Here is a 53,263-nt window from a genome sequence, read left to right as displayed (position 1 = left end):
AGTCGTCGGAGCCACCGCCGCCGTCTCGATACCCGTCCTCGATGCGGATCGTCGCGTGGCGGGCGCGGGTGCGGCGGGCATAGGCCTCGCCCTCGGCCTCGATTTCGGCCCGCTCCAGCGCCGCCGGGACAGGAGCGGCATCGGGGCCATGCACGGCCTCGATCAGGGCGCGCAGATTGTCCGGTGCGCAAATGGCGCCGGCCTGATCCAGCACCATCGCGGTGCGCCATTGCTCGGCCAGCGGATAGACCCAGGCCCCCGCCCCCAGCGTGTCGTGCAGCCATCGGTCATCGGCGACCTGCGCCGGGTCGGGCGCCAACACATGCAGCAGCGGCGCGGCGACCGGACGGTGGGCCGCCGGGCGCAGGTCCATGTGCCGCCACAGCCGTCCCGCCCGCTGGATCAGCGAGGCGACCGGTGCCAGGTCCGACACCATCACATCGAAATCGCAATCCAGCGATGATTCCAGCACCTGCGTGCCGACAAGCACCCGCCCCGCCCTGTCCACGCCGTCGCGGCCGAACCGCGCCATCATCCGCGCCTCGATCCGCTTGCGGTCGTAAAGTGTCAGCCGCGCGTGCAGCAGATCGGCCGGGATGCCGCGCGCGCGCAGCGCCTCGGCGGCGGCAATAGCCTCGTCCACGGCATTGCGCACCCAGACGCAAGCCGCACCGGCCGCCGCCTGCCGGGCCAACACCGCCAGCGCGTCCTCGGTCGAGGCCAGGCGCCGCACCGCGACCGGACCCTTGCCGGACGCCGGTCGGTCGAAACCGCGCAATGCCGTCCCGCCGGGGATCGACAGGCTGGGATAGGACGGATCGTCGTCTGCGGCAAAGGGCTGTCCCGCGCCTTGGGCAAAGGCCTGCGACAGCCGTGCCCGCAAACCAAGCGGCAGGGTTGCCGTCAGCAGGATGGCCGATCCGCCCTGCATCGCATGCAGGCGCAACAGCACCGCCAGTTCGTGCGCCAAGTAGGGTTCGCCCAGCTCATGCGCCTCGTCCACGATCAGCACCTTGCGCGACAGCCCCCAGTTGCGCAGCGTGGCAAAGCGCGTCGGCAACACCGCCATCAGCGCCTGATCGATGGTGCCGACGCCGATATCGGCCAGCAGCGCACGGCGCCGGCTTTCAACCAGCCATTCACCGCAGACCGGCGCGTCCGAGCCGGGCGCGGTGTTCTGCACCTCTCGGAAATCGACCGACAGACCCGCCCGGCCATGCGCCAGCGTCAATGACGGAGCGTCCTGGAACAGTCCGCCGACGATATTGCGGGCGCGGCGGAACATCGCATCCGCCGTCGCCATGGTCGGTAAGGCGAAGTATGCCCCCTGCCCCTTGCCCGCGCACAGCATGCGCTGCAACAGCAGGAAGGCGGCCTCGGTCTTGCCGGCGCCGGTTTCGTCCTCGATGATCGCCAGCATGGGACCCAACGGCAGCGCGATGTCACGCGCCGCCCGCTGCATCGGCCGCAGGGCAAAGTCGAACAGCGGATCAGCCCTTGGACCGGGCGGCAACAGACCCGCCGCATGCAGGGCCATAGGCGCGATCCGACGAGCGACATCAAGGTATTCGGCCAGCGTCTGCGTTGCCGGAGTGGCAGGAAACCATGCGGCATTCGAGCCGACCCAATCCGCGACGGTGGTGACACCCGCCAGATGCCAGCTCAGTGCCTTGGCCTCGCGCTGGCGCAAGCCGTCCAGCCGCGCCTCGGGCCACAGCGTCAGGCAGGCTCGCACGAAATCCAGCGCATCGTCATGGGCCTGCGTTCCGGCGCGCGATCGCATGGCATCAAGATGGCGTGGTATCTCGGCCGTTGGAGGCCTGCCGTGATGGCCCGCGATCGCCGCAATCAAGGGCAGCAGCGCCTGATGCTGCCCCCCCAGATGCTGCAACAGCAGCGCAAGGATCTGCGGGTCATGCAGCCATGCCTCGGTGACCTCCCAATGCCGCCGGTCCTGCACCACGCCCTCGCTCAGCGCACGGCGAAAGACCTCGCCAATCTTGCCCAGATCGTGCAACGCGATCAGTAGGCAATATAGGGCGCGCCGGGGATGATCGGCTAGCAACTCATCGGCCACGGCGGCCACGTCCAGCATGTGATAAGCCGCAGGATGGACCGGCGCCCCGGGCGTCACAGGGCTTTTCCCCGGCCAACGTGCGATCTGCGTCAAATCCATAAAGAAGCCGCCAATTAACCGATTGATGTTGGTGCTATCATGCCTTCTGGCGCAAGCAAGATCTGTTCTGCCTCGCGCTCGATAGTCCTCTCTGAGCAACGTATTTAGACGGTAATGGCCGTCCGGGTTGGCGTGACCCGGCTTCGTGCCATTGGTGATTGGCGTTCCTTCCGATCCTCCTGCGGAGATGGGGTGGTTGCCGCCCTCCCCAGACGGCATCGCAATGTGCCAGGTGTTCAGTCCCGGCATCTGGTGGATCGGGTTTAGGATGAATCTGTCTGGCTCTGATGTCCAGATCTTGCAGATGTATTCGTAGGGCGTGAGGCCGCCGAAGGTCTTGAGCCTACGCGCGAAGTTGTAGGCTGCCATGAAGTCGGCGAGATGCGTGCGGAGCGCTTTCGACAGCTTCAACGCTAGAATGCTGCGCGTGGCGGCATCGAAAGCGACGCAGACCCAATAACGTCCAATCGCGAGATCACGCAGCCAGGCGTCGCTGATATCGAAGCCTCCTGCGGCGAGGACCGCCATCAGGTCGATTTCCCATTCATTCATCTCGATGAGTTGAAGCGGTACATCGACTTGAAGACCCGCACCGTAACCACCCAGGCGGTTTTTGGCCTCGGCAACGCCATGGCGCGCGGCGCAAAGTTCGAACCTATCGATTTCCACCAGTCTGCGCCGGACGGTGCTTTCGGATACCTCCAGCATGGGGGGCAATCCGGCAGATCCAGCATCCGCATTACACTCGCGGATTTCAGCATTGATTGCCCGGTGCAGTTCGGGAACAAAAATCCGGTTGGGGTGCAGGTAATCCGCAAGCTTGCGTTGCAGGATCGCCTCTTGGTCGCGACCAATCTTGCGGGCATTGACTCCGTTGAACCGTGACTTCTTCACCAAGGCCATCGGATCGCGGGTCTTCTCCCAGATGCGAACCCACCCCATCAGGCTGGTGCGGCAGGGCGCGGGCCTGAAGACCGCGTCAGGCAAGACGTTGCCATTTGCGGCTTGCCGCATCTTCTCCCTAACGCGCCTTTCGAGTTTGGGGATAAAAGCCGAGCAGGACCGATCCGATCGCGAGACCTCGCCGCTGGCTTCGGCGGCGAGAAACGCCTCGCACCAGTCGACCTTCCAGAACACCAGTTGCTGTTCCACACTCGACAGGAGAGCCAGCAAACCGCGTCCCGCCATGGCGCGGCGCGCAGCCTGACGGCTGCCGAAATAGCCATATTCTACCTCGAAGTTGCCCGAGTTGATCTGCCCCATCAGTTCGAGGTGGCTCAGGCTCATCGGCGCGTCCTCGCCGCCGAGCGGGCGCAATTCGACGACATGCGGATCGATCCGCGCGACGGCGCAGAGGGTGCCCTGCGCGATGACAGCATCGGCGCGGGACAAGCGCAGCATCGTCATGGCCGGTCCTGCGGCGGCAGCAGGACAGTCGCAGATGTGATGCGGCTATCGAGATCGGCACGCGCCAACCCCGCATAAATGGCCCGGACCAATGCGCGGAAAGCCCGACCGCCCAAGCCGCTCCCGGTGACGATATGCGCGACGCTGAACGGTTGCCGCTGCGCCGCCAGCATATCTCTGACGATGCTATCCGCTTCCGGATCGGGGCAGGTGCGGAACATGTGCAGCAACTCGGCATTATGCACCGCAGCGGCGGGAAGGGCATTTTCGGTGACCAGCACGACCTCATCAGCGAAGCGGGGCGGCAGGGCCGTGCGGATACGGGCAAGCGTGTCGCGAAAGCCGATCCGGTCTGCACGGGCCTGTGGCTTGACGGCAATTGCAACACGACGGCCACCGTTGAACTCGGCCAGATAGTCGAAGACGTGATGGGCCGTACGACCCCGTCTGTCCGTGAAGGCGATTTTCGGCGGCTGGTCCCACAGGTTCCACAGATCATTGCGCGCCAGCAATAGCAGCGCCGTCTGACGTTCCAGATTGCTCTCATAGATGATCTGGCGGGGCCGGGCCTCCACCGGCAGATGCGCCAGCAGAAAGCCACGCGAACTGGATTTGGACCGTGCCGGAAAGCTGCGTGTACCGGTGCTGCGCTGTGGCGGCTGCCAAGGCTTTTTGTCATCGTCGTCGGACATGGGTTATTGGCCAGGCGGCCAGCACGCGCCGGCCGCCATCGGCCCTCCTTCATGGGTTTGGGTGTGCGGGACCGGCGCGCCAGATCACCTGCACGCTTGACCGGTCCCGGATTATGGGTCATGAAAGAGGTGTATCGGATTGCTATCTTGATACACCGAAGAAGGCCTTGAGGGTTGCCGCCCTCTTGGCCTTTTCCTTTTCTAGGTCATGGTTCGCCTCCCTGATAACGATCCGGGAACAGCGCCTCCGGCGTGGTGCAGACCGCGCGCGCAAGTGCCTTTTCGATCCTGCGAGAGCGATTGCAGCCTTTTCCGACCAGGGTGAGTGCCGCATCCGATACACCGAGTTCTCGCGGTCGGAGCCACGCGGCTCCGCGCGATTCGCGCAGAGGCGGGGCAAAGTCAGGCTGAATTCGCCGAGCGTCTCAGCTTGGGCGTAAAAACCTATGGTGTCCTCTTAACCTTCTTGGCTAACGAATGACATGACGGTTTCGATTGGTCTGCGCCCCATGTTGCGGTAGCCGAGATGCGGCCGCTCGGTGTTGTAGTGGACAAGCCAGGCATCGAGATCTGCCTGCATCGCCTCGACGCTGTCGTAGAAGGTCTCGCGCATCTTGATGCGGAAGAATTCGTCGAGGACCGTGCCGTTGAAGCGCTCGGCGAAGCCGTTGGTCTTGGGCGTCCTGACCTTGGTGCGGCGGTGCTCAATGCCGTTGAGATCCAGGTAGAGCTCGTAGGGATGCTTCTCGGTGCCGCAGAACTCTCGGCCGTTGTCGGTCAGCACGGCTTTCACCGGCAGGTCCAGATTCGCGGAGAAGGGCAGCACGGCGTTGTGCAGCACCGCCACCGCGGCCTCCGGCTGCTTGGAGACGTGCAGAAAGCCGAAAGCGCAGGAGCCGTAGGTGTCGACCACTGCATGCAGGTAGACTTTTCCCACGCCCTTCAGGCTGCCGACGAAGAAGGTGTCAGCCGACAGAAGCGCGCCAGGAGCGCTGCTCTCGACATGGCGCTCCCGGAAGCAGGGATTGAGCTTCTCAAGGAACGTAGCCTGTTCGGGAGTGATGTCGATCACCTTGCCGGCGTTCGCCTCCTCCAGCGCCAGCCAGCGCTCGATCCTGGTGCCCAAGCCATGGTCGTTGAGCAGCTTTCTGGATCGTGATCGCCGAGACCCGCGTCCCCTCCAGCGACAGGATGGCCTCAAGACGGTTGCAGCCGTAGGCGGGATGCTCCGGCGCCAGGGCCCGGATGCGGTCGACGACCTCCGGCGCGGTCGCCCGAGGATGGGACTTGTGGATCGGCGGCAGGTCCTTCAGGCCGTCAAAGCCCTGCGTCTGAAAGCGGCGCTTCCAGTCATAGAAGCTGGTGCGATCCATGCCCCGCTGGCGGCAGGCTTCGGCGACATTCCCAAGTTCTCGCGCCAGGTCCAGCACGCTCATCCGCTGCTGCGCAACCTTGCTGATCGCGTCACGTGGTGCCGATTTCCTGATCTTCGATGATCTATCCATGGTCCCTTCCTCCTTGCTGAGAATAGCACCGCAAGAAGGTTAAGAGGACACCTATGGCAATTACGAGCGCCAGCAGCGGGAACTGCCGCAATCAACGCGGTTGGCGATTATCGACAAAACTGACGCGGATCCGCTTCCGACCGAGGCACTGTATGCAGCTCTATGTGGCGACCCCATGCCCACGCCCGGTACGAGGCGAGTGGAAAACCAGGAAGACACACCCTTCTGGGCGATTCTTCGCTCCGAATGTCGTGAGTTTCGTAAGCGAACGTACTCCCGGCCTGCGCGTGCCATGCTGGCTGTGCGCGACCACCTCTATGTCGCGGCAACGGCCTATTTTTCGTTCAAGAACCTTGCGGTCATGGCCGATATCCCCTTCGGCGTCGAGGTGAACGGGGTTGATTGGGCGCTGCTTGCCTCGTTCGTCGTCATCATGATTCTATTCATCCCGGTGATCAGCGACTTACCGGCAACGAAGGTCGCACGGCATCTTCTGCGGCGTTCGTAACACTGACAGGCCCCGGATTGGGCAGTGGCAACCCGAATGCGCCTATGTCGCAGCGCCAATAGATCCGGCTGAGGCCGGGCGGCAAGGCAACCATTGCGATGTCCGCGTTCCTTAGCCAGATCGCCAATGCGCCCTGTGGCGTGCGCGCCAGTGCCGAAAGCTGACCTATGGAAACGAAGACGCCTTCGAAAGCTGCCACGGAGAGGATATGCACTGCGGCAGTGCCTGCGCGGCCTGCGCCAGATATTGGAACTGCGCCCAGGAAACCGTTCTCGATCAGATAGAAAATGGTCTTCGGCGTGATCTTCAGGCGTTTTGCAACCTCTGCCACGGTCAGAGCGATGCTGTCCCTATCGCCAAAACGCTGGGGAAGCCCGGTTTCATTGATCGTCGTCAAACGGCCCCATGACCGTATCATCTCGCAATCGAACAGATAATCGGCCGACGGCATGGTCAGCCTAGGGGCGAGAGCGCCGGCCTCGATCTGCGCGAGCACGGCTACTTGCGACAGGCCGAGCTGCCTGGCCGCATTGTCCAAATCGACAAGCTCACGCGACTCACGCTGCAACGCATCGACCATTGCCGACGTAACAAAGCCCTTGATGCGCCATTCCCCATCCTTGGCCTGATACGCAAGGCCCCGCTGTCGCATCAGATGCAGCAGATTTGCGGGCAAATTCCCCATGACCATTGCATCGGCGTCCTCGTGTCAGTCCCCGCCCGGCGAAGGCTTGCCCAGTACTAGAATCCCCCTGCGAACGGCGAAGCTGGCAAATATCCGGCGGCGCACGATATCGCGCAGCGGCTCGAACTCGTCGCTAAGACCCCGACCGTTCAGCCATGTGCTGAAAGGGCCATAAACCCGCGAGAAGAACCGGCGATCGACCCCGGGGCCGCACAGCATTCGTGCCAATTCCTCGGCCAAGGCCTCCGCGCCCTGTCGTAACACTTCGAAACCCGACTGGCCGAACCGTGCCCATTCCGTCTCGCCGTGCCCACTCAGCTTGCTGTCAGGGCCTCGTCCGCGCAACAGACCGAAGACCTCGCAGGCTCGGCGTGCGACATTTAGGTCCAGTTGGTCAATCCACGCTTCACCACGTTCGCCAGCGACCCGGCGCCAGAGATATCCTTCAAATTCCGTGTGGTCTTGCGGCACAGGTTCCGCCCGCTCGATCAGTTGCCAGTGTTTCCTAATTTGTGCCGCAAAATCATAGCCCTGCAGGGTGAATGTTTCTGCCGGAAAGTGCATCAGGGCACAGCGATGCACCGGACACGACCGGATCGAAACAAACTGCCATGTCACCTGCCGGGGCGCGCGCCAGGCTTCCCCTGCGGACCCTGCATCCTGCCGGGTGCAGTCCGGGCAGATGCGGATCCGCGAGCGATGCAGCGTGTGCGTCGTTGCCACCTCGTCGCGTAGACGCAGGGCATTGCGCCCGAGATTGCGGATCGAGACCCGCCCCAACGCATCCGCATCGCATCCGGCGAGGCGCGCCAGTTGTTCGATGGCGTCATGATCACCACGCAGAAATGCCTTATAGGGAAGCCCGATGTCGCGGCAGAAATCCGTACTCGATGCGGCACCGTGTCGCGCAGCAAGGCGGGATATCAGCGATGTAGCCGACTCAAGGGGATGATGCACCACCGTCAGCGGCAACGGCTCAGGGGGACAGGCCCTCAACTCAGTGCCCGATGAACTGTGCAGACACACCCGATCACCCTCGCGATCCAGAAAACATGCTCGAGATTAGGAGTGCGTGTCGACCAGCGCAATCAAAGCGCGATTTGGGTCAGAAATCTGACAGAAAGCCAGAAACATCTGACAGACGATATTGTTTGTCAGATTCCAGAGATTTTTGACTCACAGGTCGTGGATTTTCTGTGCCTGATGCCCATGACTGTCAGGCACTTCCACCCCAAACGTCAGCCAAACCTGACCCACTGTGCGGGATACCGAGCGTCTGCTATGCGGGACAAAGCCGCCGTCTGCAGGTGCAGCATAACAGCACCGCTTGACCCGCCGCTGTCACTATCTATACTAATCAATATCTATTGAGGTATTGATTCGATGAACGAGCCTGAAGCTCTTGCTGCCTTTGCGGCCATGTCCCAGGAAACGCGACTGCGTGTCGTTCGGCTGCTGGTGCAGGCCGGGCCGGAGGGCATGGCGGCCGGGGCAATCGGTGTGGCTTTGGGTGGCGCGACGACCTCGCGGTTGTCCTTTCATTTGACCCATCTCGAACATGCCGGGTTGATCCGATCCCGGCGCGAGGGGCGTTTTATCATCTACAGTGCTGTTTTCCCGACGCTTGCCGGGCTGATTGAATTCCTGATGCGCGATTGCTGCGATGGCCATCCGGAAGTCTGCGCGCCGGTCGCGGCTGCTTTGTCCTGTTCCTGCGAACCCCAAAAGGATGTTCTTCATGGCTGAAGATCTGCCCCGCATGTTCAACGTGCTGTTTCTCTGCACTGGAAACTCCGCCCGCTCGATCATTGCCGAAAGCGTGCTGCGCAAGGAAGGCGGCGGCCGGTTTCGGGCCTATTCTGCCGGAAGCCATCCGAAAGGAGAGGTGCATCCCCGGACGCTGGAAATCCTGCAAAACTACCATTATCCCACCGAGGGATTGCGCTCGAAAAGCTGGGACGAGTTCTCCGGCCCTGAAGCGCCGGTCATGGATTTCGTCTTTACCGTCTGTGATGACGCCGCCGGGGAAACCTGTCCTTACTGGCCGGGGCAGCCCATGACGGCTCATTGGGGCCTGACCGATCCAGCGGCTGCGACCGGCAGCGATTTGCAGTGCGACATGGCCTTCATAGACACGCTGCGATACCTGAAAGCGCGGATATCAGCCTTCGCTGCTTTGCCGATCAGCACGCTGGACCGCGCGAGCCTTGTGTCGAAGCTGCACGACATTGGACGGGCCGAGGGCGCGACCGGGGCAGGGAACGATATGGATGTCGTTCTTTATCACAATCCGGAATGCGGCACCTCGCGCAATGTGCTGGCGATGATCCGCAATGCCGGGATCGAGCCGCATGTCGTCGAATATCTCGAATCCCCGCCCTCGCGTGCGTTGCTGAAACGGCTGATCGCCCGTATGGGCATCGCACCGCGCGATTTGCTGCGCGAGAAGGGCACGCCCTATGCCGAATTGGGGCTGGATGACCCGAACCTGACCGATGCGGCGCTGGTGGATGCAATGATGGCGCATCCGATCCTGATCAACCGCCCTATCGTGGTCAGCCCGAAGGGCGTGCGGCTTTGCAGACCCTCGGAACTGGTGCTGGATCTGCTGCCACCCCAGCAAGCCGCCTTCAGCAAGGAGGACGGCGAACAGGTCGTGGATGCCCAAGGCAACCGCACCCGCTATGCCTGATCCGAGGAAACCCAGATGACCGCCCCCAACCCGGCCCGCCGGCTTTCATTTCTCGACCGCTATCTGACGCTCTGGATCTTCGCGGCCATGGTCCTTGGCCTGTTGCTTGGCACCGTCTTTCACGGTCTGCCGGATGCGCTGAACGCCATGTCGGTCGGCTCGACCAATATTCCTATCGCCATCGGCCTGATCCTGATGATGTATCCGCCGCTCGCGAAGGTTCGCTATGAAGAGCTGCCGCAGGTTTTTGCTGACAAGCGGGTGCTGGTGCTGTCGCTGGTGCAGAATTGGCTGATCGGTCCGGTGCTGATGTTTGTGCTGGCGGTCATCTTCCTGCGCGACCAGCCGGAATATATGACCGGGCTGATCCTGATCGGCCTTGCCCGCTGCATTGCAATGGTTCTGGTCTGGAACCAGCTTGCGCGGGGCGACAACCAGTATGTTGCTGGGCTGGTGGCCTTCAACTCGATCTTCCAGATCCTGTTCTTCTCGACCTATGCTTGGCTGTTCCTGACCGTGCTGCCGCCACTGTTCGGGCTTGAGGGCAGCGTCATCGACGTCGGCTTCCGGACCGTGACCGAGGCTGTGTTGCTCTATTTGGGTGTGCCCTTCGCCGCTGGTTTCCTGACCCGCCGCCTGTTGATCGCGCGCAAGGGCGACTCTTGGTATCGCAACGTCTTTCTGCCGAGGATCAGCCCCATCACGCTGGTCGCGCTGTTGTTCACGATCATCGCCATGTTCAGCTTGAAGGGCGGGGATGTGGTGCGTCTGCCACTGGATGTGGTCAGGATCGCCACTCCGCTGGTGCTGTATTTCGCCATCCAGTTCATGGTCAGCTTTGCCATGGGCCGATGGATCGCCAGGGACTATCCGCGCACCACCGCCATCGCCTTCACAGCGGCAGGCAACAATTTCGAGCTGGCGATTGCGGTTGCGATTGCCGCCTATGGGCTGGCTTCGCCCGTGGCCTTCGCGGCCGTCATTGGCCCGCTGGTCGAAGTCCCGGTGCTGATCCTGCTGGTAAATGTCGCCCTGCGCCTCAGACCCCATTGGTTCCCCGCCGACACCGCGCCAACGGAGGCCCGCGCATGATCCCCGACCTGCCGAACCTGTCGTCCCAAGCCCTCATGGCGCTGGACAGTCCCACCGTTGCGCGCACGACCCATCCGCCGCGCATTCTGCTACTCTACGGCTCTCTGCGCGAACGATCCTACAGCCGTTTCGCCACCTTCGAGGCCGAACGTCTGCTGCGTCATTTCGGTTGTGAAACCCGCGTGTTTCATGCCAATGGCCTGCCGCTGCCCGAGGATGCCGACCCATTACACCCCAAGGTGCAGGAGTTGCGCGACCTGTGCCTCTGGTCCGAAGGGCAGGTCTGGACCAGCCCCGAGCGGCACGGCGCCATGACCGGCGTGATGAAGTCACAGATTGACTGGATTCCGCTGTCGATGGGGGCGATCCGGCCGACGCAAGGACGAACGCTGGCTGTCATGCAGGTTTCGGGTGGCTCGCAAAGCTTCAACGCGGTGAACCAGATGCGCGTCCTTGGCCGCTGGAGGCGGATGGTAACGATCCCGAACCAGTCCTCGGTCGCCAAGGCGTATCAGGAATTCGACGAGGCCGGCCGGATGCGCCCGTCCAGCTATTACGACCGCATTGTCGATGTGATGGAGGAGCTGGTGAAGTTCACCCTGCTGACCCGCGACCTGTCGTCCTTCCTGACCGACCGCTACAGCGAGCGCAAGGAAGCGGCGGCTGATCTTGAGGAACGGGTAAATCTGCCCTCTTAACCTTCTTGCGGTGCTATTCTCAGCAAGGAGGAAGGGACCATGGATAGATCATCGAAGATCAGGAAATCGGCACCACGTGACGCGATCAGCAAGGTTGCGCAGCAGCGGATGAGCGTGCTGGACCTGGCGCGAGAACTTGGGAATGTCGCCGAAGCCTGCCGCCAGCGGGGCATGGATCGCACCAGCTTCTATGACTGGAAGCGCCGCTTTCAGACGCAGGGCTTTGACGGCCTGAAGGACCTGCCGCCGATCCACAAGTCCCATCCTCGGGCGACCGCGCCGGAGGTCGTCGACCGCATCCGGGCCCTGGCGCTGGAGCATCCCGCCTACGGCTGCAACCGTCTTGAGGCCATCCTGTCGCTGGAGGGGACGCGGGTCTCGGCGATCACGATCCAGAAGCTGCTCAACGACCATGGCTTGGGCACCAGGATCGAGCGCTGGCTGGCGCTGGAGGAGGCGAACGCCGGCAAGGTGATCGACATCACTCCCGAACAGGCTACGTTCCTTGAGAAGCTCAATCCCTGCTTCCGGGAGCGCCATGTCGAGAGCAGCGCTCCTGGCGCGCTTCTGTCGGCTGACACCTTCTTCGTCGGCAGCCTGAAGGGCGTGGGAAAAGTCTACCTGCATGCAGTGGTCGACACTGGAGTGCCCCCACTGAAGTGGTCCGCCAACTGGGATACAAATATCCTGTTCAGGAGGACCATCAGATGGCAGGCAAGCGAGACAAACCGGAAGACATCGTTCTGAAGCTTCGACAGATCGAAGTGCTTCATGGACAGGGAATGGCGATTTCCGACGCGGTGCGGCAGATCGGCGTGACCGAGCCGACGTATTATCGCTGGCGCAAGCAGTATGGCGGCATGAACCGGGATCAGCTGAAGCGTCTCAAGGAGCTTGAGGCGGAGAACCAGCGGTTGCGGCGCGCGGTGTCAGATCTGACCTTGGACAAGATGATCCTGAGCGAGGCTGCACGGGGAAACTTCTAAGCCCTTCGCGCCGTCGCAAGTGCATCGATCATGTGCGGCAGGCGCTTGGCATATCCGAGCGCCGCGCCTGCCGCACCCTCGGGCAGCACCGCTCAACGCAACGCAAGGTTCCTTGCGGCGCCCCGGACGAAGAACGGCTGACGGAGGACATCATCGCGCTCGCTCGCACCTACGGGCGATATGGCTATCGGATGATCACCGGACTGCTGAACAACGCCGGTTGGCATGTAAATCATAAACGCGTGGAACGGATATGGCGGCGTGAAGGGCTGAAGATCCCACAAAAGCAGGCAAAGAAGGGTCGGCTCTGGTTGAACGACGGGTCCTGCGTCCGTCTCCGACCGGAGCACCCGAACCACGTCTGGTCCTATGATTTCGTTCAGGACCGGACACATGACGGACGGCTGTTTCGGACGCTCAATATCATCGACGAATTCACGAAGGAGGCGCTGGTGATCCGTGCAAACCGCAAGCTCAATTCCACCGACGTAATCGACGCCCTGACGGAGCTGTTCATCTTGCGTGGCCCGCCTGCGTTCATAAGGTCCGACAATGGCGCGGAATTCATTGCCAAGAAGGTGCAGGGCTGGATCGGCGCAGTTGGTGCCAAGACCGCGTTCATCGAGCCGGGTTCACCCTGGGAGAACGGGTATTGCGAGAGCTTCAACGCTCGATTCCGCGACGAACTCCTGGACGCAGAAGTCTTCTATTCGCTTAGGGAGGCCCAGATCCTCATCGAGCGATGGCGCCGCCACTACAACACTGTCAGGCCGCACAGCTCCCTGGGATACCGCCCGCCCGCACCGGAAGCCCTCATCCCAATAGACCAGCGGCCGACGATGCACTAACAATCAACCCGGACCACTCCGTGGGGGCAGTCCAGGTCAGAAATCTGACGGAAAGCCAGAAATATCTGACAGATCACACTTGTTGTCAGATTCCAGAGATTTTTGACTCACAGGTCGTGGATTTGTTGTGCCTGACGGCCAGGACCGTCAGGCATTTCCACCCCAAACTTCAGCCAAACCTGACCCACTGTGCCAGAGACACGGCGTCTGCTATGCGGACAAAGCTGTCATTGGCGTAAGGGCATGATACAGCGTGTCTATCTCTTAGTCCGCGCATGGAGCCACGGCATGAAGTTCGGTATTTCTTTGGCTCTGATCTTGGCAGCAGCACCTTGCCTTGCAGAAACAACGGCAGGAGTTTACCATCTTCGCGATACCGCAGTGGTCGAGCGCGCCCTGTCGCTGTCAATCTGGTATCCCTCGAACGAGCAGGCATCGGGCACCATTGGCGGAAATCCTGTTTTTGAGGGAGCCTCTGCCGCCCCGGATGCCCCCTTTCCAGAAGGTGTGTTCCCTCTGGTGGTGGTTTCACATGGCGGCCTGCGATCCGCGACTGACTCTGGTGCCTGGCTCAGTGCGTCCATAGCTCGTGCGGGCTATGTCGTCGTTGAAGTCAATGCGCCGCGTCCAGATAACGCAGTTTTTGCTCTGAACGAGATATGGCGGAGACCACAGGACATACATCGCGCCATCGATTTGATGCTGGCTGACGAAACATGGGGTCCGCGAATCGATGGAAGCAAAGTTTCCGTTGCAGGATTTGCGCTTGGCGCAACCGCTGCCCTTTCCGTTGCCGGGGTGGAAATGGATGCAGAACGCTATATGCGTTCCTGCACCGTCGATAGCACGATAGAAGGACCAGATTGTGGGTGGTATGCCGCTCAAGGCGTGGAACTGTCGGAAACCAACCCAGAAGGCTTGGCGGGGCTGGCCCGAGATCCTCGCATAACCTCAGTGATCGCCGTGAACCCAGAGTATATGGACGCTCTGGGCACTCCCCCTGCTGACGTGAGCATGCTGCGGATTACTCTGGGTAATCCCGATGGCACATCTGACAGCGATCAGATTGCTCAATCCGTTGCCATACCCGGAGCATCCATTTTCGACGCTTTCGCCGTATGCACGGCTGCCGGACCAGATATCCCGATCGAGGAAGACGGAGATTCATCGCTCTGCGGCGCTTCGCCAGAGGCCCGTCAGAGCATTCATCAGGAAATTTCTGAGGCTATCATCTCCTTCCTCAATGGTGAGGCCGAATAAGCAGGCGCTAATCTTCCGCTAAGGGCTCGTCGCGTCGATGACCTGACCTCGGCTGATAAGCTATTTGGGTCAGAAATCTGACGGAAAGCCAGAAGTATCTGACAGACGACACTTGTTTCATGTGGCGGACCCGGAGCGATTCGAACGCCCGGCCCCCAGATTCGTAGTCTGGTGCTCTATCCAGCTGAGCTACGGGTCCGTCGTAGGGCGGTCATGTAGACGCCCCCTTCTCGGGATGCAAGGGGGCGTGGCGGAAAAAACGCCGACTGCCCGATATTATCGGTCCCCGGCCATCTGCCGCCTAGGCAGGATCGCCATGTCGCGGGGGATGTGGATCATGAATTCGCTGCCCTCGGCATCGCTGCGCACCAGATCCAGCCGGCCGCCATGGCCGCGCACCAGGTCGGCGGCGATCGTCAGGCCCAGGCCGGTGCCGCCCTTGCGGGCGCTGCCCGCGAAGGGCTTGAACAGGTATTCCCGCGCCTTTTCCGGCAGGCCGGGGCCGGTGTCGCCCACGCGGATCCACCAGTCGCCGTCCGTCTCGCCCGCGCCGATCTCGACCGTGCCGGGCTGGCCGGTGCCCTCGATGGCCTGGCGGGCGTTGCGGGCCAGGTTCGCCAGCACGCGATACAGCTGGTCGCGGTCGGCGCGGATGGTCAGGCTGGGCGGGATGTCGCACAGGAACTCGACCCTCGGGCCGTCGCCGCTGGCCAGGGTCTCGGCCTCGACGACCTCGGCCGCCAGCGGCGCCAGGTTGAAGCGCGACAGCGTGGGCGCGGGCTCCTCGGCCTTGCCGAAGGCCAGCGTCGTCTCGCACAGGTTCACCGCGCGGCTGATCGAGTTCACCAGCTTCGGCGCGGCGCGCTTGACCTTGGGATCGCCGCTGTCCTCCAGCCGGTCGGCGAAGATCTGCGCGGTGGTCAGGATGTTGCGCAGGTCGTGGCTGATCTTGGCGACGGCCTGGCCCAGTTGCGCCATCCGTTCCTTTTGCTTCAGCGATGAGGTGACCGTCTTCTGCAAGGCCTGAAGGGCGGTTTCGGCGTCGCGAAGCTCGGTCAGGCGGGCGTCGGGGGTGATGATGTGGCGGGCATCCTCGGGCGCCTCGGCATAGGACACCATGTGGCTGATCACCCGGCGGATCGGCACCAGGACCAGCCGCTGCACCGCCACGTTCAACAGGATCGCCGTCAGGATCGAGAAGGCCGCAGACAGCAGCAGCAGGCGGACGCCGAATTCGATCATGCTGGCGCGCAGCGGCGCGGTCTCCATGGTGATCTCGATCAGCTGGCCCGCCTGGTTGACCGGCGCGCCGATGACGCGGATCACCTCGTTCCGGCGGTTCAGCAGCGTTCCCAGGGCGTCGTCGATGGTCTGGACCAGGCCGTCCTCGCGCAGGTCATAGGTCTGGACGACCGGGCTGGGGATGCGCGACGACAGGACCAGCTGCCGGATGTCGTCGCGGCGCAGCACGACGTTCAGCAGCCCGGCGCTCTGCAACAGTTCCGCCTCCAGCTCGTCGGCCAGCGACTTGTCCGAGGCCAGCACGGCAAGGCTGGCGATCTGCCCCCGCTCCAGCCGCGATTCGAGATAGTCCAGCCGGAAGCTGGCCAAGGCCGGAACCAGAATCAGGATTTCGGCCAGCATGACGAAGATGATCGTCAGCGCGGCGAATCGGCCAGAGATCGTATTCAGTTGCATGTAATCTTGATCGTCAGCGCCTGTTCTTGCGCGTGTTTCAGCCCGGCGGGCGAGGTTTGCACATCAAACGAATGTGATCTGTCGCAGGTTCCGGCTGCGCGATAAAGCAGTTTCCGACCGATTGCCGCCTTACAGGTTGACGGGGCGGGCGGTCTGATGTATCCAGCGGGCTTCGAACAACCGGCGCGTTCGCGCGCAGGGTGGAATGTTGCCATTCCGCGCCTGCCGCCCGCAAGACCCGCCACCCGCAAGACAAGACCACCCGCAAGACAAGACCTCGGAGACGAACCATGAAGCGCACCTATCAACCGTCGAACCTCGTTCGTGCGCGCCGCCACGGCTTTCGCGCCCGCATGGCCACCAGCGGCGGCCGTCGCGTGCTGAACGCCCGCCGCGCCAAGGGCCGCAAGCGCCTGTCGGCCTGATCCCTTGCGGCGGGTCCGTCCCGCCGAACCCGAGGGCTTACGACATGCCGCCCCTGCCCCATCCCGTTGCCGATGCGCGACCCGTGGATGACGGCTCGGCGGCATTTCGCATGTCCGCGCCCCGGCTTTCCATGCCGCAGGTCATCGCCAAGCGCGCCGATTTCCTGGCCGCGTCGCGGGCGCTGCGCCAAGGAACGCCGGGTTTTCTGCTGCAAGCCCGCGACCGGGGCGATGGCGATCCGTTCCGTGTGGGCTTCACCTGTTCGAAGAAGATCGGCAATGCGGTGATGCGCAACCGCGCCAAGCGCCGGCTGCGAGAGATCGCCCGGCTGCATCTGCCGCAAGGCGCGCGGCCGGGCTGGGATTATGTGCTGGTGGGCCGCCCCGACGCCACCGTCAGCCGCGATTTCGCCGCCCTGTGCCGCGACCTGGCGGGCGCGCTGCGAAAGATCCACCCGTGACGCCGCTGGCCCATCTGCTGGCGCTGCCGGTGCGGGCCTACCGGCTGGTCGCCTCGCCCTGGGTGGGGCATGGCTGCCGGTTCCAGCCGACCTGTTCCGCCTATGCCCTGGAAGCGTTGGCGCGCCACGGCGCCCTGCGCGGCGGCTGGCTGGCCCTGCGGCGGATCGGGCGCTGTCATCCCTGGGGCGGGTCGGGCTATGATCCGGTGCCGGGCTCTGATCCCGATCACGAAAGGCCGTGCGATGCTGGACGACACTGACGACCTGGCCGAGATCCATCCGCTGTTCGCGGGCGCCCCGTCCTCGACCGAGTTCCGCAAGCTGCGCAAGCGGCTGGTCCGCGAAACCCGCGCCGCGATCGACGACTATGGCATGATCCGCCCCGGCGACCGCTGGCTGGTCTGCCTGTCGGGCGGCAAGGACAGCTATACCCTGCTGGCGGTTCTGCACGAACTGAAATGGCGCGGGCTGCTGCCTGTCGATCTGCTGGCCTGCAACCTGGATCAGGGCCAGCCGAACTTTCCGGCCACCGTCCTGCCGGAATTCCTGACCGAACGCGGCGTGGCGCATCGGATCGAATACCAGGACACCTATTCCATCGTCACCGACAAGATCGCGCCGGGCGGCACGATGTGTTCGCTGTGTTCGCGGCTGCGCCGGGGCAACCTCTATCGCATCGCGCGCGAGGAGGGCTGTTCCGCCGTCGTGCTGGGCCATCACCGCGACGACATCCTGGAAACCTTTTTCATGAACCTGTTTCACGGCGGCAGGCTGGCGACCATGCCGCCCAAGCTGCTGAACGAGGAGGGCGACCTGACGGTCCTGCGCCCCCTCGCCTATGTGGCCGAGGCGGATTGCGAGCGGTTTGCCCGCGCCATGACCTATCCGATCATCCCCTGCGACCTGTGCGGCAGCCAGGAAGGCTTGCAGCGCGTGCAGGTGAAACGCCTGCTGGACGAATGGGAAAGCCGCGTGCCGGGGCGGCGGCAGGTGATGTTCCGCGCGCTGATGAACGTGCGCCCCTCGCATCTGCTGGACCCGAAGCTGTTCGATTTCGCGGGCCTGTTCCCCGGCGATCCTGCCCCAGCCAGGGGCGAGGTTCCCCGGCTGCGGGACTGACCCACCCCCCCCGCGGACCCAATTCCGCTTGACCTTTAAGCGCCCCTTCTGTTGAAGCGGCGCGACGGACGCGATGAGGCTGTAAGCATGCAAGACAACAACCGCAATCTGATCCTGGCGACAGTGCTGTCGTTCCTGGTGATCCTGGTTTGGTACACGGTCTTCGCGCCCGAGCCTCCGGTCCAGACGGAACAGCCGGTCGCGGTGGAAACCCAGACCCAGGACGTGCCGCTGGCAAACCCCGAAAGCAGCGCCCTGCCCGCCGACCTGGGCACGGCCCCTGCCGACGCCGCCCCCCAGGCGGGCCGGGTCCGGATCCAGACGCCGTCGCTGTCGGGTTCGGTCTCGCTGCTGGGCGGGCGCATCGACGACCTGCTGCTGACCCGCTATCGCGAGACGCTGGACGACGGATCACCCAATGTCCGCCTGCTGTCGCCGTCCTCGCCCACCGAGGCGATCCAGACCGGCACGGCCAAGCCCTATTACGCCGTCTATGGCTGGACCCCCGGACCGGGCGTCGATCCGGCGCTTGTTCCCGGCCCCTCGACCATCTGGTCGGTGGAATCGGGCGATACGCTGGCCCCCGGACAGCCGGTCACGCTGGCCTGGGACAATGGCGCGGGCCAGATCTTCCGGCGCACCTTCTCGGTCGACGACAACTATCTGTTCACCGTCAGCCATGCCTTGCAGAACAACGGCGACGCGGCCTTCACCGCCGCGCCCTATGGCATCATCGCCCGCCATGGCCGTCCCGACACGCAGAACTTCTTCGTGCTGCACGAAGGCGCGGTCGGCATGTCCGACGGCAAGCTGCTGGAACTGAAATACAACAAGATCGCCGAACTCGACCCGGTGGACCGCGAGGGCCGCGCCGAAGTGACCGAGGTCACGGGCAACGGCTGGGTCGGCTTTACCGACAAATACTGGATGACCACGCTGGCCCCGGCGCCGGGCCAGGCCTTCACCTCGGTCGTGAAATACGCCGAGGGCGCGGGCATCTATCAGACCGAAGCCCGCTATCCGATGCAGACCGTCCAGCCCGGCACCCAGGTCGATGCCGACAGCTATCTGTTCGCGGGCGCGAAGGTCTGGGAGGTGATCAACGGCTATCAGGAAAACCCCGGCATCCAGGGCTTCGTGGATTCGATCGACTGGGGCTGGTTCTATTTCCTGACCAAGCCGATCTTCCGCCTGCTGCACTGGCTGCACGGCTTGATCGGCAACATGGGCTGGTCGATCATCGCGCTGACCTTCATCCTGAAGCTGCTGGTCTTCCCGCTGGCGCGCAAATCCTATGTCTCGATGGCGAAGATGAAGGAATTGCAGCCGCAGATGGAGGAGCTGAAGACCCGCATCGGCGACGACCGCATGAAGTTCCAGAAGGAAATGATGGAGCTTTACAAGCGCGAGAAGGTGAACCCCGCCGCGGGCTGCCTGCCGGTGCTGCTGCAAATCCCGATCTTCTTCGCGCTCTACAAGGTGATCTTCGTCACCATCGAACTGCGCCACGCCCCCTGGGTGGGCTGGATCCGCGACCTTGCCGCGCCCGACCCGTCCTCGCTGCTGAACCTGTTCGGGCTGCTGCCCTTTGCGCCCCCGGCCCAGGGCACGCTGCTGCATTCGCTGTCGCTGCCCGCGCTTGCCATCGTGCTGGGCATCAGCATGTGGATCCAGCAGCGGCTGAACCCGGCCCCGGCCGATCCCGCGCAGAAGATGATCTTCGCCTGGATGCCGTGGCTCTTCATGTTCATGCTGGGCGGCTTCGCATCCGGGCTGGTGCTCTACTGGATCACCAACAACCTGATCACCTGCGCGCAGCAATACACGATCATGTCGATGCACGGCCACCGGCCCGACCTGTTCGGCAACATCAAGTCCGCGCTGCCGTCGCGGCCGCGCAAGGACAGCAAGTGACCGCGCGTCTGGCCCATATCCGCCGCCACCCGATCAAGTCGGTCGGCGGCGAGGGGCTGGACCGCGTGACCCTGGCCGCCGCGCGCCGCCTGCCCGGCGACCGCGAATGGGCGGTGCTGACCCAGGCGGGCGAACGCAACGCCCAGGCCAGCCAGACCGGGGGTCAGCCGGACCGCTGGCTGCCGAAATCCTGCTTCGTGCGCGGCGTCCAGTCCGCGCCCGTGCAGGCGATCAGCGGCGGCTGGGCCGAGGGACGGCTGGTGCTGCGCCAGCCGACGCAGGCCGATCTGGTGATCGACCCCGAAACCGACAGCGACCGGCTGGTCGACTGGCTGCGGCCCCTGTGGCCCGAAAACGCCCCCGCCCCCACCCGGCTGGTGCGCGGCGCGGCCATCTGGACCGACCAGAAATGGCCCTGGATCTCGATCCTGTCGCTGTCCAGCCTTGCCGATCTGGAGGCGCGGGCGGGTCAGGTCTTCGGCATCCATCGCTGGCGGGGCAACCTGTGGGTGGACGGCTGGGCGCCCTGGGCCGAACGTGACCTGATCGGCCAGGTGATCCGCGTCGGCGCCGTCGAACTGCGCGTCACCGACCAGATCGGCCGCTGCGATGCCACGGCGGCCAATACGGACAGCGGGGAACGCGACATCGACATGCTGGCAACGCTGGAACGCCTTTATGGCCACACCGATTTCGGCATCTTCGCCGAGGTCGTGACCGGCGGAGAGATCGCCCTGGGCGATGCGGTGGCGGCATGAAGGTCGCCTTCCCCGTCGCCCCCGAACCCGATGCCGACACCGCCGACGCCGCGCGCCTGCTGTTCGCCGGTCCGGTCGAGTTCCTGAAAGGCGTGGTCGCCATGGACGGCCTGCCCCCCGCCGACCGTCCCGAGGTCTGCTTCGCGGGCCGCAGCAATGTGGGCAAGTCCAGCCTCATCAACGCCCTGACCGGCCGCAAGGGGATCGCGCGGGCCTCGAACACGCCGGGGCGGACGCAGGAGATCAACTATTTCACCCTGGGCGACCACAGCTATCTGGTCGACCTGCCGGGATACGGCTTTGCCAAGGCGCCCGTCGCGGTGGTCGCCAAATGGCAGGCGCTGCTGAAGAATTATCTGGCGGGCCGCCCGACCCTGCGCCGGGCCTTCTGCCTGATCGATTCGCGCCACGGCGTGAAGCCCGTCGATCACGAGATCATGACCCTGCTGGACAGATCCGCCGTGCCCTTCCAGGCGGTGCTGACCAAGATCGACAAGCTGGGGCCGAACGCCCTCAAGCCCGTGATCGAACAGGTCGAGGCGGAATTGCAGAAACATCCGGCGGCCTTCCCGCAGATCGTCGTCACATCCTCGGACAAGGGCGCGGGCATCGCGACGCTGCGCGCCATTATCGCCGGTCTGGCCTGAACGTCTGGACTGGCGCGGCGATGCGTCCTAGGGTCCGCCCGTCAGACAGGGGCCCTGAAGGATGAGAACGCAAGACATGAACCGGGACTGGACCGCCACCGCTCGCACCCTTTCCGAGGCCCTGCCCTATCTGCAACGCTATTCCGGGGCGGTCGTCGTGGTGAAATTCGGCGGCAATGCCATGGGCGACGACGACGCGATGGCCGAATTCGCCCGCGACATCGTGCTGATGAAGCAGGTCGGCATGAATCCGGTCGTCTGCCATGGCGGCGGTCCGATGATCAACGAATTGCTGGGCAAGCTGGGCATCGAAAGCAAATTCGTGCGCGGCAAGCGCGTCACCACCAAGGAAACCGTCGAGGTGGTCGAGATGGTCCTGTCGGGCCTGGTCAACAAGCGCATCGTCCAAGCCATCAACGACGCGGGCGGGCGCGCCGTCGGCATCAGCGGCAAGGACGACGACCTGATGGTCTGCGAGGTGGACGACCCCGAACTGGGCTTCGTCGGCCGCCCGATCGAAATGAACGTCCAGATCATCCGCGACCTCTACAAGGCGGGCATGATCCCGGTCATCGCCCCGGTCGCCACCGGCATGGCCGACAATGAGACCTTCAACGTCAACGGCGACACGGCGGCGGGCGCCATCGCGGGTGCGCTGCGGGCCGACCGGCTGCTGCTCTTGACCGATGTGGCGGGCGTCAAGGACAGGAACGGCCAGGTGCTGACCCAGCTTCATCCCGACCAGGTGCGCGCCATGATCGCCGACGGCACCATCGCCGGCGGCATGATCCCCAAGACCGAAACCGCGCTGAAGGCGTTGCAGGACGGCGTGCGCGCCGTGGTGATCCTGGACGGCCGCGTCCCCAACGCGAGCCTGCTGGAACTGTTCACCGAACATGGCGCGGGCAGCCTGATCCGATCCACCCCGCCCAGCACCCGCCCGCGCGGTCTGCGCCAGGGCGAGGCGTCGCTTTAGTCGCACACGCATCAGCTTGCCCAGGATGCAACTGCTGTGGCAGGCTGCGCTGACACTCGGCAATCAACGGGGATGATCGCTCATGACACCGCTTGGACATCGAAGGCTGATCCTGACCCGTCACGCCAAATCGGCCTGGGACGACCCCACGCTGTCCGATCACGACCGCCCGCTGAACGACCGGGGGCGGCGGTCGGCGCTTGCGCTTGGCGACTGGATGGCCTCGCGCGGCTATGAACCCGAGGAGGTGCTGTGTTCCTCCTCGACCCGGACGCGCGAAACCTGGACCACCATCGCCAGCGCCGCGCTCGAGGTGCGCCCGCTGCTGCGCATCGAGGCCGGGCTGTATCAGGCCGGGCCGGAAAAGATGCTGTCGATCCTGAAGACCGCGACCCAGCCCACGGTGATGATGCTGGGCCACAATCCGGGCATTTCCGAATTCGCGGCCCTGCTGCCCGCGCGCCTGCCGATGGACCCGGATTTCCGCCGCTATCCCACGGGGGCCACCCTTGTGGTGGATTTCCAGGTGGACGACTGGACCCAGGTCGAACCCGGCCAGGGCAGCGTCATGGATTTCGTGCGCCTCGACGGGCGGCGCTAAGGCCCTTTCACTTTGGTTCAAATATCCTCGGGGGGTCCGGGGGGCGAAGCGCCCCCGGCTTTCCGTCAATGTCCCAGGATCTGGCTCAGGAACAGCTTGGTCCGTTCCGACTTGGGATTGTTGAAGAACTCGCGCGGTTCGTTCTGTTCGACGATCTGGCCCTGGTCCATGAAGATCACCCGGTTGGCGACCGCCTGGGCAAATCCCATCTCATGCGTCACGCACAGCATGGTCATGCCCTCCTCGGCCAGCTCGATCATGGTGTCCAGAACCTCCTTGATCATCTCGGGGTCCAGCGCGGATGTCGGTTCGTCGAACAGCATGATCTTGGGCTGCATGCACAGCGACCGGGCGATGGCCACGCGCTGTTGCTGGCCGCCCGACAGTTGCCCCGGATATTTATGCGCCTGTTCGGGGATCTTGACCTTTTCAAGGAACGTCATCGCGGTCGCTTCGGCCTGGCGGCGCGGCACCTTGCGCACCCAGATCGGCGCCAGCGTGCAGTTCTCCAGCACCGTCAGATGCGGGAACAGGTTGAAATGCTGGAACACCATGCCGACTTCGGATCGCACCTTGTCGATGTTCTTGATGTCGTTGGTCAGTTCCACCCCGTCCACGACGATATGGCCGGACTGGTGTTCCTCAAGCCGGTTGATGCAGCGGATCAGCGTCGATTTCCCCGATCCCGAGGGCCCGGCGATCACGATCCGCTCGCCGCGATGCACGGTCAGGTCGATGTCGCGCAGAACGTGGAAGCTGCCAAACCACTTGTTCATGTTGCGGATGTCGATGGCGACCTCGTCGCTGACCTGCATGTGGCTGCGGTCGATCTGGCGGGTGGTGTTGTCGCTCATGACGGTATCCTTACCTGTGGTCGCGGGCCAGCCGGCGTTCGAGATACATCGAGTATCGCGACATGCCGAAGCAGATCAGAAAGAAGATGAAGCCGACGAAGATATACGGCTCCCAATAGATGCCCTTCCAGCTTGTGCTGGCGCGCACCGCGTCGGACATGGATTTCAGCGGGTCATACAGGCCCACGAAGGTCACAAGGGTCGTGTCCTTGAACATGCCGATGAAGGTGGACACGATGCCGGGGATGGAAATCTTCAGCGCCTGCGGCAGCACGATCAGCCGCTGCGCTTTCCAGTAATCCAGGCCCAGGGCATCGGCGGCCTCGTATTGGCCCTTGGGCAGGGCGGCCAGCCCGCCTCGGATCACCTCGGCCATGTAGGCCGAGGAAAACAGCGTTACCATGATGATGACGCGCAGGATGATGTCGAAATTCGTGCCCGGCGGCATGAAATAGTTCAGCAGCAAGGACGCCACGAACAGCAGCGCGATCAGCGGCACGCCCCGGATGAATTCGATGAAGATCACCGCCAGCGATTTCACCAGGAACATGTCGGACCGCCGCGCCAGGGCCAGCACGATCCCCAGGGGCAGCGACAGCGCGATCCCGGAAATGCCGATGGTGATCGACAAAAGGAATCCCCCGAAGCGGTCGGATGCAACGGCGGGAATCGCCAGCGAAACGATGCTTTCCGCATCCCGCGCCGCCTCGCCTGCATAGCCTATCCACCACAGAACCGGGATGACCAGGGCCGCGACGACCGCCAGCAGGCTGGATACAGGATGCAGCACCCGCCAGACGATCCAGCCCAGGATCGGCCCGGCCAGAACCATGATCGGTCCCCAGGCCGACCCGCCCCACAGGAACCACACCCCCATCAGCGGATACAGGATCGAAAACACCAGCAGCCAGGACACATGCCGTTCGGAAATCAGCAGCCCGCCGATCAGCACGACGGCGGCAAAGACCAGCCAGGCGGCGGGCGCATTCAAGGACAGCATCAGCCACAGCGTCAGAACGGTCGTCACGCCCAGCACGATCCGGCGGATCCCCGGCGATTCGGAAAACAGCACAGGCGCCAGGGCCACGAACAGCAGGCCAAAGGCCATGGTAGGGCGCCAATACAATTCTACCGGATAGAAGCCATAGACATACTGGTTCCACCGTTCGCGGATCACGGCCCAGCAGGCGCCGCGCGCGCCCTCGCCCCAGGTTTCCGCAATGATCTGGCGGCATTCGGACAGGCTGCCTGCATTCCAGACCCCATGAGCGAACCAGTCCCAGAAATGACTGACCAGGAACCAGACGACCAGGACGCCAAGGATGGTCAGGACCGTATTGACCGGACCCGAGAACAGGTTCTGCCGCAGCCAGCGGACCGCGCCAGCCTCTCGCACCGGGGGCTCGGCGGGGGGCAGCATGGTGTCGCGGACAAAGGGGACGGTCTGGGCGTGGGTGTCGCTCATCTCACCGCTCCTTCAGCTTGACGCGGGCGTTGAACAGGTTCATCCCGGCCGAGATAATCAGGCTGAGAACCAGATAGACGCCCATCATCAGCACGATGGATTCCAGTTCCCGCCCCGTCTGGTTCAGCGTGGTCCCGCCCAGCGTGCCCTTGATGTCCATATAGCCCACGGCGATGGCCAGCGAACTGTTCTTCATCAGGTTCAGGTATTGCGAGATCAGCGGCGGGATGATGACCCGCAGCGCCTGGGGCAGGATCACCAGGCTCATGGTCCGGCGCGGGCGCAGGCCCAGGGCGAAGGCGGCCTCGGATTGGCCCCGGCTGACGGCCAGGATCCCGCCGCGCACGATTTCCGCGATGAAGGCGCCGGTATACAGCGTCAAGGCCAGCCACAGCGCGACCAGCCCGTTGGCCACGTTCAGGCCACCGGCAAAGTTGAAGCCGCGCAGTTCCGGCGGGATCAGGTGCAGGCCGAAATACCAGATCAGCAGCAGCGACGGCACGGTCATGACCGCCAGGCTCATCCACCAGGTCGTCGGACGGCTGCCGGTCTGATCCTGCACCCGCTGCGCCCAGGCACCGATCATCCGCCGGACGATCCAGCCCGCGACCAGCACCACGACAAAGGCGATGGTCGCCCAGTTGAACGTGATCCGCGCGCCCAGATCCAGGCTGCCCGGATCGTTGGTCATCGCCAGCGTCGGGATCGCGGTATAGCGGTTGGTCAGCGCCACATGGTCGAACAGGATCATGGAGGCGGCCGGATCGTCGCCCCGGAAGGCGTTGGGCGGCGGCATCACCTCGGTGAAGACGGCAAAGACGATCAGGATCCACAGCAGCAGGGGGACGTTGCGGAACGCCTCGACATAGACGGTCATCAGCCGCGCGATCAGCCAGTTGTTCGACAGCCGCGCCACACCGGCGACGATGCCGACGACCGTCGCCGCGATGCAGCCCAGGATCGACACGATCAGCGTGTTCAGCAGGCCCACGAAGGCCGCGCGCAGATGCGTGTCGTCCGAGGTATAGGGAATCGGCGTCTGCGGGATGTCGTATCCCGCCCGCTGCCACAGGAAGCCGAAGTCGAAATCCTTGCCCAGGGCCGCCAGGTTGCGGATCGTGTTGTTGACCAGCCACCAGGCCAGGGCCATCACCAGGATGAAGACGATCACCTGGAAGGTCATCGACCGATAGCGCCGATCATAGATCAGCATACTGGGCCGGAACGGCGGATTACCCGGCGCTGACATGTCCGTCATTCGCTTTTACCCCTGTAGCCGGCCATGGCCTTTGCGGCGTTTCGTGCGACCGGTCTTTTCATTATGGGAAGGGGGCGCGATCGCGCCCCCTTCGGTCTTGTCCGGCCCTTAACGGAAGGGCATCGCGTACATCAGGCCGCCCTGGGTCCACTGGGCGTTCAGGCCGCGCGCCAGGCCGATCGGGGTCTGTTCGCCGATATTGGCCGCGAAGATCTCGCCATAGTTGCCGCTGGCCATGATGGCGCGCTTGGCCCATTCCTTGTCCAGCCCGATCATCGCGCCCAGATCGTCGGTCACGCCCAGCAGGCGCTGAACCTCGGGGTTCTGGGACGAGCTGGTCAGTTCCTCGATATTGGCCGAGGTGATGCCGTATTCCTCGGCCGCGATCAGCGCGTACAGCGTCCAGCGGACGATGTCGCCCCAGTTGTTGTCGCCGTGGCGCACCGCCGGTCCCAAGGGTTCCTTGGAGATGATCTCGGGCAGGATGATGTGGTTTTCCGGGTCGGCGAAGGCCGCGCGGGTGGCGGCCAGGCCCGATGCGTCGGTCGTATAGGCGTCGCAGGCGCCTGCCATGTATTGCTGCTCGCCCTCGGCATTGCTGTCGATATTGACGGGCGAATAGGTCATGTTGTTGGCCTTGAAGTAATCGGCCAGGTTCAGTTCCGTGGTGGTGCCGGTCTGGATGCAGACGGTCGCGCCCTCCAGCTCCTTGGCCGAGGTCACGCCCAGATCCTTGCGCACCATGAAGCCCTGGCCGTCATAATAGTTGACGCCGACGAAATCGAGCTTCAGGTCGGTATCGCGCGAAAACGTCCAGGTCGAGTTCCGGGCCAGCAGGTCCACCTCGCCCGAGGACAGCGCGGTAAAGCGCGTCTGGCCGGTGGTGGGAACGTATTTCACCTTGCTTGCATCGCCCAGCACGGCGGCGGCGACGGCCTTGCAGATATCGACATCGAAGCCCGTCCAGTTGCCGTTCGCATCCGGCGCCGCGAAACCGACAAGGCCGGTGTTCACGCCGCAGTTCAGCTCGCCCCGCGCCTTCACGTCGGCCAGCGTGTCGGCCATGCCCGCCCCCGCCATCAGCGTGGCGGCGGCGACGGTGCCCAGAAATACCGAAGTCTTCATCTCTACCCCTTTGTTGGTTGCCGTCCCGGCCCCGCCCGGACGTCACCCGGACCTTTGCGGCCGGGCGTTTCGCGAAAGCCCCCGCAAGGGGCATCCCATAGGCAACATAGTGCCGATCCTTCCCGGTGCGTCAAGCGCGGCGCCCCGGAAGCGGGCACATTCAACCCGTGCGCGACAGATGCCACAACCGTTCGGCGTCCAGCATCGCCACCCTGCGGCTTTCGGCGGCAAGGCGCGCCTCGTCGTCCTGGCCCCATTGCTCGGCCTGGAAATCCTCGTCGATGCGGGACAGGCGGAAGGCCGTCCCGGCGTCGATCCGGCCCCGGATGACGGCCAGGCCCAGGACCAGCGAACCGGGCAGTGTCACAAGATCGTGCAGCGCGGTCAGGCCGAAGGCGTCCAGTGCCGCGACATGGCCGTGCAGCCGGGCCAGGGCCTCGCGGTCCTGGGCGATGGGGATGACGCCGTGGGTGATGCGCAGGGGCGCGCGCAGATCGGTCGCCGCCCAGTCGATCAGGGGATCCCAGCCCTGGGCCTGGCGCCGCGCCAGTTCGACGGGCTGGTCGGCGCGATAGGACAGAAGGTCGGTGCCGCCATAATCGGCAAGCATGGCCGCGACATCGGCGAACTGGGGCGTCACCTTCTCGATGGCGGAATTGGCGGCGCGGGTCAGCGGCATGGCATGGGGGTCGATCACATCGTCCTGCGCATCCCATTCGGCCGCAACCGCCGCGGCCAGGGCGGGCGTCGGCAGCAGCAGCGGCAGCTTGCCGGGGGTGCGCAGGGGGCGGTCGTCCAGGGCGATCTCGAAACCCTCATCGGCGGGCCGGACCGAAACCGCCTTCCAGAACCGCCGCGCCTTCCATTCGCTCATGCCGCCTTACCTCTTTTCAATGCGCGCCTGTGGGTGGGAAGCTGCCTGTGCGCAGGCGATGCGAGTATGGCTGTCATGCTGGCTGTCGATCAGCGTGCCGTCGAGATCGAAGACGACCAGCTTCATTCGGCATCCGCGAAAGGATCGTCCGGCACGTCGTTTTCATGCCAGCCCAGCGTCTTCCAGGTCCGCGCCATGTGGTCGGGCAAGGGCGCGGTCAGGGTGATGCGTTTCTTGGTGATCGGATGGTCGAAGGACAGGCTGCGGGCGTGCAGGTGCAGCTTCCTGCTGATCTCTCCGCCCAGCTGCGCGCCCCAGCCGTCGCCCAGGTTTTCCTGCCCCGAGCCGCCATATTTGCCGTCCCCGACGATGGGATGGCCCAGTTCGGCCATATGCGCGCGCAACTGATGGGTCCGCCCGGTGATCGGCACCAGCGCGCACCAGCTTGCCCGCGTGCCCAGGGCGTCCAGCACGGCGTAATCGGTGGTGGCGCGCTTGGCGCCCTCGGTCGTGTCGATGTCGCGGGGATGGACGGCGATCATCTTTTCGTTGTCGCCACGCCCGGCCCCACCCTTGACCAGGCCGAAACGGATCGTTCCCATGCGCGGATGCGGCACGCCCGCCACCGCCGCCCAATAGATCTTGCGGGTGGTGCGCGACCGGAAAGCCTCGGACAGGGCCCGCGCGATGCGGTCGGTGCGCGCCAGCAGCAGCACCCCCGAGGTATCCTTGTCCAGCCGATGCACCAGCTTGGGCCGGTCCTTGTAGCCGAACATCAGCGCCGTGGTCAGCCCGTCGACATGCCGGTCGCCCTGCCCGCTGCCGCCCTGGCTGGGCAGGCCCGGAGGCTTGTTCAGGGCGATGATATGGTCGTCCTTCCACAGCACGGCGGCCTGGATCATCTGCTGGTCGCTGTCCGACACGCGCGGCCCCAGCGGGCGGCCGGCGCGCGCCGGCGCGGGGGCGGCATCGGGCAGCGGCGGGATGCGCACCTCCTGCCCAGCCTCGATCCGGGTCGCGGGCTTCACGCGGCCGCCGTCGATGCGCAATTGCCCGGTGCGGCACAGCTTCTCGATGGCGATCTGGCCCAGCTGCGGGAATTTCTTCCTCAGCCAGCGGTCGAGGCGTTGTTCCCCCTCGCCCTCGCCGACGCGGATCGTCTGGACGCCGCTCATACGAAAATCCCCCGGCCGATCATCAGGCCCGCAAGGACCGCCAGCAGCGACAGCAGCACGGATCCCGCGACATACAGCGCCGCCGACGCCCCCTGCCCGCCTTCCCACAGGGTCAGCGCGTCCAGTGAAAAGGCCGAAAAGGTCGTGAAACCGCCCAGGACACCGGTCAGCAGAAAGGGCGCCCAGGCCCCGCCGCGCACCGCCAGCACCGAAGCCAGCAGGCCCATGATCAGGCTGCCAGCGACATTGACGGCAAGTGTCGCCAGCGGAAAGCCCTGCACGGGCATCGCGCGATACACGCCAAGGCGGGCCACCGATCCGATGGCGCCGCCGATGGCGACCTGAAGATATGGGTTCATCATGGGCCGGTCCTGTGCCGGGACGCGCGCAAAGTCAACCGCCGCGCTTCAGCCGCTGCGACACGAACCAGTCCAGCCGCTTCTTCAGTTCCCGTTCGAAGCCGCGTTCGACCGGGACATACAGAACCGGGCGCTTCATGCCGTCGGGGAAATAGTTCTGCCCCGAAAAGCCGTCCTCGGCGTCGTGGTCATAGGCATAGCCCGCGCCATAGCCCTGTTCCTTCATCATCTTCGTCGGCGCGTTCAGGATATGGGCGGGCGGCATCAGGCTGCCGGTCCGCCGCGCCTCGGCCCGCGCGGCCTTGTAGGCGACGTATCCGGCATTCGACTTCGGCGCCAGCGCCAGATAGATCACCGCCTGCGCCAAGGCCAGTTCGCCCTCGGGACTGCCAAGCCGTTCATACAGCGCCCAGGCGTCCAGGCAATGGCGCTGCGCCGCCGGATCGGCCAGGCCGATATCCTCGACCGCCATGCGGGTGATGCGGCGGGCGAGATAGCGCGGATCCTCGCCCCCCTCCAGCATCCGGCCCAGCCAGTATAGAGCCGCATCCGGGTCGGACCCGCGCACCGATTTGTGCAGGGCGGAAACCAGGTTGTAATGTTCGTCGCCCGACTTGTCGTATTTCGCCGCCCGCCGCATCAGCCGCTGCGCCATGGCGGGCTGGTCGACCGGCGTGTCGGTCTTCCAGGCCGCCACCTGCTCGATCAGGTTCAGGGCGGCGCGGCCGTCTCCGTCGGCCATCTCCAGCAGCGCCTCGCGCGCCTCGGCCGTCAGGGGCAGCTTGCGGCCCAGTTCCCGTTCGGCGCGCTGCGCCATCAGTTCCAGATCGCGCAGCGACAGGCGCTCCAGCACGATGACCTGCGCCCGCGACATCAGTGCGGTGTTCAACTCGAAGGACGGGTTTTCGGTCGTCGCACCGACCAGAAGGATCGTCCCATCCTCCATATAGGGCAGGAAACTGTCCTGCTGCGCCTTGTTGAAGCGGTGGATCTCGTCCACGAACAACAGCGTGCCGCGCCCTTGGCCGTGGCGCAGCTTCGCGGCCTCGAACACCTTGCGCAGCTCGGGGACGCCGGAAAAGATCGCGCTGATCTGCACGAAGGCCAGATCGGTCTCGTCCGCCAGCAGGCGGGCGATGGTGGTCTTGCCGACGCCGGGCGGGCCCCACAGGATCAGCGAGGACAGGCTGCGCGACGCCAGCATCGACCCCAGCGGTCCGTCCGGGCCAAGCACCTTGTCCTGGCCGATCACATCGCCCATGCGCACGGGGCGGATGCGGTCGGCCAAGGGTCGCACCGCCGGGGTCGGCGGCGGATCGGACAAGGGGCTGGCGTCGAACAGGTCGGGCATGATGCCGTCAATGTAGGACGGCCGATGGGCTGCGAACAGCCCCCGCCGTCAATGCATCTTCGGCGCGAGGTTGATCGCGACGCACTGGAAATGGCCGTCGTCGATCCACATGACCCGGCCGATCGCCTCGGCTTCCAGGCCGCAGCGGCCATACCACCGGGGCCAGGACGCGCCGGTCAGCGCGATCAGCCGCGTCGCGCCCAGTTCGCGGGCCGATCCCGTCATGGCCTCGACCATCTTGAAATGGACCTTGCGGCGATACATCTGCGGGATGTCGTGGCTGACAAAAACGCGCGAACATTCCCAGACATGAGGATCGACCGGCGCGGGGGCGTCCAGCAGATCCTGGGGGATCGACCCGCCCAGGATGCCGTTCTGCGCATCGCGGATCATATAGCTGTAGATTCCGCAGCGGGCGGTCGTGGGCGTCAGGCGGAAGCCCGCCAGGATCTCGCCCTTGTCATGGACGGCGATCCAGCGGCTCTGCGGCGTGTCGTACTGATCGAACTCCATGTCCTCGGCCTCGGGCAGATCCCAGTTCTTCTGGATGATGAAGCTCTGCTTGCGGGCGCGGAACAGCTTGGCGAACAGGTCGCCGTGGTTGTGGAGGTTCGAAAAGGAAAGCGTGGTCGTCTGCATTGTCATTCTCCTGGGGTGTAAGGACAGCCCCTCCTTGCGTCCCGGATCCCCTGGGCGAACGCCTAAAGCAGGCGGTATTCCTTGGCCCTCTGCAACGCCTCGGCGGTCGTGCGGGCCTTCAGTCTTTCCCGGACTGAGATCAGCCTTGCCTTGAACGCGCTTTCGGTGATGCCAAGCTTGGCCGCCGCTGCCGCATGACGATCGCCCTCCGCGACGCAACGAAGGGCATCTTTCTGAGCCTTGGTCAGGCTCGCCGGCGGCTCCGTTGAATCGTGAAGCCGACGTACCGTGGTCGAGATCTCGGCGATCTCGTCATCCGTGAATTCGCGGTCGTCGCGGGCGAAGCTGGCGATGGTGCGCGAATTGATCGGCCCGCAAGAGACCGTCAGCCCGAATGTCAGGCCATGGTTCGCCGCGTCCTTCAGGATACTGAACGGATCCGGGATCGGCAGACTGGACCAGCGGCAGGCCCCCGTCGTCGAAAATCCCCAGGCGATCGTCGGATCGCGCAGCGCATAGCCATTCTGGGAATAGAAATCCGCCCATTCCTGCGCATAGGTCTGAAATTGCATCAAGGGGGCGGCAAAACGGATATGCACGCCCACGAAATAGCCCGCCGGGGCAAGTTTTCCCAGTTTCTGCAGGCCAGCATTGATATCGGCGCGTGATGACATGACTTTTTAGACAAATTGCGTTCGAAGGCGTCAACGTACAAAGTAGTATTGGAGCATAATAGTTGCCATATCCTTAATGGGATAGGAGATTCCGCCGATGCGGCTATCCAGCGACGTCCTGCCGCTGCCGGTCTATCTTCGCCAGCAACTGCTGGCGATGCCCTTGACGGCGGATGAGCGGCAAGACGCAGCCCGCGCGATTTCCAAGGCTATCAGCCCGCTGGCGCCCGGCCAACTGTGCCGCAACGTCACGAAAAACGCCCCGCAACCGGAGGGGCTGCGAGGCGTCTGATTCGATCAGCCGAAAGAGGCGGCGTTATTCGGCCTCGGCAGCTTCGACGCGGGCGCGGTCGGCCGCACCCTTGGCCGAGGTGTCGCGGTCCACGAATTCGATGATCGCCATCGGTGCCATGTCGCCATAGCGGAAACCGGCCTTCAGGACGCGGACATAGCCGCCCTGGCGGTCCTTGTAACGCGCGCCCAGCACGTCGAACAGCTTGGCGACATACTGGTCCTGCTTCAGCTGCGCGGCGGCCTGGCGGCGGGCGTGCAGGTCGCCGCGCTTGGCCAGCGTGATCAGCTTTTCGACGATGGGGCGCAGTTCCTTGGCCTTGGGCAGGGTCGTCTTGATCTGCTCGTGCTCGATCAGGGATCCGGCCATGTTGGCCCACAGGGCCTTGCGGTGTTCATGGGTGCGGTTGAGGCGGCGATAGCCACGGGCGTGACGCATGATGATTCTCCGTTAACGTGTTTTGCTTTGTCCGGCGACCCATGCGTGGCGGGCCGCTCTCCTTGGGGCGGGATGCCCGGTCGTGCGGGGGCGGCGGACCGCCCCCGAAAGGCTCAGAACTGGTCGTCGAACCGTTTCGCCAGATCCTCGATGTTTTCCGGCGGCCAGTCGACCACGTCCATGCCCAGGTGCAGGCCCATGCCCGACAACACTTCCTTGATCTCGTTCAAGGACTTGCGGCCGAAGTTCGGGGTCCGCAGCATCTCGGCCTCGGTCTTCTGGATCAGGTCGCCGATATAGACGATGTTGTCGTTCTTCAGGCAGTTGGCCGAACGCACCGACAGTTCCAGCTCGTCCACCTTCTTCAGCAGGCGCGGGTCGAATTCCAGCCCGTCCTCGGCGTCCTGGCGGTTGGCCGATTCGGGTTCGTCGAAGTTCACGAAGACCGACAGCTGGTCCTGGACGATGCGCGCGGCATAGGCCACGGCGTCTTCCGGGGTCAGCGAGCCGTCGGTTTCGATCTTCATCGTCAGCTTGTCATAGTCCAGCACCTGCCCCTCGCGGGTGGGCGTGACTTCATAGCTGACACGCTTGACGGGCGAGAAGATCGCGTCGATCGGGATCAGCCCGATGGGCGCGTCCTCGGGGCGGTTCCTGTCGGCCGCGACATAGCCCTTGCCGGTCTGCACGGTCAGTTCCATGTTCAGGTCGGCGCCGTCGTCCAGGTGGCAGATGACGTGATCGCGGTTCAGCACCGTGATCCCGGCGGTTTCCTGGATGTCGCCCGCCTTGACCTCGCCCGGTCCCTTCGCGGACAGGGTCAGGCGCTTCGGCCCCTCCACGTCCATCTTCAGCGTCACGCCCTTGAGGTTCAGGACGATGTCCGTCACGTCCTCGCGGACGCCGGGGACGCTGCTGAACTCGTGCAGCACGTTGTCGATCTGGACCGAGGTGATGGCCCCGCCTTGCAGCGAGGACAGCAGCACGCGGCGCAGCGCGTTGCCCAGCGTCAGGCCGAAGCCCCGCTCCAGCGGTTCGGCGACCAGCGTGGCGGTGCGGGTGGCATCCGCGCCAGGCTTGACAACCAATTGCGTCGGCTTGATCAGCTCGGCCCAATTCTTGTGGATCATGCGTTTGCCTCCATTCTTGCTTCCGCCCCATGTCCGTGGTCGGAAACGCCCGAGGTTGAAAACGGAAAAGGCCGGACCGCGCGAAGGACGCGCGATCCGGGGAATCGCTACCTGAAAATCAGACGCGGCGGCGCTTCGGCGGGCGGCAGCCGTTATGCGCGATCGGAGTCACGTCGCGGATCGCGGTGATGTTGAAACCGACCGAGGCCAGGGCGCGGAGCGCCGATTCGCGGCCCGAGCCGGGGCCCTGCACTTCGACTTCCAGGGTGCGGACGCCGTGTTCCTGCGCCTTGCGGCCCGCGTCTTCTGCGGCCATCTGCGCGGCATAGGGGGTCGATTTGCGCGAGCCCTTGAAGCCCATGGTGCCGGCGGACGACCACGAGATCGCGTTGCCCTGCACGTCGGAAATCAGGATCTTGGTGTTGTTGAAGCTGGAATTCACATGCGCAACGCCCGTGGCGATGTTCTTGCGTTCCTTGCGCTTCATGCGGGTCTTGTCGCGTGCCATGTCCGTTGCCCCTTATTTCTTCTTGCCAGCGATGGGTTTTGCCGGGCCTTTGCGGGTGCGGGCATTGGTATGGGTGCGCTGGCCGCGGACCGGCAGGCCGCGGCGGTGACGCAGGCCGCGATAGGAACCCAGGTCCATCATGCGCTTGATGTTCATCTGCCGTTCGCGGCGCAGATCGCCCTCGACCGTCAGGTTCGCGTCGATATATTCGCGGATTTGCAGCACTTCGGCATCCGACAGATCGTTCACGCGGCGGGCGCGGTCGATGCCGACGGCCTCGCAGATCTGTTCGGCATACATCGGGCCGATGCCGTGGATATAGGTCAGGGCGATCGGGACGCGCTTCCCGGTCGGAATGTTGACGCCAGCAATACGAGCCACGCGTTTTTCCTTCATGGTTGCGGTTCCGTAGCCCCGGAACCTTTTTTCACAACGCAAGGCCCGAAAGCAACGCCTTCGGGCCAGACAATGGGCCACCCCAGAGGAGTGATTCTCTTGCGAGATGACGTGCATTAAAGGCCGGTAAAGGAAAGGTCAAGCCTTTTCGTCCAGAACCCTCGCGATCTGGGCGGCAACCTCATCCATGGCGGCCATGCCATCGACCTGATGCAGGTCGCCCTTGGCATAGTAATAGCCCAGCAAGGGCGCGGTCTTCTTGTAGTATTCCCGCAGCCGGTCGGAAAACACCTCCGGCGTGTCGTCCTTGCGGACAGGCTCGCCCGCCGCCATCGACTGTTCGGCGCGCTTGACGATGCGATCGACCAATGCGCCGTCGTCGACCTTCAGCTCGATCGCCGCATCCAGTTGCATCCCCGTGTCGCGGAGCAACTGGCCCAGTGCATCCGCCTGCGCTAGCGTGCGCGGAAAGCCGTCGAAGATGAAGCCCTTGCCGCCCTCGGCCAGCCTTTCGCGGATCAGGCCGATGACGATCTCGTCCGTCACCAGCTCTCCCCGGTCCATGACCTCGGCCACGCGCTTGCCCATCTCGGTCCCCGAGGACCGGGCGGCGCGCAGCATGTCGCCGGTGGACAGCTGCACCAGGCCACGGTCGTCGACCAGCTTCTTGGCCTGGGTTCCCTTGCCGGCACCCGGCGGCCCCAGCAGAATGATATTGATCGTCATCTCAGGTCTGTCCCCCTCGTCAGCCCGTCGGGCCATTAGCGGCGCGACGGTGCGCGACGCGGCTTTGCGCTTCCCTCTTTGCGTTTACCACGCAACTGGGATTTCTCAATCAGGCCTTCGTACTGATGGGCCAGAAGATGGCTTTGCACCTGGTTGATCGTGTCCATCGTCACCGACACCACGATCAGGACCGAGGTGCCGCCGAAATAGAACGGCACCGACCACTGGTGGCGGATGATTTCCGGCAGCAGGCAGACGGCCGCCAGATAGGCCGCGCCGATCACCAGCACGCGGTTGACGACGTAATCCAGGTATTCCTCGGTCCGCTTGCCCGGCCGGATGCCGGGGATGAAGCCGCCCTGGTTCTTCAGGTTGTCGGCCACGTCGTCGGATTTGAAACTGACATTGTGGGTATAGAAATAGGCGAAGAAGACGATCATCGCCGCGAAGAACACCAGATACAGCGGCTGGCCCGGCCCGAAATAGGCCAGGATCGTGGACATGATCGGCCCGGTCTGGTTGCCAGAAAAGGTCGAGATCGTCACCGGCAGCAGCAGCAGCGACGAGGCGAAGATCGCCGGGATCACGCCCGCCGGGTTGACCTTGATCGGCAGGTGCGACGACTGGCCGTCATAGATCTTCATGCCGACCTGGCGCCGGGGATACTGGATGCGGATCTTGCGCAGCGCCCGCTCCATGAAGACCACGAAGGCGATCACGGCGACGACCATCACGATCACGCCCAGAATCACCGGGGTCGAGATCGCGCCGGACCGGCCCTGCGCGAAGAAGTTCGCCAGCGCCGCCGGGATTTCCGCGACGATGCCCACGAAAATGATCAGCGAGATGCCGTTGCCGATGCCGCGCGCGGTGATCTGTTCGCCCAGCCACATCAGGAACATGGTGCCGCCGACCAGGGTGATGACCACCGAGGCCTGGAAGAACAGGCCCGGATCATGGGCCAGCCCGCCCGCCTCCAGCGACTTGGCCAGGCCGAAAGCCTGGAACAGCGCCAGGGCCACGGTGCCATAGCGCGTGTACTGGTTGATCTTCTTGCGCCCCTGCTCGCCTTCCTTCTTCAGCTGTTCCAGCGAAGGCACCATCGAGGTGAGCAGCTGCACGATGATCGAGGCCGAGATATAGGGCATGATGCCAAGCGCGAAGACGCCCATCCGGCCCAGGGCGCCGCCGGTGAACATCGACAGGATGCCGCCGATGCCCGCCTGCGCCTGATCCATGAAGTTGCGCAGGGCCGCGCCGTCGATGCCCGGCACCGGGATATAGGTGCCCAGCCGATAGATGATCAGCAGCCCGATCGTGAACCAGATACGCTGGCGAAGTTCCGTGGCCTTGCCGAATGCGCTCCATGAAAGGTTCGCGGCCATCTGTTCTGCGGCTGACGCCATGTGTGTTACGTCCCGTGTCATGACAGCGCCGCCGACCCGTTTCCGGGGACCGGCGGCGCCAGGAAAACCTGTTCGCTATCTATGGGGCGGGAAGGCCCCGATCAACAGCTTATTCCGCCGCCGCTTCGGTCGCGACCGGCAGCGACACCTTGCCGCCCGCCTTCTCGACCGCCTCGACCGCCGCTTTCGACGCGCCGGTGACGCTGATGGTCAGGGCCGAGGTGACGTCGCCCTTGGCCAGCAGGCGGATGCCGTCCAGCTTGCGGCGCACCAGGCCCGAGGCGACCAGGGCGTCCTCGGTCAGGTCGGCCTTGGCGTCGATCTTGCCCGCGTCGATGAAGGACTGGATCTGGCCCAGGTTCACCACCGCGAAGGATTTCGCGTTCGGCTTGGTGAAGCCGCGCTTGGGCAGGCGGCGGTACAGCGGCATCTGGCCGCCTTCGTAACCGTTCAGCGCCACGCCCGAACGCGAGGTCTGGCCCTTGATACCCCGGCCGGCCGTCTTGCCCTTGCCCGAGCCGGGACCGCGCGCCACGCGCTTCTTCTTGCGGTTGGCGCCCTCGTTATCGCGGATTTCATGCAGTTTCATGTCGCTTCTCCTAGGCCGGACGCACCCCCGAAGCGATGATGGGGCGGACGCGGCATGTCGTGTTTCGTGAATCGGTGCCCATCGGCACCCGCGGGCGTATAGACGGAACGCCGGACTGCGGCAAGCCCCGCCTTGCGCGGCAACCGGACAAGCGGATGTGAGTTGCCCTTGCCGATCCCCGGATTATCAGGATGCCATGACCCGCCCCGCCCTTTTCCTTGCCGCGCTGCTGTCGGCCCCCCTTGCCGCCCAGGCGGAACCGGTCCTCTGCACCGCCCGCATCAATGCCCGCGACGTTCCCTTGGCCTATGACCGGGACGAGCCCGGCCTGCGCGATCATTTCAGCCGGCGGGAAATCCTCTTCACCTCCTGGGGCCGCGACACCTGCCCCAGCTATGTCGTGCTGCGCAGCCTGACGCCGGATCTGACGGATGACGAACGCGGCCCCTTCTGCCTGCGCCACGACAAGGCCAGCGATTCGATCCTCGGTTACGACCTGGGCCGCCGCGACGCCTATGGCCGTTGCGAAACGCCTGCCAAGACGGTCTGCCAAAGGGTCAACCGGACCAAGAACGCCGCCGTCGCCATCACCGGGGCTGCGGCGCGCGGGGCGATCAACGGTGCCCGCGCCCTGCCCGACGGATCGGGGGCGGTGATCCTCAGCGGATCGCAGGGCTATATCTCGGGCGTGCTGTCCTCGATCGGCGGGGCGGCGGCGGCCATGGCGTCGTCCCCGGCGATCGTGGCGGGGGCGGCGGTATCGGTGGTGGCCGTGGGCGGCGCGGTCTATGCCTGCCGCGAATAGGCTCAGAATTCCAGCCAGGTGCCGATCTTGAGGGCCGGTTCGCCGGGACCGGCCAGGGGGGCGATGATCCCGATTTCCAGCCGCGCCGGACCGGCCAGGTCATAGACCGCCGAACTGGCCAGCTTTGCCGAGAAATCGCTGTCCTTGCGCGCCTCAAGCCGCAACTGGTTCACCAGGGCCCAGGCGGGCGTGGGGCGGATGCCGACCGTCAGATCCAGCTTGGTCACGATCTCGGGCGTCAGATAGGCGTATTCGACCTGGGTCATGCCCTGCCGGACCCGGACCTCCTCGGTCTTGCCCGCCACCTTGACGCGGGCCTCGGTGGTCAGCCAGCCGCCGTCCCACAGGCCCGAAAAGCCGCGCCCCCACATCAGCGCGGCCTGGCTCAGCGGCAGCAGCTGGCCGTCCCGGCGGATCGCGCCGAAGCCCATCGCATAGGCCAGCCTGTTCGGCCCCTGCCCGCCGTCCAGGGATTTCTGATACCAGGCCATCGCCGTGGTTTCGCCGACATCGGTACGGCTGATCTCCAGGCCCAGGGTGCGGCGCCGGGCCAGCCCGTATTCGGCATAGAGCCCGGTAAAGGAATTGCCCGCCCGGTCGCGTTCGTCGGTCAGCGCGACGAAGGCCTGCCCCTGTTCGCGCGGCCAGGGACCGGCCTGGGCCAAGGTGCCCGCCAGAAGCCACGCCAGACATGCGCAGATGATACGCGCCACCCTGTTCCCCATCCGCTCGGCATTTCCGGCCAGATTTAGGGCGCAGAGGTTACGATATGGTTAACTGTTTGATCCCACGGTTTGATGGTGCGATCCTTTCTCAGGGATGGAGGGAAGCATTATGGGCCAGGTTCGTCACGGGAGCGCCACGACCACGCACGCCGTCAGAGCTGCAATACAACGATCGCAAGCTTCGCTCGCGACGCTGAGCCGGGAGCTCGGCATTAACCCCAAGACAGTGGCGAAGTGGCGCAAGCGAGCGACGGTCGATGATCTCAAGACAGGGCCGAAGGAGCCACGCTCCACGGTTTTGACAGAAGCCGAGGAGGCGGCCATCGTCGCGTTCAGGCTGCACACGCTTTTGCCGCTGGACGACTGCCTCTATGCCCTGCAGCCATCAATTCCACACCTGACACGCTCAGCGCTGCATCGGTGCCTTCAGCGCCACGGCATCTCTCGACTGCCCGACGTGGAAGGCGACAAGCCGAAACGGTCGAAGTTCAAGCGCTACCCTATCGGCTTCTTTCATATCGACATCGCCGAGGTGCAGACTGCTGAAGGCAAGCTTTACCTGTTCGTCGGCATTGACCGCACGAGCAAGTTTGCCGTGACCCAGCTCGTCGACAAGGCGGACAGGAAGACAGCTTGGGAGTTCCTGCAGCACATGCTCGAAGCCGTGCCCTATCAGGTCCATACCATCCTCACCGACAACGGTATTCAGTTCGCCGAGCAGCCTCGGAACCGGAACACCATCTATTCCAGACCTATGCGCTTTGACATGATCTGCGAGGCCAACGGCATTGAGCACCGCCTGACGAAGCCCAACCACCCGTGGACCAACGGTCAGGTCGAGCGGATGAACCGCACGATCAAGGACGCCACCGTCAAACGCTTTCACTACACCAGCCACGACGAGCTCCGCACGCATCTCGCCGACTTCATGGCAGCCTACAACTTCGCGCGTAGGCTCAAGACCCTCGGCGGCCTCACGCCCTACGAATACATCTGCAAGATCTGGACATCAGAGCCAGACAGATTCATCCTAAACCCGATCCACCAGATGCCGGGACTGAACAGTTAACGCCTGCACTGCCCGACGCGGACAAACGAAAACGCCCCGGATTCCTCCGGGGCGTTTCATCAGCGGTCCTTGCGGATTAGGCTTTTTCTTCGATGATCGTCACCAGATGCGGGATCTTGGCGACCATCCCGCGGATCGAGGGGGTATCCTCCAGTTCGCGGGTGCGGTTCATCTTGTTCAGGCCCAGGCCCTTCAGCGTCTCACGCTGGATGGCGGGGCGGCGGATCGGGCTGCCGATCTGCTTGACGACGATGGTTGCCATTCGCCTGTCTCCTTACGCTTCGACGGTTTCGGCGGCGGCTTCGGCAGCAGGCTTGTTGTCCTGCGGCAGGATGTCGGCCACCTTCTTGCCCCGACGCTGCGCGACCGAGCGGGGGCTGGCTTCCTTCTTCAGGCCGTCCAGCGTCGCGCGGATCATGTTGTAGGGGTTCTGCGAACCCTGCGATTTCGCGACGACGTCCTGCACGCCCAGCATCTCGAACACGGCGCGCATCGGACCACCGGCGATGATGCCCGTGCCCGGAACGGCGGTGCGCATGATCACCTTGCCCGCGCCGTGGCGGCCTTCGATGTCGTGGTGCAGGGTGCGGCCGTCGCGCAGGGGCACGCGAACCAGCGAACGCTTGGCCTGCTCGGTCGCCTTGCGGATCGCCTCGGGGACTTCCTTGGCCTTGCCCTTGCCGAAGCCGACGCGGCCACGCTGGTCGCCGACGACGACCAGGGCTGCAAAGCCGAAGCGCTTGCCACCCTTGACGGTTTTCGACACGCGGTTGATCGCGACAAGGCGATCCTGAAATTCCGGGTTTTCCTCGCGCTCTTCGCGGCGGCCCCGGCGGTTGTCACGTTCTGCCATATGGCATTCCTTTACAGGTGGCGCTTTGCGCCGGTTTGTTCAATCCAGGTGGGGCAGCCTTGACAGGCCGCCCCCCGGATCATCGGGGTGGCGTGTGCCGCCACCCGCAGGATCAGAACTTCAGGCCACCTTCGCGGGCGGCGTCGGCCAGGGCCTTCACCTTGCCGTGGAAGATGAAGCCGCCACGGTCGAAGACGACGTCCTCGACGCCCGCAGCCTTCGCACGCTCGGCGATCGCGGCGCCGATCTTGGCCGCGGCCTCGACGTTGTTCTTGCCGACCAGGCCGAAGTCCTTCTCCAGCGTGCTGGCCGAGGCCAGGGTCACGCCGTTCAGGTCGTCGATGACCTGGACCGAGATGTTCTTCGACGAGCGGTGGACCGACAGACGCGGACGGCCGTTCGACATCGCCCGCAGCTTGTTGCGAACGCGCAGGCGGCGCTTTGCGAACAGCTCTTGCTTTTTCAGTGCCATTTCATGCGCCCCTTACTTCTTCTTGCCTTCCTTGCGGAAGACGAACTCGCCCTTGTAGCGGATGCCCTTGCCCTTGTAGGGCTCGGGGCGGCGCCACTCGCGGATGTTCGCGGCCACCTGACCAACAAGCTGCTGGTCGATGCCTTCCACAATGATTTCGGTCTGCTTCGGCGCCGTGATCGTCACGCCGTCCGGCGTTTCGAAGTTCACGTCATGCGAATAGCCCAGGGCCAGCTTCAGGGTCTTGCCCTGCATCTGCGCACGATAGCCGACGCCCTGGATTTCCAGTTCCTTCTTGAAGCCTTCCGACACGCCGACCGTCAGGTTTTCCACCATCGAGCGGGTCAGGCCCCATTGCTGGCGGGCGCGTTTCGAAGTTCCGCGCGGTTTCACCGCGACCGCGCCTTCGTCCAGCACCAGATCCACATCGTCGGTCGCCGTGAAGCTGCGGGTGCCTTTCGGCCCCTTCACTTCGATCGTCTGACCCTTGATCTCGGCCGTCACGCCCTTGGGCAGCACGACCGGCTTCTTACCAATCCGAGACATTCTGCCCTCCTTAGAACACGGTGCAGAGGACTTCGCCGCCGACATTGGCATTGCGAGCCGCTGCATCCGACATGACGCCCTTGGGGGTCGAGACGATGGAGACGCCCAGACCCTGACGGACCTGCGGGATTTCCCGGGCGCCCGCATAGACGCGGCGGCCGGGTTTCGACACACGCGACAGTTCCCGGATGACCGGGGTGCCGTCATGGTATTTCAGACCGATTTCCAGTTCCTTGTGACCGGCATCGGTGGTGACTTCGTCATAGCCGCGGATGTAGCCTTCGGCTTTCAGCACGTCCAGAACCCAAGCGCGCAGCTTGGAGGCCGGGGTGCGCACGGTCGATTTGCCGCGCATCTGCGCATTGCGGATGCGGGTCAGCATATCGCCGAGAGGATCGTTCATCGACATGTTGCCCCCTTACCAGCTGGATTTGACAAGGCCGGGGATCTGACCTTGCGAGCCAAGCTCGCGCAGCATGATCCGCGACAGTTTCAGTTTGCGGTAATACGCGTGCGGACGGCCGGTCAGTTGGCACCGGTTGTGCAGACGCGTCTCCGACGAATTGCGCGGCAGTTCGGCCAGCTTCAGCGAAGCCTTGAACCGCTCTTCCATCGGCAGGGACTGGTTGTTGATGACCTCTTTCAGAGAGGCGCGCTTGGCGGCGAATTTCGCGACCAGACGCTCGCGCTTCTTCTCGCGCTCGACCATGGATTTCTTTGCCATATCTCTTACCTCCGCGATCAGCTGTTGAAGGGCATGTTGAAATGCTTCAACAGCGCTTTCGCTTCGGCGTCGGTCGGCGCCGTGGTGCAGATGATGATGTCCATCCCCAGAACTTCGTCGACCTTGTCGAAGTTGATTTCCGGGAACACGATGTGCTCCTTCAGGCCCATGGCATAGTTGCCGCGGCCGTCGAACGAGGTGCCCTTGACGCCGCGAAAGTCGCGGACGCGCGGCAGCGCGACGTTGATCAGGCGGTCCAGGAATTCGTACATCCGGTCGCCGCGCAGGGTCACTTTCGCGCCCAGCGGCATTTCCTCGCGCACGCGGAAGCCGGCGATCGAGTTCTTCGCCTTGGTGATCACGGCCTTCTGGCCGGCGATCAGCGACAGTTCCTCGGCGCCCTGCTTGACCTTCTTGGTGTCCTTGACGGCCTCGCCGATGCCCATGTTCAGGACGATCTTGTCCAGACGCGGGATCTGCATGTCGTTCTTGTAGCCGAATTCTTCCTTCAGCGCGGCCCGGATCGTCTCGCGGTAAACCGACTTCAGGCGCGGCGTGTATTTGCTTGCGTCCAGCATCAGATCACGTCTCCCGTGGTCTTGGCGAAACGGACCTTGTTGCCGTCTTCCAGGCGGAAGCCGACGCGGGTCGCTTTGCCGTTCTTGTCCAGAAGCGCCAGGTTCGACAGGTCGATCGGCATCGCCTTGGGCGTGCGGCCGCCTTGCGAGGTCTGCGTCTGACGCTGGTGACGGATCGCGATGTTGATGCCGTCAACGATGGCCTTGTTGTCCTTGGGCATGACGGCGGTGATCTCGCCCTGCTTGCCCTTGTCCTTGCCGGCCAGCACGACGACCTTGTCGCCCTTTTTCAGCTTGGCAGCCATTACAGCACCTCCGGCGCAAGCGAGATGATCTTCATGAAGTTCTTCGCGCGCAGCTCGCGGACGACCGGCCCGAAGATCCGGGTGCCGACCGGCTCGCCCTGGTTGTTCAGGATGACGGCGGCGTTGCGGTCGAAGCGGATGGACGTGCCGTCCTCGCGCTTCACTTCCTTGGCGGTGCGGACGACGACGGCCTTGCGGACGTCGCCCTTCTTCACCCGGCCCCGCGGGATGGCTTCCTTGACGGACACGACAATGATGTCGCCCACCGACGCATAGCGACGGTGCGAACCACCTAGGACCTTGATGCACTGAACCCGGCGCGCGCCGGAGTTGTCAGCGACATCCAGATTGGTCTGCATCTGGATCATTTGGTTTCTCCCGACCTTTGGGGACCGCGTCCTGCGGCCCCAGGGTTTCGATCATTTCTGATCTGTGATGATGGACTTACGCGGTAACCGCTTCGTCCGTCAGGACAGTCCAGCGTTTCGTCTTCGAGATCGGCGCGCATTCGACGATGCGAACGATGTCGCCGATCTTGAACTGGTTGTTCGCGTCATGCGCCCGGTATTTCTTGGACGAACGAACGGTCTTGTGCAGCAGCGGGTGCTTGAAGCGGCGCTCGACCAGAACGGTGACGGTCTGTTCGTTCTTGTCGCTGGTGACGCGGCCTTGCAGGATGCGTTTGGGCATGGGCCGCTCCTCAGTTCGCTGCGGCGGCTTCCGCCGCCTTCTGGTTCAGAATGGTCTTCACACGGGCCACGTCGCGGCGCACGGCGCGCATCCGGGCGGTGCTTTCAAGCTGGCCGGTGGCCTGCTGGAAGCGGAGGTTGAAAGCCTCTTTCTTCAGCGCGATCAGTTGATCCTTCAACTGGTCGGGCGTCTTCGACGTCAGATCCTGCGCCTTCATGCGCCTGTTCCTTTCAACATCACCGGAGAGCCCCTGCATCGCAGGGCCACCCTGATTCCCGGTGGAGTTTCGTGATGAAGGCCGTCCCATACAGGCAAAGGCCGGATGATGCAAGCCCTTCCCGTCCCGGAAAGGGAAACCCCGCCAGTCGCCCGGCGGGGTCTTTTCACAGCGCGGGTTTCACCCCGCCGCTTACCAGTCCTCGCGCGCCACGATGCGGGTCAGGACCGGCAGCTTGTTGGCGCCCAGGCGCAGGGCCTCGCGCGCGATCTCGTCGGACACGCCGTCGATCTCGAACATGATGCGGCCGGGATGGACGCGGGCGGCCCAGAAGTCGATGGCGCCCTTGCCCTTGCCCATCCGCACCTCGGTCGGCTTCGAGGACACCGGCACGTCCGGGAAAATCCGGATCCAGACCCGGCCCTGACGCTTCATGTGGCGGGTGATCGCGCGGCGGGCCGCCTCGATCTGGCGGGCGGTCACGCGCTCGGGCTCGGTGGCCTTCAGCGCGAAGGATCCGAAGTTCAGGGCGAAACCGCCCTTGGCTTCACCATGGATCCGGCCCTTGTGCTGTTTGCGGAACTTGGTCCGTTTCGGTTGCAGCATGATTAAGCTCCTTAGCGCGAGTCGCGGTCACGGCGGGGACCACGGGGCGCCGGACCTTCCTGAGCCTCGGCGGCCTTGCGGTCGCGGGCCTGGGGGTCGTGCTCCATGATCTCGCCTTTGAAGATCCAGGTCTTCACCCCGATGATCCCGTAGGGGGTCGTGGCTTCGGCCAGCGCATAGTCGATGTCGGCGCGCAGGGTGTGCAGCGGCACACGGCCTTCGCGATACCATTCGGTCCGCGCGATCTCGGCGCCGCCAAGACGGCCCGACACGTTCACGCGGATGCCCAGGGCACCCATGCGCATCGCGTTCTGCACCGCGCGCTTCATGGCGCGGCGGAACGAGACCCGACGCTCCAGCTGCTGGGCAATCGATTCAGCCACCAGGGCCGCATCGACTTCCGGCTTGCGGACCTCGACGATGTTCAGGTGAACTTCGGATTTGGTGAAGTTCGCCAGCTTGGTGCGCAGGACCTCGATATCGGCGCCTTTCTTGCCGATGATCACGCCCGGACGCGCGGCATGGATCGTCACCCGGCACTTGCGGTGCGGACGCTCGATGATCACGCGGCTGATGCCGGCCTGCTTGGCTTCCGTCTTGATGAAGGCCCGGATCTTCAGGTCTTCAAGCAGCAGATTGCCATAGTCCTTGTCGTCGGCATACCAGCGGCTGTCCCAGGTGCGGTTGACCTGGAGGCGCATACCGATCGGATTGACCTTCTGACCCATTACGCTTGCTCCTCGACTTGGCGCACCTTGATGGTGATTTCCGAAAACGGCTTCATGATCTTGCCATAACGGCCACGCGCCCGCGGACGGCCGCGCTTCATCACCAGGTTCTTGCCGACCCAGGCTTCGGCGACGACCAGGTTGTCGACATCAAGCCCGTGGTTGTTCTCGGCATTCGCGATCGCCGATTGCAGGCATTTCTTCACGTCGCCCGCGATCCGCTTGTGCGAGAAGGTCAGGTCGGCCAGGGCCTTGTCCACCTTCTTGCCGCGGATCAGCGCCGCCACCAGGTTCAGCTTCTGCGGCGAGGTGCGCAGACCCTTGGTCTTTGCGAATGCTTCGTTCTCCGCCACGCGGCGCGGATTGGTTTCCTTACCCATGACGATTACTTCCTCTTGGCTTTCTTGTCCGCCGCGTGGCCGTAATAGGTCCGCGTAGGCGAATATTCACCGAATTTCTGGCCGATCATCTCTTCGGTCACGGCAACGGGGATGTGCTTCTGCCCGTTATAGACGCCGAAGGTCAGGCCGACGAACTGCGGCAGGATGGTCGAACGACGCGACCAGATCTTGATGACATCGGATTTCCCCGAGTCGCGGGCCTTCTCCGCCTTCTTGAGCACATAGGCGTCAACAAAGGGGCCTTTCCAGATAGAACGTGCCATGGATCAGCGGCCCTTCTTCTTCGTGTGACGCGAGCGCAAGATATACTTGTCGGTCGCCTTGTTGCTGCGGGTCTTCTTGCCCTTGGTGTCCTTGCCCCAAGGCGTGACCGGCGTGCGGCCGCCCGAGGTCCGGCCCTCGCCGCCGCCATGCGGGTGGTCGATGGGGTTCATCGCCACACCGCGCACGCTGGGACGGATGCCCTTGTGGCGGTTGCGGCCGGCCTTGCCCAGGTTCTGGTTCGAGTGATCCGCGTTCGACACGGCGCCGATGGTCGCCATGCACTCCTGACGCACCAGACGCAATTCGCCCGAGGACAGGCGGATCTGGGCATAGCCGCCGTCGCGGCCCACGAACTGGGCATAGGTGCCCGCCGAACGGGCGATCTGGCCGCCCTTGCCGGGCTTCAGCTCGACATTGTGGACGATCGTGCCGATCGGCATCCCGCTGAAGGGCATGGCGTTGCCGGGCTTCACGTCGACCTTGGCGCCCGCGACGACCTTGTCGCCGACAGCCAGGCGCTGCGGCGCCAGGATATAGGCGCGCTCGCCATCCTCATAGCCGATCAGGGCGATGAAGGCGGTGCGGTTGGGATCGTATTCGATCCGTTCCACCACGGCGGCCATGTCGAACTTGGTGCGCTTGAAATCGACGATGCGATACAGGCGCTTTGCCCCGCCGCCCTTGCGGCGCATGGTGATCCGTCCGGTGTTGTTCCGACCGCCGTTCTTGGTCAACCCCTCGGTGAGGGACTTGACCGGGCGACCTTTCCAAAGCTCCGAACGGTCGATCAGAACCAGCCCGCGCTGGCCAGGCGTCGTCGGTTTATACGACTTCAATGCCATCTTTCTGTCTTCCGTTGCTTTGGACCAGGGTGGTCCGTTGTCGTCAAAAGATCGCGGCCCCGGTTGCCCCGGGGCCGCAGAGTTCCGCCTGCTATCAGAGTCCGGTGGACACGTCGATAGTGTTACCCTCTTCCAGGGTCACATAGGCCTTCTTCACGTCGCTGCGACGGCCCAGGATGCCCCGGAACCGCTTCTGCTTGCCCTTGGTGATGGTGGTGTTGACCGCCTTCACCTTGACGCCGAACAGGGCCTCGACCGCCTGCTTGATCTGCGGCTTGCTCGAGTCCTTGGACACCTGGAAGACCACGCCGTTATTTTCCGACGTCATGGTGGCTTTTTCGGTGATGATCGGCTTGACGATCACGTCGTAATGTTCAGCTTTCACGCTCATTTCAACCGAGCCTCCAGAGCTTCGACGCCCGACCGCGTGATCACCAGCGTGTCGCGCTTCAGGATGTCATACACGTTGGCGCCCATCGACGGCAGGATGTCCACGCCTTCGATGTTGCGGGCGGCGCGGGCGAAGCCTTCGTTGACCTCGGCACCGTCGATCACCAGCACGCGCTTCCAGCCGTTTTCCTTGACGGCCTTGGCGACGGCGGCGGTCTTGGCATCGGCGAGGTTCAGATCCTCGATGATGACCAGTTCCCCGGCCGTGGCTTTCGCCGACAGGGCATGGCGCAGGCCCAGGGCGCGCACCTTCTTCGGCAGATCGAAGGCGTGCGAACGCGGGGTCGGGCCCTTGTAGGTGCCGCCGTGACGGAAGGTCGGCGCCTTGCGGGAACCGTGGCGGGCGCCGCCGGTGCCCTTCTGGCGATAGATCTTCTTGGTCGAATAGCTGACATCCGACTTGCCCAGCACCGAATGGGTGCCCGCCTGCGCCTTGGCGCGCTGCCAGCGGACGACGCGCTGCAGGATGTCGCCGCGCGGCTCCAGCCCGAAGATCTCGTCGGCCAGCTCGATTTCACCGGCCTTGCCGGTATCCAGCTTGATCACATCGAGTTTCATTCTTTGTCTCCTTCGGGCGCAGCTTCCGCACCATCAGAAGCCTTGTCGGCGTTCGGATCGGCAGCGTCCTTGTCGGCGGCGATGGACGCCTGCGCTTCGGCCAATGCGGCTTCCTCGGCAGCGGCGGCCTCGGCAGCAGCAGCCTCGCGGGCGGCTTCCTCCGCAGCGGCGGCCTCGGCGGCGGCGGCCTCGGCCAAGCGGCGGGCTTCGTCAGCGGCCGATTTCAGCGCGGCCGGATAGATCACGTTCTCGGGCGTCGCTTTCTTCACGGCGTCCTTGATCGTGACCCAGCCGCCCTTGGAACCGGGAACCGAGCCCTTGACCATGATCAGGCCACGGTCGGCGTCGGTGCGCACCACTTGCAGGTTCTGCGTGGTGACGCGGACGGCGCCCAGGTGACCCGCCATCTTCTTGCCCTTGAACACCTTGCCGGGGTCCTGGCACTGGCCGGTCGAACCATGCGAGCGGTGGCTGATCGACACGCCGTGCGAGGCGCGCAGACCGCCGAAATTGTGACGCTTCATCGCGCCCGCAAAACCTTTACCGATCGAGGTGCCGGCGATGTCCACATACTGACCGGCGAAGTAATGGTCAGCGGTGATTTCCTCGCCCACATTGATCAGGTTTTCCTCGGCCACGCGGAATTCCGCGATCTTGCGCTTGGGCGCGACGCTGGCCTTGGCAAAGTGACCGCGCATCGCGGCGGTGGTGCGCTTGGCCTTGGCTTCCCCCGCGCCCAGTTGCACGGCGGTATAGCCGTCGCGGGCCACGGTGCGCTGATCGACGACTTGCAGGCTGTCCAGTTGCAGGACGGTCACCGGAACCTGACGGCCGTCTTCCAGGAACAGCCGGGTCATGCCCAGTTTCTTGGCGATAATACCAGTACGCAGCATCATCCCCTCCTTACACCTTGATCTCGACATCCACGCCGGCGGCGAGGTCGAGCTTCATCAGCGCGTCAACGGTCTGGGGCGTCGGATCGACGATGTCCAGCAGGCGCTTGTGGGTGCGGATTTCCCACTGGTCGCGCGACTTCTTGTCGATGTGAGGGCCGCGCAGGACGGTGAATTTCTCGATCTTGTTCGGCAGCGGAATCGGGCCGCGAACGGTCGCGCCGGTGCGCTTGGCGGTGTTGACGATTTCCTGGGTGCTGGCTTCCAGCACGCGGTAATCGAACGCCTTCAGCCGGATGCGGATATTCTGACTTTGCATAGTCATCCCTCTGACGGGGAGTTCCAGTCGAGAGGCTGACATCGCACCACGCGGCGCCAGCATCGGACCGTGTAAAATAAGAGCAGGCCGCCCAGAAGGCGGCCGCGCGCAAGACAGGCGAATCTCATCCTGGGGCGGATCCGACTGCGATGGGGGCGTATAGCCGTTTTGGCGGGTCAGCGTCAAGGCCGGATCGCCCGGAATCGGCACCCCCATAAACAAGGCCGCCCCCTTTCGGAGACGGCCCTTTGCATTGTCGCCCTGGCGTCGGATCACTTGATGATCTTGGAGACCACGCCGGCGCCGACGGTGCGGCCGCCCTCGCGGATCGCGAAGCGCAGCTTTTCCTCCATCGCGATCGGCGCGATCAGCTCGACCTCGAACTTCAGGTTGTCGCCCGGCATCACCATCTCGGTACCCTCGGGCAGCTTCACCGTCCCCGTCACGTCCGTCGTGCGGAAGTAGAACTGCGGGCGATAGTTCGCGAAGAACGGCGTGTGGCGGCCGCCCTCTTCCTTGGTCAGGATATAGGCCTCGGCCTCGAAGGTCGTGTGCGGGTTCACCGATTTCGGCTTGCACAGAACCTGGCCGCGCTCCACCCCGTCGCGGTCGATGCCGCGCAGCAGGACGCCCACGTTGTCGCCGGCTTCCCCGCGATCCAGCAGCTTGCGGAACATCTCGACGCCGGTGCAGGTGGTCTTCTTGGTGTCGCGGATGCCCACGATCTCAAGCTCGTCGCCCACGTTCACCGCGCCGCGCTCGATCCGGCCGGTGACAACCGTGCCCCGGCCCGAGATCGAGAACACGTCCTCGATCGGCATCAGGAACGGCTGGTCCACCGCGCGCTCGGGCGTCGGGATGTAGTCGTCCACCGCCGCGATCAGCGCCCGGATCGAATCCTCGCCGATCTCCTTGTCGCGGCCTTCCAGCGCCGCCAGCGCCGAGCCCTTGATGATCGGAATGTCGTCGCCCGGATAATCGTAGGAGGACAGCAGCTCGCGCACCTCCATCTCGACCAGTTCCAGCAGCTCCTCGTCGTCCACCTGGTCGACCTTGTTCAGATAGACGACCATATAGGGGATGCCCACCTGGCGGCCCAGCAGGATGTGTTCGCGCGTCTGCGGCATCGGGCCGTCGGCGGCGTTCACCACCAGGATCGCGCCGTCCATCTGCGCCGCGCCGGTGATCATGTTCTTCACGTAGTCCGCGTGGCCGGGGCAGTCCACATGGGCATAGTGGCGGTTTTCCGATTCGTATTCCACATGCGCGGTCGAGATCGTGATCCCCCGAGCCCGCTCCTCGGGCGCGCCGTCGATCTGGTCATAGGCGCGGAACTCGCCGAAATACTTCGTGATCGCAGCCGTCAGCGTCGTCTTGCCGTGGTCAACGTGACCGATCGTCCCGATGTTGACGTGCGGTTTCGTCCGTTCAAACTTTGCCTTTGCCATGATGGCTCCTTGTTGGTGACGGTGCGTGCAAGCACGCACCCTACGGGGGTGGTAGGGTGCGTGGTTTCCCACGCACCGCCGTTATGCGTATTTCTTCTGGATCTCGTCCGAGATGTTCTGCGGCACGGCCTCGTAATGGTCGAACTGCATCGTGAACACCGCGCGGCCCGAGGACATCGAACGCAGGTTGTTGATATAGCCGAACATGTTGGCCAGCGGCACGAAGGCGTCGATGACATTGGCGTTGCCGCGCGAATCCTGGCCACGGACCATGCCGCGGCGGCTGGTCAGGTCGCCGATGATCGAGCCCGTATATTCCTCGGGCGTCACCACCTCGACCTTCATGATCGGTTCCAGCAGCTTGGCGCCCGCCTTCTTCAGACCTTCGCGCATGGCAGCGCGCGAGGCGATCTCGAAGGCCAGGACCGAGGAGTCGACGTCATGGAAGGCACCGTCCAGCAGCGCGACCTTGAAGTCGATCACCGGGAAGCCCGCCAGCGGACCCGAGTCCATGACCGACTTGATGCCCTTTTCGACGCCCGGAATGTATTCCTTGGGCACCGCGCCGCCGACGATCTTGGATTCGAAGGAATACCCCTCGCCCGGCTCGGTCGGGTTGATCGCCAGCTTGACGCGGGCGAACTGGCCGGTGCCGCCGGTCTGTTTCTTGTGCGTATAGTCGATCTCGGCCGGCTGGCTGATGGTTTCGCGATAGGCCACCTGCGGGGCGCCGATATTCGCCTCGACCTTGAACTCGCGCTTCATGCGGTCGACCAGGATATCGAGGTGAAGTTCGCCCATGCCCTTCATGATGGTCTGGCCCGATTCCAGATCGGTCTCGACGCGGAAGGACGGATCCTCGGCGGACAGGCGCTGAAGGGCAAGGCCCATCTTCTCCTGGTCTGCCTTGGACTTGGGCTCCACGGCGATCTCGATCACCGGTTCCGGGAAGGTCATGGTTTCCAGAACCACCGGCTTGGCGGGATCGCACAGCGTATCGCCCGTGGTGGTGTCCTTCAGGCCCGCCAGCGCGATGATGTCGCCCGCAAAGGCTTCCTCGATCTCTTCGCGGTTGATGGCGTGCATCATCATCATCCGGCCGACGCGCTCGCGCTTGCCCTTGGTCGAGTTCAGCATCTGGTCGCCCTTCTTGAGCTGACCGGAATAGAGACGCGTGAAGGTCAGCGAGCCGACGAAGGGGTCGTTCATGATCTTGAACGCCAGGGCCGAGAAGGGCTGCGCATCATCGGCCGAACGCTCGATATTGCGGGTCTCGGTCTCGTCGTCGGGGGCAAAGCCCATCAGCGCCGGAACGTCGATCGGCGACGGCAGGAAGTCGATCACCGCGTTCAGCAGCGGCTGC

The 53,263-nt window shown here is 64.2% G+C and carries 65 protein-coding genes, 1 tRNA gene and 3 pseudogenes (2 of these 69 running past the window's edge); 20 read left to right on the top strand and 49 right to left on the bottom strand.

The features are described 5' to 3' along the window. From cas3 to PXD02_RS04035, 4 genes and pseudogenes are all read right to left on the bottom strand, one after another. Positions 1 to 2,176, bottom strand: partial view of a CRISPR-associated helicase Cas3' gene (cas3, locus tag PXD02_RS04050; protein ID WP_275106354.1) — the 5' portion only. 335 nt of this gene lie to the left of the window's left edge; the window shows 2,176 of its 2,511 coding nt (coding positions 1-2,176); it begins with the start codon at positions 2,174 to 2,176; the stop codon falls past the left edge of the window. Between the two features lie 231 nt (positions 2,177 to 2,407). Further along, a pseudogene (locus PXD02_RS04045) lies at positions 2,408 to 2,569 on the bottom strand (IS481 family transposase); the annotation flags it as partial. A 1,010-nt stretch (positions 2,570 to 3,579) separates the two neighbouring features. Further along, positions 3,580 to 4,275, bottom strand: a complete 696-nt coding sequence (locus PXD02_RS04040; protein WP_275105652.1) for a hypothetical protein — start codon at positions 4,273 to 4,275, stop codon at positions 3,580 to 3,582. Positions 4,276 to 4,732: 457 nt separating this feature from the next. Next, positions 4,733 to 5,780, bottom strand: a pseudogene (locus PXD02_RS04035) (IS481 family transposase). Between the two features lie 100 nt (positions 5,781 to 5,880). On the opposite strand from PXD02_RS04035, the gene PXD02_RS04030 reads away from it, so the two are divergent. Then, positions 5,881 to 6,288: a hypothetical protein gene (locus PXD02_RS04030; RefSeq protein ID WP_275105651.1), complete on the top strand. Its 408-nt coding sequence runs from the start codon at positions 5,881 to 5,883 to the stop codon at positions 6,286 to 6,288. Here PXD02_RS04030 and PXD02_RS04025 read toward each other — a convergent pair. Together PXD02_RS04025 and PXD02_RS04020 are read right to left on the bottom strand one after the other, a co-directional pair. Further along, positions 6,236 to 6,979, bottom strand: coding sequence for a MerR family transcriptional regulator (locus PXD02_RS04025; protein ID WP_275105650.1), 744 nt, complete (start codon positions 6,977 to 6,979; stop codon positions 6,236 to 6,238). The two genes, PXD02_RS04030 and PXD02_RS04025, sit on opposite strands and share 53 nt — an antisense overlap. Before the next feature lie 18 nt (positions 6,980 to 6,997). Then, positions 6,998 to 7,945 carry a TniQ family protein gene (locus PXD02_RS04020; protein ID WP_275105649.1) on the bottom strand — a complete coding sequence of 316 codons (948 nt, stop codon included), beginning with the start codon at positions 7,943 to 7,945 and terminating at the stop codon, positions 6,998 to 7,000. Positions 7,946 to 8,356: 411 nt separating this feature from the next. Between PXD02_RS04020 and PXD02_RS04015 the strand changes: the two genes are divergently transcribed. The 7 genes and pseudogenes from PXD02_RS04015 (at position 8,357) to PXD02_RS03980 (ending at position 14,549) form a co-directional block, all read left to right on the top strand. After that, on the top strand, positions 8,357 to 8,719 hold the full coding sequence (locus tag PXD02_RS04015; protein WP_275105648.1) for an ArsR/SmtB family transcription factor: 363 nt from the start codon (positions 8,357 to 8,359) through the stop codon (positions 8,717 to 8,719). Beyond that, positions 8,712 to 9,665 (top strand): arsenate reductase (glutaredoxin), encoded by a 954-nt coding sequence (gene arsC / locus PXD02_RS16835; protein ID WP_473092052.1) that lies wholly within the window; start codon positions 8,712 to 8,714, stop codon positions 9,663 to 9,665. The genes PXD02_RS04015 and arsC overlap by 8 nt, the downstream gene beginning before the upstream one ends. A 15-nt stretch (positions 9,666 to 9,680) precedes the next feature. After that, the gene (arsB, locus tag PXD02_RS04000) at positions 9,681 to 10,757 is read left to right on the top strand and encodes an ACR3 family arsenite efflux transporter (protein WP_275105647.1); all 1,077 of its coding nucleotides are present in this window, start codon (positions 9,681 to 9,683) and stop codon (positions 10,755 to 10,757) included. After that, positions 10,754 to 11,455 carry an arsenical resistance protein ArsH gene (arsH, locus tag PXD02_RS03995; protein WP_275105646.1) on the top strand — a complete coding sequence of 234 codons (702 nt, stop codon included), beginning with the start codon at positions 10,754 to 10,756 and terminating at the stop codon, positions 11,453 to 11,455. The genes arsB and arsH overlap by 4 nt, the downstream gene beginning before the upstream one ends. 39 nt (positions 11,456 to 11,494) lie before the next feature. After that, positions 11,495 to 12,097 (top strand): annotated as a pseudogene (locus PXD02_RS03990) (helix-turn-helix domain-containing protein); the annotation flags it as partial. Between the two features lie 65 nt (positions 12,098 to 12,162). Next, a protein-coding gene (locus PXD02_RS03985) for an IS3 family transposase (RefSeq protein WP_275103593.1) occupies positions 12,163 to 13,289 on the top strand; the annotation gives its coding sequence in 2 pieces (ribosomal slippage) (positions 12,163 to 12,427 and positions 12,427 to 13,289; 1,128 coding nt in all). A gap of 288 nt (positions 13,290 to 13,577) precedes the next feature. Further along, positions 13,578 to 14,549, top strand: coding sequence for an alpha/beta hydrolase family protein (locus PXD02_RS03980; RefSeq protein WP_275105645.1), 972 nt, complete (start codon positions 13,578 to 13,580; stop codon positions 14,547 to 14,549). Between the two features lie 122 nt (positions 14,550 to 14,671). Here the strand turns inward: PXD02_RS03980 and PXD02_RS03975 are convergent. Together PXD02_RS03975 and PXD02_RS03970 are read right to left on the bottom strand one after the other, a co-directional pair. After that, positions 14,672 to 14,748 (bottom strand) — tRNA-Arg (locus PXD02_RS03975). A gap of 77 nt (positions 14,749 to 14,825) precedes the next feature. Further along, positions 14,826 to 16,247, bottom strand: a complete 1,422-nt coding sequence (locus PXD02_RS03970; RefSeq protein ID WP_275105644.1) for a sensor histidine kinase — start codon at positions 16,245 to 16,247, stop codon at positions 14,826 to 14,828. A gap of 290 nt (positions 16,248 to 16,537) precedes the next feature. Between PXD02_RS03970 and rpmH the strand changes: the two genes are divergently transcribed. The 9 genes from rpmH (at position 16,538) to PXD02_RS03925 (ending at position 23,148) form a co-directional block, all read left to right on the top strand. Continuing rightward, positions 16,538 to 16,672: a 50S ribosomal protein L34 gene (gene rpmH, locus PXD02_RS03965; RefSeq protein ID WP_103172990.1), complete on the top strand. Its 135-nt coding sequence runs from the start codon at positions 16,538 to 16,540 to the stop codon at positions 16,670 to 16,672. 44 nt (positions 16,673 to 16,716) lie between these two features. Next, entirely contained in the window at positions 16,717 to 17,133 is a 417-nt protein-coding gene (rnpA, locus tag PXD02_RS03960; RefSeq protein ID WP_473092051.1) for a ribonuclease P protein component, read from the top strand. Further along, positions 17,130 to 17,393: a membrane protein insertion efficiency factor YidD gene (yidD, locus tag PXD02_RS03955; protein ID WP_275105643.1), complete on the top strand. Its 264-nt coding sequence runs from the start codon at positions 17,130 to 17,132 to the stop codon at positions 17,391 to 17,393. The genes rnpA and yidD overlap by 4 nt, the downstream gene beginning before the upstream one ends. Further along, the gene (gene ttcA, locus PXD02_RS03950) at positions 17,377 to 18,252 is read left to right on the top strand and encodes a tRNA 2-thiocytidine(32) synthetase TtcA (RefSeq protein ID WP_275105642.1); all 876 of its coding nucleotides are present in this window, start codon (positions 17,377 to 17,379) and stop codon (positions 18,250 to 18,252) included. The genes yidD and ttcA overlap by 17 nt, the downstream gene beginning before the upstream one ends. Before the next feature lie 87 nt (positions 18,253 to 18,339). Then, complete coding sequence (gene yidC / locus PXD02_RS03945) at positions 18,340 to 20,166, top strand: membrane protein insertase YidC (protein ID WP_275105641.1); 1,827 nt, start codon at positions 18,340 to 18,342, stop codon at positions 20,164 to 20,166. Beyond that, positions 20,163 to 20,924 carry an MOSC domain-containing protein gene (locus tag PXD02_RS03940; protein WP_275105640.1) on the top strand — a complete coding sequence of 254 codons (762 nt, stop codon included), beginning with the start codon at positions 20,163 to 20,165 and terminating at the stop codon, positions 20,922 to 20,924. Before yidC ends, PXD02_RS03940 begins: the two co-directional genes overlap by 4 nt. Beyond that, on the top strand, positions 20,921 to 21,571 hold the full coding sequence (gene yihA, locus PXD02_RS03935; protein WP_275105639.1) for a ribosome biogenesis GTP-binding protein YihA/YsxC: 651 nt from the start codon (positions 20,921 to 20,923) through the stop codon (positions 21,569 to 21,571). The genes PXD02_RS03940 and yihA overlap by 4 nt, the downstream gene beginning before the upstream one ends. 76 nt (positions 21,572 to 21,647) lie before the next feature. Beyond that, positions 21,648 to 22,547, top strand: a complete 900-nt coding sequence (argB, locus tag PXD02_RS03930) for an acetylglutamate kinase (RefSeq protein WP_275106351.1) — start codon at positions 21,648 to 21,650, stop codon at positions 22,545 to 22,547. Between the two features lie 82 nt (positions 22,548 to 22,629). Then, on the top strand, positions 22,630 to 23,148 hold the full coding sequence (locus PXD02_RS03925) for a SixA phosphatase family protein (protein WP_275105638.1): 519 nt from the start codon (positions 22,630 to 22,632) through the stop codon (positions 23,146 to 23,148). Between the two features lie 65 nt (positions 23,149 to 23,213). Here PXD02_RS03925 and PXD02_RS03920 read toward each other — a convergent pair whose 3' ends face one another. The 11 genes from PXD02_RS03920 to PXD02_RS03870 all read right to left on the bottom strand — a co-directional run bounded on the left by PXD02_RS03920 (position 23,214) and on the right by PXD02_RS03870 (position 32,922). Beyond that, on the bottom strand, positions 23,214 to 24,002 hold the full coding sequence (locus PXD02_RS03920) for an amino acid ABC transporter ATP-binding protein (RefSeq protein WP_275105637.1): 789 nt from the start codon (positions 24,000 to 24,002) through the stop codon (positions 23,214 to 23,216). 10 nt (positions 24,003 to 24,012) lie between these two features. Further along, positions 24,013 to 25,467, bottom strand: coding sequence for an amino acid ABC transporter permease (locus tag PXD02_RS03915; protein WP_275105636.1), 1,455 nt, complete (start codon positions 25,465 to 25,467; stop codon positions 24,013 to 24,015). Position 25,468: 1 nt separating this feature from the next. Beyond that, positions 25,469 to 26,725, bottom strand: coding sequence for an amino acid ABC transporter permease (locus PXD02_RS03910; protein ID WP_275105635.1), 1,257 nt, complete (start codon positions 26,723 to 26,725; stop codon positions 25,469 to 25,471). 108 nt (positions 26,726 to 26,833) lie between these two features. Continuing rightward, a complete protein-coding gene (locus tag PXD02_RS03905) occupies positions 26,834 to 27,850 on the bottom strand; it encodes an amino acid ABC transporter substrate-binding protein (protein ID WP_275105634.1) in 1,017 nt (338 codons plus the stop codon). Between the two features lie 160 nt (positions 27,851 to 28,010). Next, a complete protein-coding gene (locus PXD02_RS03900; protein WP_275105633.1) occupies positions 28,011 to 28,724 on the bottom strand; it encodes an ATP12 family chaperone protein in 714 nt (237 codons plus the stop codon). A 6-nt stretch (positions 28,725 to 28,730) separates the two neighbouring features. Then, entirely contained in the window at positions 28,731 to 28,850 is a 120-nt protein-coding gene (locus PXD02_RS03895; RefSeq protein WP_275105632.1) for an HAD family hydrolase, read from the bottom strand. Then, a complete protein-coding gene (locus tag PXD02_RS03890; RefSeq protein WP_275105631.1) occupies positions 28,847 to 29,899 on the bottom strand; it encodes an RluA family pseudouridine synthase in 1,053 nt (350 codons plus the stop codon). Before PXD02_RS03890 ends, PXD02_RS03895 begins: the two co-directional genes overlap by 4 nt. Beyond that, positions 29,896 to 30,261 carry a fluoride efflux transporter CrcB gene (gene crcB / locus PXD02_RS03885; protein ID WP_275105630.1) on the bottom strand — a complete coding sequence of 122 codons (366 nt, stop codon included), beginning with the start codon at positions 30,259 to 30,261 and terminating at the stop codon, positions 29,896 to 29,898. The genes PXD02_RS03890 and crcB overlap by 4 nt, the downstream gene beginning before the upstream one ends. Before the next feature lie 31 nt (positions 30,262 to 30,292). After that, positions 30,293 to 31,609, bottom strand: a complete 1,317-nt coding sequence (locus PXD02_RS03880; protein ID WP_275105629.1) for a replication-associated recombination protein A — start codon at positions 31,607 to 31,609, stop codon at positions 30,293 to 30,295. 48 nt (positions 31,610 to 31,657) lie between these two features. Further along, the gene (locus PXD02_RS03875; protein ID WP_275105628.1) at positions 31,658 to 32,248 is read right to left on the bottom strand and encodes an acyl-homoserine-lactone synthase; all 591 of its coding nucleotides are present in this window, start codon (positions 32,246 to 32,248) and stop codon (positions 31,658 to 31,660) included. 62 nt (positions 32,249 to 32,310) lie between these two features. Beyond that, entirely contained in the window at positions 32,311 to 32,922 is a 612-nt protein-coding gene (locus tag PXD02_RS03870; RefSeq protein WP_275105627.1) for a helix-turn-helix transcriptional regulator, read from the bottom strand. Positions 32,923 to 33,019: 97 nt separating this feature from the next. Between PXD02_RS03870 and PXD02_RS03865 the strand changes: the two genes are divergently transcribed. After that, positions 33,020 to 33,214, top strand: coding sequence for a hypothetical protein (locus PXD02_RS03865; RefSeq protein ID WP_275105626.1), 195 nt, complete (start codon positions 33,020 to 33,022; stop codon positions 33,212 to 33,214). A gap of 24 nt (positions 33,215 to 33,238) precedes the next feature. On the opposite strand, the gene rplQ is transcribed toward PXD02_RS03865, so the two are convergent. The 7 genes from rplQ to rplO all read right to left on the bottom strand — a co-directional run bounded on the left by rplQ (position 33,239) and on the right by rplO (position 38,407). After that, a complete protein-coding gene (gene rplQ, locus PXD02_RS03860; RefSeq protein WP_275105625.1) occupies positions 33,239 to 33,652 on the bottom strand; it encodes a 50S ribosomal protein L17 in 414 nt (137 codons plus the stop codon). A 113-nt stretch (positions 33,653 to 33,765) separates the two neighbouring features. After that, on the bottom strand, positions 33,766 to 34,782 hold the full coding sequence (locus tag PXD02_RS03855; RefSeq protein ID WP_275105624.1) for a DNA-directed RNA polymerase subunit alpha: 1,017 nt from the start codon (positions 34,780 to 34,782) through the stop codon (positions 33,766 to 33,768). A 118-nt stretch (positions 34,783 to 34,900) separates the two neighbouring features. Continuing rightward, positions 34,901 to 35,290, bottom strand: coding sequence for a 30S ribosomal protein S11 (gene rpsK, locus PXD02_RS03850; RefSeq protein ID WP_089386342.1), 390 nt, complete (start codon positions 35,288 to 35,290; stop codon positions 34,901 to 34,903). A 12-nt stretch (positions 35,291 to 35,302) separates the two neighbouring features. Next, complete coding sequence (gene rpsM / locus PXD02_RS03845) at positions 35,303 to 35,671, bottom strand: 30S ribosomal protein S13 (RefSeq protein ID WP_089386341.1); 369 nt, start codon at positions 35,669 to 35,671, stop codon at positions 35,303 to 35,305. 153 nt (positions 35,672 to 35,824) lie between these two features. Beyond that, positions 35,825 to 36,412 carry an adenylate kinase gene (locus PXD02_RS03840; RefSeq protein WP_275105623.1) on the bottom strand — a complete coding sequence of 196 codons (588 nt, stop codon included), beginning with the start codon at positions 36,410 to 36,412 and terminating at the stop codon, positions 35,825 to 35,827. Positions 36,413 to 36,447: 35 nt separating this feature from the next. Beyond that, a complete protein-coding gene (secY, locus tag PXD02_RS03835; RefSeq protein WP_275105622.1) occupies positions 36,448 to 37,818 on the bottom strand; it encodes a preprotein translocase subunit SecY in 1,371 nt (456 codons plus the stop codon). 109 nt (positions 37,819 to 37,927) lie between these two features. Continuing rightward, positions 37,928 to 38,407 (bottom strand): 50S ribosomal protein L15, encoded by a 480-nt coding sequence (gene rplO, locus PXD02_RS03830; RefSeq protein WP_275105621.1) that lies wholly within the window; start codon positions 38,405 to 38,407, stop codon positions 37,928 to 37,930. Between the two features lie 196 nt (positions 38,408 to 38,603). On the opposite strand from rplO, the gene PXD02_RS03825 reads away from it, so the two are divergent. Continuing rightward, positions 38,604 to 39,212, top strand: a complete 609-nt coding sequence (locus PXD02_RS03825; protein ID WP_275105620.1) for a hypothetical protein — start codon at positions 38,604 to 38,606, stop codon at positions 39,210 to 39,212. A 2-nt stretch (positions 39,213 to 39,214) separates the two neighbouring features. On the opposite strand, the gene PXD02_RS03820 is transcribed toward PXD02_RS03825, so the two are convergent. Beyond that, positions 39,215 to 39,925 carry a hypothetical protein gene (locus PXD02_RS03820; protein ID WP_275105619.1) on the bottom strand — a complete coding sequence of 237 codons (711 nt, stop codon included), beginning with the start codon at positions 39,923 to 39,925 and terminating at the stop codon, positions 39,215 to 39,217. A 121-nt stretch (positions 39,926 to 40,046) separates the two neighbouring features. Between PXD02_RS03820 and PXD02_RS03815 the strand changes: the two genes are divergently transcribed. Continuing rightward, a complete protein-coding gene (locus PXD02_RS03815) occupies positions 40,047 to 41,006 on the top strand; it encodes an IS481 family transposase (protein ID WP_275105618.1) in 960 nt (319 codons plus the stop codon). 76 nt (positions 41,007 to 41,082) lie between these two features. Here the strand turns inward: PXD02_RS03815 and rpmD are convergent, their stop codons facing one another. The 22 genes from rpmD to fusA form a co-directional block, all read right to left on the bottom strand. Beyond that, on the bottom strand, positions 41,083 to 41,268 hold the full coding sequence (gene rpmD, locus PXD02_RS03810; protein WP_103173018.1) for a 50S ribosomal protein L30: 186 nt from the start codon (positions 41,266 to 41,268) through the stop codon (positions 41,083 to 41,085). Positions 41,269 to 41,280: 12 nt separating this feature from the next. After that, positions 41,281 to 41,859, bottom strand: a complete 579-nt coding sequence (gene rpsE / locus PXD02_RS03805; RefSeq protein ID WP_126156010.1) for a 30S ribosomal protein S5 — start codon at positions 41,857 to 41,859, stop codon at positions 41,281 to 41,283. Between the two features lie 112 nt (positions 41,860 to 41,971). Further along, the gene (gene rplR, locus PXD02_RS03800) at positions 41,972 to 42,331 is read right to left on the bottom strand and encodes a 50S ribosomal protein L18 (protein ID WP_275105617.1); all 360 of its coding nucleotides are present in this window, start codon (positions 42,329 to 42,331) and stop codon (positions 41,972 to 41,974) included. 12 nt (positions 42,332 to 42,343) lie between these two features. Further along, positions 42,344 to 42,877, bottom strand: coding sequence for a 50S ribosomal protein L6 (gene rplF / locus PXD02_RS03795; RefSeq protein ID WP_275105616.1), 534 nt, complete (start codon positions 42,875 to 42,877; stop codon positions 42,344 to 42,346). Between the two features lie 10 nt (positions 42,878 to 42,887). After that, a complete protein-coding gene (gene rpsH, locus PXD02_RS03790; RefSeq protein ID WP_275105615.1) occupies positions 42,888 to 43,286 on the bottom strand; it encodes a 30S ribosomal protein S8 in 399 nt (132 codons plus the stop codon). 9 nt (positions 43,287 to 43,295) lie between these two features. Then, entirely contained in the window at positions 43,296 to 43,601 is a 306-nt protein-coding gene (gene rpsN / locus PXD02_RS03785) for a 30S ribosomal protein S14 (RefSeq protein ID WP_275105614.1), read from the bottom strand. A gap of 17 nt (positions 43,602 to 43,618) precedes the next feature. Next, a complete protein-coding gene (gene rplE, locus PXD02_RS03780; protein WP_275105613.1) occupies positions 43,619 to 44,179 on the bottom strand; it encodes a 50S ribosomal protein L5 in 561 nt (186 codons plus the stop codon). Beyond that, positions 44,179 to 44,484 (bottom strand): 50S ribosomal protein L24, encoded by a 306-nt coding sequence (gene rplX / locus PXD02_RS03775; RefSeq protein WP_275105612.1) that lies wholly within the window; start codon positions 44,482 to 44,484, stop codon positions 44,179 to 44,181. Before rplX ends, rplE begins: the two co-directional genes overlap by 1 nt. Continuing rightward, positions 44,484 to 44,852, bottom strand: a complete 369-nt coding sequence (gene rplN, locus PXD02_RS03770; RefSeq protein ID WP_010400243.1) for a 50S ribosomal protein L14 — start codon at positions 44,850 to 44,852, stop codon at positions 44,484 to 44,486. The genes rplX and rplN overlap by 1 nt, the downstream gene beginning before the upstream one ends. A 76-nt stretch (positions 44,853 to 44,928) precedes the next feature. Next, on the bottom strand, positions 44,929 to 45,174 hold the full coding sequence (rpsQ, locus tag PXD02_RS03765) for a 30S ribosomal protein S17 (RefSeq protein ID WP_275105611.1): 246 nt from the start codon (positions 45,172 to 45,174) through the stop codon (positions 44,929 to 44,931). A gap of 10 nt (positions 45,175 to 45,184) precedes the next feature. After that, positions 45,185 to 45,391, bottom strand: coding sequence for a 50S ribosomal protein L29 (rpmC, locus tag PXD02_RS03760; RefSeq protein WP_126156002.1), 207 nt, complete (start codon positions 45,389 to 45,391; stop codon positions 45,185 to 45,187). A 192-nt stretch (positions 45,392 to 45,583) separates the two neighbouring features. After that, positions 45,584 to 45,997 (bottom strand): 50S ribosomal protein L16, encoded by a 414-nt coding sequence (gene rplP / locus PXD02_RS03755; RefSeq protein WP_089386325.1) that lies wholly within the window; start codon positions 45,995 to 45,997, stop codon positions 45,584 to 45,586. Between the two features lie 11 nt (positions 45,998 to 46,008). Then, positions 46,009 to 46,725: a 30S ribosomal protein S3 gene (rpsC, locus tag PXD02_RS03750; protein WP_275105610.1), complete on the bottom strand. Its 717-nt coding sequence runs from the start codon at positions 46,723 to 46,725 to the stop codon at positions 46,009 to 46,011. Next, positions 46,725 to 47,105 carry a 50S ribosomal protein L22 gene (rplV, locus tag PXD02_RS03745; protein WP_275105609.1) on the bottom strand — a complete coding sequence of 127 codons (381 nt, stop codon included), beginning with the start codon at positions 47,103 to 47,105 and terminating at the stop codon, positions 46,725 to 46,727. The genes rpsC and rplV overlap by 1 nt, the downstream gene beginning before the upstream one ends. Before the next feature lie 5 nt (positions 47,106 to 47,110). After that, positions 47,111 to 47,389 (bottom strand): 30S ribosomal protein S19, encoded by a 279-nt coding sequence (gene rpsS, locus PXD02_RS03740; RefSeq protein WP_126155998.1) that lies wholly within the window; start codon positions 47,387 to 47,389, stop codon positions 47,111 to 47,113. A 3-nt stretch (positions 47,390 to 47,392) separates the two neighbouring features. Beyond that, on the bottom strand, positions 47,393 to 48,232 hold the full coding sequence (gene rplB / locus PXD02_RS03735) for a 50S ribosomal protein L2 (RefSeq protein WP_275105608.1): 840 nt from the start codon (positions 48,230 to 48,232) through the stop codon (positions 47,393 to 47,395). 94 nt (positions 48,233 to 48,326) lie between these two features. Beyond that, positions 48,327 to 48,623 (bottom strand): 50S ribosomal protein L23, encoded by a 297-nt coding sequence (locus PXD02_RS03730; RefSeq protein ID WP_275105607.1) that lies wholly within the window; start codon positions 48,621 to 48,623, stop codon positions 48,327 to 48,329. Continuing rightward, positions 48,620 to 49,240, bottom strand: coding sequence for a 50S ribosomal protein L4 (gene rplD / locus PXD02_RS03725; protein WP_275105606.1), 621 nt, complete (start codon positions 49,238 to 49,240; stop codon positions 48,620 to 48,622). Before rplD ends, PXD02_RS03730 begins: the two co-directional genes overlap by 4 nt. Continuing rightward, a complete protein-coding gene (gene rplC, locus PXD02_RS03720) occupies positions 49,237 to 50,133 on the bottom strand; it encodes a 50S ribosomal protein L3 (RefSeq protein ID WP_275106350.1) in 897 nt (298 codons plus the stop codon). The genes rplD and rplC overlap by 4 nt, the downstream gene beginning before the upstream one ends. A gap of 10 nt (positions 50,134 to 50,143) precedes the next feature. Continuing rightward, positions 50,144 to 50,452 carry a 30S ribosomal protein S10 gene (gene rpsJ, locus PXD02_RS03715; RefSeq protein WP_089386317.1) on the bottom strand — a complete coding sequence of 103 codons (309 nt, stop codon included), beginning with the start codon at positions 50,450 to 50,452 and terminating at the stop codon, positions 50,144 to 50,146. A gap of 272 nt (positions 50,453 to 50,724) precedes the next feature. After that, positions 50,725 to 51,900 carry an elongation factor Tu gene (gene tuf / locus PXD02_RS03710; RefSeq protein WP_275105588.1) on the bottom strand — a complete coding sequence of 392 codons (1,176 nt, stop codon included), beginning with the start codon at positions 51,898 to 51,900 and terminating at the stop codon, positions 50,725 to 50,727. 81 nt (positions 51,901 to 51,981) lie between these two features. Then, on the bottom strand, positions 51,982 to 53,263 hold the 3' portion of the coding sequence (fusA, locus tag PXD02_RS03705) for an elongation factor G (protein WP_275105605.1). Its footprint extends 842 nt past the window's final position; only the last 1,282 of its 2,124 coding nucleotides appear in the window; its start codon lies beyond the right edge, outside the window; it ends in the stop codon at positions 51,982 to 51,984.

Origin of the sequence: Paracoccus sp. S3-43 (genome assembly GCF_029027965.1) — a bacterium.
Classification (GTDB): domain Bacteria; phylum Pseudomonadota; class Alphaproteobacteria; order Rhodobacterales; family Rhodobacteraceae; genus Paracoccus.
The sequence above is the reverse complement of the archived record's forward strand: the minus strand, read 5'-3'. Positions and strand labels throughout refer to the sequence as shown.

Excerpts from the sequence above, each read along its gene's own strand:
- PXD02_RS04040 (WP_275105652.1), bottom strand. The coding sequence starts at position 4,275 with ATGTCCGACGACGATGACAAAAAGCCTTGGCAGCCGCCACAGCGCAGC.
- PXD02_RS04025 (WP_275105650.1), bottom strand. The coding sequence starts at position 6,979 with ATGGTCATGGGGAATTTGCCCGCAAATCTGCTGCATCTGATGCGACAG.
- PXD02_RS04015 (WP_275105648.1), top strand. The coding sequence starts at position 8,357 with ATGAACGAGCCTGAAGCTCTTGCTGCCTTTGCGGCCATGTCCCAGGAA.
- arsC (WP_473092052.1), top strand. The coding sequence starts at position 8,712 with ATGGCTGAAGATCTGCCCCGCATGTTCAACGTGCTGTTTCTCTGCACT.
- arsB (WP_275105647.1), top strand. The coding sequence starts at position 9,681 with ATGACCGCCCCCAACCCGGCCCGCCGGCTTTCATTTCTCGACCGCTAT.
- arsH (WP_275105646.1), top strand. The coding sequence starts at position 10,754 with ATGATCCCCGACCTGCCGAACCTGTCGTCCCAAGCCCTCATGGCGCTG.
- PXD02_RS03980 (WP_275105645.1), top strand. The coding sequence starts at position 13,578 with ATGAAGTTCGGTATTTCTTTGGCTCTGATCTTGGCAGCAGCACCTTGC.
- PXD02_RS03970 (WP_275105644.1), bottom strand. The coding sequence starts at position 16,247 with ATGCAACTGAATACGATCTCTGGCCGATTCGCCGCGCTGACGATCATC.
- rpmH (WP_103172990.1), top strand. The coding sequence starts at position 16,538 with ATGAAGCGCACCTATCAACCGTCGAACCTCGTTCGTGCGCGCCGCCAC.
- rnpA (WP_473092051.1), top strand. The coding sequence starts at position 16,717 with ATGCCGCCCCTGCCCCATCCCGTTGCCGATGCGCGACCCGTGGATGAC.
- ttcA (WP_275105642.1), top strand. The coding sequence starts at position 17,377 with ATGCTGGACGACACTGACGACCTGGCCGAGATCCATCCGCTGTTCGCG.
- yidC (WP_275105641.1), top strand. The coding sequence starts at position 18,340 with ATGCAAGACAACAACCGCAATCTGATCCTGGCGACAGTGCTGTCGTTC.
- yihA (WP_275105639.1), top strand. The coding sequence starts at position 20,921 with ATGAAGGTCGCCTTCCCCGTCGCCCCCGAACCCGATGCCGACACCGCC.
- argB (WP_275106351.1), top strand. The coding sequence starts at position 21,648 with ATGAACCGGGACTGGACCGCCACCGCTCGCACCCTTTCCGAGGCCCTG.
- PXD02_RS03925 (WP_275105638.1), top strand. The coding sequence starts at position 22,630 with ATGACACCGCTTGGACATCGAAGGCTGATCCTGACCCGTCACGCCAAA.
- PXD02_RS03920 (WP_275105637.1), bottom strand. The coding sequence starts at position 24,002 with ATGAGCGACAACACCACCCGCCAGATCGACCGCAGCCACATGCAGGTC.
- PXD02_RS03915 (WP_275105636.1), bottom strand. The coding sequence starts at position 25,467 with ATGAGCGACACCCACGCCCAGACCGTCCCCTTTGTCCGCGACACCATG.
- PXD02_RS03910 (WP_275105635.1), bottom strand. The coding sequence starts at position 26,725 with ATGACGGACATGTCAGCGCCGGGTAATCCGCCGTTCCGGCCCAGTATG.
- PXD02_RS03905 (WP_275105634.1), bottom strand. The coding sequence starts at position 27,850 with ATGAAGACTTCGGTATTTCTGGGCACCGTCGCCGCCGCCACGCTGATG.
- PXD02_RS03900 (WP_275105633.1), bottom strand. The coding sequence starts at position 28,724 with ATGAGCGAATGGAAGGCGCGGCGGTTCTGGAAGGCGGTTTCGGTCCGG.
- PXD02_RS03895 (WP_275105632.1), bottom strand. The coding sequence starts at position 28,850 with ATGAAGCTGGTCGTCTTCGATCTCGACGGCACGCTGATCGACAGCCAG.
- PXD02_RS03890 (WP_275105631.1), bottom strand. The coding sequence starts at position 29,899 with ATGAGCGGCGTCCAGACGATCCGCGTCGGCGAGGGCGAGGGGGAACAA.
- crcB (WP_275105630.1), bottom strand. The coding sequence starts at position 30,261 with ATGATGAACCCATATCTTCAGGTCGCCATCGGCGGCGCCATCGGATCG.
- PXD02_RS03880 (WP_275105629.1), bottom strand. The coding sequence starts at position 31,609 with ATGCCCGACCTGTTCGACGCCAGCCCCTTGTCCGATCCGCCGCCGACC.
- PXD02_RS03875 (WP_275105628.1), bottom strand. The coding sequence starts at position 32,248 with ATGCAGACGACCACGCTTTCCTTTTCGAACCTCCACAACCACGGCGAC.
- PXD02_RS03870 (WP_275105627.1), bottom strand. The coding sequence starts at position 32,922 with ATGTCATCACGCGCCGATATCAATGCTGGCCTGCAGAAACTGGGAAAA.
- PXD02_RS03865 (WP_275105626.1), top strand. The coding sequence starts at position 33,020 with ATGCGGCTATCCAGCGACGTCCTGCCGCTGCCGGTCTATCTTCGCCAG.
- rplQ (WP_275105625.1), bottom strand. The coding sequence starts at position 33,652 with ATGCGTCACGCCCGTGGCTATCGCCGCCTCAACCGCACCCATGAACAC.
- PXD02_RS03855 (WP_275105624.1), bottom strand. The coding sequence starts at position 34,782 with ATGATCCACAAGAATTGGGCCGAGCTGATCAAGCCGACGCAATTGGTT.
- rpsK (WP_089386342.1), bottom strand. The coding sequence starts at position 35,290 with ATGGCACGCGACAAGACCCGCATGAAGCGCAAGGAACGCAAGAACATC.
- PXD02_RS03840 (WP_275105623.1), bottom strand. The coding sequence starts at position 36,412 with ATGACGATCAATATCATTCTGCTGGGGCCGCCGGGTGCCGGCAAGGGA.
- secY (WP_275105622.1), bottom strand. The coding sequence starts at position 37,818 with ATGGCGTCAGCCGCAGAACAGATGGCCGCGAACCTTTCATGGAGCGCA.
- rplO (WP_275105621.1), bottom strand. The coding sequence starts at position 38,407 with ATGAAACTGCATGAAATCCGCGATAACGAGGGCGCCAACCGCAAGAAG.
- PXD02_RS03825 (WP_275105620.1), top strand. The coding sequence starts at position 38,604 with ATGACCCGCCCCGCCCTTTTCCTTGCCGCGCTGCTGTCGGCCCCCCTT.
- PXD02_RS03815 (WP_275105618.1), top strand. The coding sequence starts at position 40,047 with ATGGGCCAGGTTCGTCACGGGAGCGCCACGACCACGCACGCCGTCAGA.
- rpmD (WP_103173018.1), bottom strand. The coding sequence starts at position 41,268 with ATGGCAACCATCGTCGTCAAGCAGATCGGCAGCCCGATCCGCCGCCCC.
- rpsE (WP_126156010.1), bottom strand. The coding sequence starts at position 41,859 with ATGGCAGAACGTGACAACCGCCGGGGCCGCCGCGAAGAGCGCGAGGAA.
- rplR (WP_275105617.1), bottom strand. The coding sequence starts at position 42,331 with ATGGCACTGAAAAAGCAAGAGCTGTTCGCAAAGCGCCGCCTGCGCGTT.
- rplF (WP_275105616.1), bottom strand. The coding sequence starts at position 42,877 with ATGTCTCGGATTGGTAAGAAGCCGGTCGTGCTGCCCAAGGGCGTGACG.
- rpsH (WP_275105615.1), bottom strand. The coding sequence starts at position 43,286 with ATGTCGATGAACGATCCTCTCGGCGATATGCTGACCCGCATCCGCAAT.
- rpsN (WP_275105614.1), bottom strand. The coding sequence starts at position 43,601 with ATGGCAAAGAAATCCATGGTCGAGCGCGAGAAGAAGCGCGAGCGTCTG.
- rplE (WP_275105613.1), bottom strand. The coding sequence starts at position 44,179 with ATGCTGGACGCAAGCAAATACACGCCGCGCCTGAAGTCGGTTTACCGC.
- rplX (WP_275105612.1), bottom strand. The coding sequence starts at position 44,484 with ATGGCTGCCAAGCTGAAAAAGGGCGACAAGGTCGTCGTGCTGGCCGGC.
- rplN (WP_010400243.1), bottom strand. The coding sequence starts at position 44,852 with ATGATCCAGATGCAGACCAATCTGGATGTCGCTGACAACTCCGGCGCG.
- rpsQ (WP_275105611.1), bottom strand. The coding sequence starts at position 45,174 with ATGCCCAAACGCATCCTGCAAGGCCGCGTCACCAGCGACAAGAACGAA.
- rpmC (WP_126156002.1), bottom strand. The coding sequence starts at position 45,391 with ATGAAGGCGCAGGATCTGACGTCGAAGACGCCCGACCAGTTGAAGGAT.
- rplP (WP_089386325.1), bottom strand. The coding sequence starts at position 45,997 with ATGCTGCAACCGAAACGGACCAAGTTCCGCAAACAGCACAAGGGCCGG.
- rpsC (WP_275105610.1), bottom strand. The coding sequence starts at position 46,725 with ATGGGTCAGAAGGTCAATCCGATCGGTATGCGCCTCCAGGTCAACCGC.
- rplV (WP_275105609.1), bottom strand. The coding sequence starts at position 47,105 with ATGGGTAAGGAAACCAATCCGCGCCGCGTGGCGGAGAACGAAGCATTC.
- rpsS (WP_126155998.1), bottom strand. The coding sequence starts at position 47,389 with ATGGCACGTTCTATCTGGAAAGGCCCCTTTGTTGACGCCTATGTGCTC.
- rplB (WP_275105608.1), bottom strand. The coding sequence starts at position 48,232 with ATGGCATTGAAGTCGTATAAACCGACGACGCCTGGCCAGCGCGGGCTG.
- PXD02_RS03730 (WP_275105607.1), bottom strand. The coding sequence starts at position 48,623 with ATGAGCGTGAAAGCTGAACATTACGACGTGATCGTCAAGCCGATCATC.
- rplD (WP_275105606.1), bottom strand. The coding sequence starts at position 49,240 with ATGAAACTCGATGTGATCAAGCTGGATACCGGCAAGGCCGGTGAAATC.
- rplC (WP_275106350.1), bottom strand. The coding sequence starts at position 50,133 with ATGCTGCGTACTGGTATTATCGCCAAGAAACTGGGCATGACCCGGCTG.
- rpsJ (WP_089386317.1), bottom strand. The coding sequence starts at position 50,452 with ATGCAAAGTCAGAATATCCGCATCCGGCTGAAGGCGTTCGATTACCGC.
- tuf (WP_275105588.1), bottom strand. The coding sequence starts at position 51,900 with ATGGCAAAGGCAAAGTTTGAACGGACGAAACCGCACGTCAACATCGGG.